Annotated in this window: 34 protein-coding genes, 1 tRNA gene and 1 pseudogene; 12 read left to right on the top strand and 24 right to left on the bottom strand. The window is 53.9% G+C overall.

Annotation, left to right across the window (positions count from 1 at the left end; translation table 11 throughout):
• From GSQ91_RS12755 to GSQ91_RS12730, 6 genes are all read right to left on the bottom strand, one after another.
• Nucleotides 1-387: hypothetical protein (locus GSQ91_RS12755; RefSeq protein ID WP_216845214.1), on the bottom strand; the 387-nt coding region annotated here is incomplete at its 3' end.
• Between the two features lie 175 nt (nt 388-562).
• Nucleotides 563-4,354: a carboxypeptidase-like regulatory domain-containing protein gene (locus GSQ91_RS12750; RefSeq protein WP_158821944.1), complete on the bottom strand. Its 3,792-nt coding sequence runs from the start codon at nt 4,352-4,354 to the stop codon at nt 563-565.
• Nucleotides 4,355-4,560: 206 nt separating this feature from the next.
• Entirely contained in the window at nt 4,561-5,889 is a 1,329-nt protein-coding gene (locus tag GSQ91_RS12745; protein WP_158821942.1) for an MFS transporter, read from the bottom strand.
• A gap of 12 nt (nt 5,890-5,901) precedes the next feature.
• Nucleotides 5,902-6,906, bottom strand: coding sequence for a hypothetical protein (locus GSQ91_RS12740; RefSeq protein ID WP_158821940.1), 1,005 nt, complete (start codon nt 6,904-6,906; stop codon nt 5,902-5,904).
• Between the two features lie 2 nt (nt 6,907-6,908).
• Complete coding sequence (locus GSQ91_RS12735) at nt 6,909-7,925, bottom strand: zinc-binding dehydrogenase (protein ID WP_216845212.1); 1,017 nt, start codon at nt 7,923-7,925, stop codon at nt 6,909-6,911.
• Between the two features lie 301 nt (nt 7,926-8,226).
• Entirely contained in the window at nt 8,227-9,294 is a 1,068-nt protein-coding gene (locus tag GSQ91_RS12730; RefSeq protein ID WP_216845210.1) for an alpha-L-fucosidase, read from the bottom strand.
• A gap of 284 nt (nt 9,295-9,578) precedes the next feature.
• Here GSQ91_RS12730 and GSQ91_RS12725 point away from each other — a divergent pair, with 284 nt between their 5' ends.
• Complete coding sequence (locus tag GSQ91_RS12725; RefSeq protein WP_158821936.1) at nt 9,579-10,715, top strand: hypothetical protein; 1,137 nt, start codon at nt 9,579-9,581, stop codon at nt 10,713-10,715.
• A gap of 183 nt (nt 10,716-10,898) precedes the next feature.
• Here the strand turns inward: GSQ91_RS12725 and GSQ91_RS12720 are convergent, their stop codons facing one another.
• Complete coding sequence (locus tag GSQ91_RS12720) at nt 10,899-11,804, bottom strand: AraC family transcriptional regulator (protein ID WP_158821935.1); 906 nt, start codon at nt 11,802-11,804, stop codon at nt 10,899-10,901.
• A 628-nt stretch (nt 11,805-12,432) separates the two neighbouring features.
• Here GSQ91_RS12720 and GSQ91_RS12715 point away from each other — a divergent pair.
• A complete protein-coding gene (locus GSQ91_RS12715; protein ID WP_158821933.1) occupies nt 12,433-13,515 on the top strand; it encodes a 3-deoxy-7-phosphoheptulonate synthase in 1,083 nt (360 codons plus the stop codon).
• A 150-nt stretch (nt 13,516-13,665) separates the two neighbouring features.
• Here GSQ91_RS12715 and GSQ91_RS12710 read toward each other — a convergent pair whose 3' ends face one another.
• The 3 genes from GSQ91_RS12710 to GSQ91_RS12700 form a co-directional block, all read right to left on the bottom strand.
• Entirely contained in the window at nt 13,666-15,033 is a 1,368-nt protein-coding gene (locus GSQ91_RS12710; RefSeq protein WP_254064537.1) for a DUF3863 domain-containing protein, read from the bottom strand.
• Nucleotides 15,034-15,155: 122 nt separating this feature from the next.
• A complete protein-coding gene (locus GSQ91_RS12705; protein WP_254064535.1) occupies nt 15,156-17,273 on the bottom strand; it encodes a GH92 family glycosyl hydrolase in 2,118 nt (705 codons plus the stop codon).
• 259 nt (nt 17,274-17,532) lie between these two features.
• Complete coding sequence (locus tag GSQ91_RS12700; RefSeq protein ID WP_216845208.1) at nt 17,533-20,745, bottom strand: TonB-dependent receptor; 3,213 nt, start codon at nt 20,743-20,745, stop codon at nt 17,533-17,535.
• 487 nt (nt 20,746-21,232) lie between these two features.
• Between GSQ91_RS12700 and GSQ91_RS12695 the strand changes: the two genes are divergently transcribed.
• Nucleotides 21,233-22,705, top strand: a complete 1,473-nt coding sequence (locus GSQ91_RS12695) for a hypothetical protein (protein WP_158821927.1) — start codon at nt 21,233-21,235, stop codon at nt 22,703-22,705.
• A 539-nt stretch (nt 22,706-23,244) separates the two neighbouring features.
• On the opposite strand, the gene GSQ91_RS12690 is transcribed toward GSQ91_RS12695, so the two are convergent.
• The 4 genes from GSQ91_RS12690 to GSQ91_RS12675 all read right to left on the bottom strand — a co-directional run bounded on the left by GSQ91_RS12690 (nt 23,245) and on the right by GSQ91_RS12675 (nt 26,218).
• Nucleotides 23,245-23,955: a thioredoxin family protein gene (locus tag GSQ91_RS12690; RefSeq protein WP_158821925.1), complete on the bottom strand. Its 711-nt coding sequence runs from the start codon at nt 23,953-23,955 to the stop codon at nt 23,245-23,247.
• Complete coding sequence (locus tag GSQ91_RS12685; protein WP_158822228.1) at nt 23,952-24,257, bottom strand: RNA polymerase sigma factor; 306 nt, start codon at nt 24,255-24,257, stop codon at nt 23,952-23,954. The genes GSQ91_RS12690 and GSQ91_RS12685 overlap by 4 nt, the downstream gene beginning before the upstream one ends.
• A gap of 319 nt (nt 24,258-24,576) precedes the next feature.
• Nucleotides 24,577-24,780, bottom strand: coding sequence for a hypothetical protein (locus tag GSQ91_RS12680; protein ID WP_158821923.1), 204 nt, complete (start codon nt 24,778-24,780; stop codon nt 24,577-24,579).
• A gap of 157 nt (nt 24,781-24,937) precedes the next feature.
• Complete coding sequence (locus GSQ91_RS12675; protein WP_158821921.1) at nt 24,938-26,218, bottom strand: hypothetical protein; 1,281 nt, start codon at nt 26,216-26,218, stop codon at nt 24,938-24,940.
• A 502-nt stretch (nt 26,219-26,720) separates the two neighbouring features.
• Between GSQ91_RS12675 and GSQ91_RS12670 the strand changes: the two genes are divergently transcribed.
• From GSQ91_RS12670 to GSQ91_RS12660, 3 genes are all read left to right on the top strand, one after another.
• A complete protein-coding gene (locus GSQ91_RS12670) occupies nt 26,721-27,839 on the top strand; it encodes a glycoside hydrolase family 18 protein (RefSeq protein WP_158821919.1) in 1,119 nt (372 codons plus the stop codon).
• Nucleotides 27,840-28,074: 235 nt separating this feature from the next.
• Nucleotides 28,075-31,497, top strand: a complete 3,423-nt coding sequence (locus GSQ91_RS12665) for a TonB-dependent receptor (protein ID WP_158821918.1) — start codon at nt 28,075-28,077, stop codon at nt 31,495-31,497.
• A gap of 156 nt (nt 31,498-31,653) precedes the next feature.
• On the top strand, nt 31,654-32,745 hold the full coding sequence (locus GSQ91_RS12660; protein ID WP_158821916.1) for a glycosyl hydrolase family 18 protein: 1,092 nt from the start codon (nt 31,654-31,656) through the stop codon (nt 32,743-32,745).
• A gap of 453 nt (nt 32,746-33,198) precedes the next feature.
• On the opposite strand, the gene GSQ91_RS12655 is transcribed toward GSQ91_RS12660, so the two are convergent.
• The 8 genes from GSQ91_RS12655 to GSQ91_RS12620 form a co-directional block, all read right to left on the bottom strand.
• The gene (locus GSQ91_RS12655) at nt 33,199-35,067 is read right to left on the bottom strand and encodes a M61 family peptidase (protein WP_158821914.1); all 1,869 of its coding nucleotides are present in this window, start codon (nt 35,065-35,067) and stop codon (nt 33,199-33,201) included.
• A 221-nt stretch (nt 35,068-35,288) separates the two neighbouring features.
• Nucleotides 35,289-36,167 carry an AraC family transcriptional regulator gene (locus tag GSQ91_RS12650; RefSeq protein WP_158821912.1) on the bottom strand — a complete coding sequence of 293 codons (879 nt, stop codon included), beginning with the start codon at nt 36,165-36,167 and terminating at the stop codon, nt 35,289-35,291.
• A 269-nt stretch (nt 36,168-36,436) separates the two neighbouring features.
• A complete protein-coding gene (locus GSQ91_RS12645; protein WP_158821910.1) occupies nt 36,437-38,416 on the bottom strand; it encodes an alpha/beta fold hydrolase in 1,980 nt (659 codons plus the stop codon).
• Between the two features lie 153 nt (nt 38,417-38,569).
• Nucleotides 38,570-39,763 carry an ornithine--oxo-acid transaminase gene (rocD, locus tag GSQ91_RS12640; protein ID WP_158821908.1) on the bottom strand — a complete coding sequence of 398 codons (1,194 nt, stop codon included), beginning with the start codon at nt 39,761-39,763 and terminating at the stop codon, nt 38,570-38,572.
• 199 nt (nt 39,764-39,962) lie between these two features.
• The gene (locus tag GSQ91_RS12635; protein ID WP_158821906.1) at nt 39,963-41,558 is read right to left on the bottom strand and encodes an amino acid permease; all 1,596 of its coding nucleotides are present in this window, start codon (nt 41,556-41,558) and stop codon (nt 39,963-39,965) included.
• An 87-nt stretch (nt 41,559-41,645) separates the two neighbouring features.
• Nucleotides 41,646-44,981 carry a TonB-dependent receptor gene (locus GSQ91_RS12630; RefSeq protein WP_158821905.1) on the bottom strand — a complete coding sequence of 1,112 codons (3,336 nt, stop codon included), beginning with the start codon at nt 44,979-44,981 and terminating at the stop codon, nt 41,646-41,648.
• Between the two features lie 557 nt (nt 44,982-45,538).
• Nucleotides 45,539-45,760: a hypothetical protein gene (locus GSQ91_RS12625; RefSeq protein ID WP_158821903.1), complete on the bottom strand. Its 222-nt coding sequence runs from the start codon at nt 45,758-45,760 to the stop codon at nt 45,539-45,541.
• Between the two features lie 1,083 nt (nt 45,761-46,843).
• Nucleotides 46,844-46,936 (bottom strand) — tRNA-Ser (locus GSQ91_RS12620).
• Between the two features lie 237 nt (nt 46,937-47,173).
• Here GSQ91_RS12620 and GSQ91_RS12615 point away from each other — a divergent pair.
• Nucleotides 47,174-48,454: an APC family permease gene (locus GSQ91_RS12615; protein ID WP_158821901.1), complete on the top strand. Its 1,281-nt coding sequence runs from the start codon at nt 47,174-47,176 to the stop codon at nt 48,452-48,454.
• Nucleotides 48,455-48,507: 53 nt separating this feature from the next.
• Here GSQ91_RS12615 and GSQ91_RS12610 read toward each other — a convergent pair whose 3' ends face one another.
• Nucleotides 48,508-49,041 carry an inorganic diphosphatase gene (locus tag GSQ91_RS12610; RefSeq protein ID WP_158821899.1) on the bottom strand — a complete coding sequence of 178 codons (534 nt, stop codon included), beginning with the start codon at nt 49,039-49,041 and terminating at the stop codon, nt 48,508-48,510.
• Between the two features lie 317 nt (nt 49,042-49,358).
• On the opposite strand from GSQ91_RS12610, the gene hemE reads away from it, so the two are divergent.
• From hemE to GSQ91_RS12585, 5 genes are all read left to right on the top strand, one after another.
• Nucleotides 49,359-50,501 carry a uroporphyrinogen decarboxylase gene (gene hemE / locus GSQ91_RS12605; RefSeq protein WP_254064533.1) on the top strand — a complete coding sequence of 381 codons (1,143 nt, stop codon included), beginning with the start codon at nt 49,359-49,361 and terminating at the stop codon, nt 50,499-50,501.
• Nucleotides 50,502-50,883: 382 nt separating this feature from the next.
• Complete coding sequence (locus GSQ91_RS12600; RefSeq protein ID WP_254064531.1) at nt 50,884-51,414, top strand: RNA polymerase sigma factor; 531 nt, start codon at nt 50,884-50,886, stop codon at nt 51,412-51,414.
• Complete coding sequence (locus GSQ91_RS12595) at nt 51,411-52,157, top strand: hypothetical protein (protein WP_158821896.1); 747 nt, start codon at nt 51,411-51,413, stop codon at nt 52,155-52,157. Before GSQ91_RS12600 ends, GSQ91_RS12595 begins: the two co-directional genes overlap by 4 nt.
• A 27-nt stretch (nt 52,158-52,184) precedes the next feature.
• Complete coding sequence (locus GSQ91_RS12590) at nt 52,185-53,006, top strand: secretin N-terminal domain-containing protein (protein ID WP_254064529.1); 822 nt, start codon at nt 52,185-52,187, stop codon at nt 53,004-53,006.
• A gap of 239 nt (nt 53,007-53,245) precedes the next feature.
• Entirely contained in the window at nt 53,246-54,238 is a 993-nt protein-coding gene (locus GSQ91_RS12585; protein WP_158821895.1) for a ferrochelatase, read from the top strand.
• Between the two features lie 246 nt (nt 54,239-54,484).
• On the opposite strand, the pseudogene GSQ91_RS12580 reads toward GSQ91_RS12585, so the two are convergent.
• Nucleotides 54,485-54,957, bottom strand: a pseudogene (locus GSQ91_RS12580) (glycoside hydrolase family 28 protein); the annotation flags it as partial.

The following is a 54,957-nucleotide window of genomic DNA, read 5'->3' as shown; positions in this document are numbered from 1 at the left end:
GGGATCGATGCGGCCAGTCCAGATGACGATCTGACCGGTGGGTGCAGGCGCCAGATCGTCGCGCTCAGAGAGTACGGCATCGCAGAAGCGAATCATCTGATCGAGGATGGCTGTGTTCTGTGTGATCTCGTAGACGAGGCCCATGGCCTTGACCTCTTCGCCCTGTGTGCCCTGCACCCAGTTGTTGCCGATATTGTTGGTGGCTGGGGCCTGCGCCGTGACGTAGGAGAGGAAGGAGTTGACCTCCGTAGAGGTGACCGGACCGGTAAAGCTGCTGACGGTCATGTTGGTTTGTGCTTGTGTAGAAGGCATGAAGGCGAAGCCGGTTAGAAAAACCAAGCTGAAGACGAGGCTTTGGAAGGAACGTTTCGTTGAAGCCCTGCGCATAAGGAATTTCTCCTGGATTAAGTGCGAGCCGAAGCGTATGGATTGGTATAGAAATTGATCCGATCCTTGCAGGAGTGGCAATGCATACCACAAGGGTGCTGGCGGGCGTCAATCGCAGGGCCGAAATCGGAATGCGAAATGACCCCGCCGTGAACACGGAGTTGCATGGCGAGATCTAGAACGTCAGCCGCGCTGAGAACTGCAGTTCGCGTGGCGTGTTGTAGGAGGAAGTCATGTTCTCCGTACCATCCGTTCCATTCGGATTGTTGTACCCCTGAATATTGAAGGCGTTGAAGGCATCCATGTTTACGCGAAGGTTCACCCGCTCGGTGATGGGAAATACCTTGAACAGGGAAAGATCGACGCTATAGTTCATGGGTCCATTGAGAACGGTGTGCGAATAGGGATTGGATCCCGCGGGAGAAGGTGCGTAACTGATGGCAGAGGTCTTCCCGTCGAGGGTAGTGATATTTACCTCGTTGCCCCCGAAATATTTATCCGTGGTTGGGCATGTAGTGTCGATGGGACTCTGGTACGGAGCCCAACCGCCGGGAAGACCGGTTACAACGGCGCTTGACGATCCGGCACACGGATTCCCAGCCACAACTGTGGGTGCGAGGTATCCGTTGAACCATTCAAACTCCTTGTAGCACACGCCGCTGCGGCAATCGGTGATCGGAGCCTTATGCTTATAGACCTTCAGGGGGTTGGTCGGCCCCCAGTTCGTAGAAGTGACGGTAAAGTCCTGCGAGACAATGGTTCCGGCTCCGGCAAGCTCGAAGCCGCCGATCAGTTCATCGACGAGCCGGTTAGAGTGGCCGAAAAACCGCTTTCCGCGTCCAACAGGCAGATCGACAATCCCGTTGAATTGAATGTGCTGCTTCGGGCTGGATGTATCGACCATGTAGTTCTCAAAGCGATTGAGCGCGCGATAGTACGCGTAAGAAGGTGTGTTCGCGGGTGGTGGGGGTGGAAGAGGTGGCGCGTACGCGGCTCCATATGCCGCGGTCATCGTGCCGAGCCCGCTATCGACATAGTCCTGGTAGGGAAGGATATCGTTCTGAGCCGCGCCACTTCCCTGCACTGACATCGACTTGGACCACACATAGGAGATCTGATAGGCGAGGCCATGATGGAAGAGTCTTTGGTAGTTGGCCTGCAAGGCGTTATAGTTCGACCAACCACTTTTTTGAGTCAGGGTATTTCCGCCATAGGTGACCTGGTCGTAAGGACCGGTCGCAGTCGCGGCATACTGATTTGAACCGATCACGCTTCCGCTGGGAGGAACTGTTCCGGTCGCCATCTCCCAGTTGTAGCTTGAGGGTGGGTTGTTATATTCCATGATCTGGTCCAGGTTGGTTCCATGGGTATAGAGGTAACTCAATCGCAACACGGAATTCCCCTTCAGTGGCTGCTCGATGGTGAAGTTCGTCTGAGTTACAAAATTGGGTGGAAAGTCTGGATTATCCGTTTGGACGCTGAGGCCAGGAAGGATCGCGGTAGTTGACGCGCTATTGACCACATTGGAACTGTTCACGCCCATGACAACAGACTGCGGTGAGCGCAAGAGATAGTTTTTCAAACCATCCGGAGATTGGTTGGCGGCCGTATAGTTTTGGCTGTAGCTCAAGGTAAACGGATTCCGCCGGTCAAAGCCCTTAAGATAGTTGCCGACTGGCTCGGGATAGATAAATCGTCCATAGGCTCCGCGTACGACGGTCCCCAACCTGGAAGATGGTGTCCAGGCAATGCCGACGCGGGGGCCGAAGGTGAAGTCGTAGTTTCTAAGCAAGCTGGACGGCATTCCGGCCGCCTGCGGAGTCTCGAACTTCACGCCGTCGTTGATGTCGTTGGTGATCACCGCCTGCGTCGTGTACCCCTTGGCGATCAGTTGGGCCGGAGTGCTGGAGGTCACCATGGCATGGTTCGGAATATCGAAGGCCATCATGATTCCGTCTCCCACTACTGGAGAGGGATGCGCTTCGTAGCGGAGACCAAGGTTAACCGTCAGGTTCTTCGTCATGTGATAGTTGTCCTGGAAGTAGGCGTCATACTCGTTATTGTGGATATGCCCGTAGGGCGGATCGGTGTTCACGCTGTAGTTGTAGGCGGCGCCCAGGAACTCATCCGCGTTCGCATTCCCCGTGTTCGCGATAGCCGAATAATTTTTGCCCGATGTCGGATCTTCAAGGCCGGTCGCCTGGCCATCGAATTGGACCGTATCCTCGATCTCATTGGGTCTCGATCCGAAGCGCTCATGCCGGTAGCGGATGCCAAATAAGAACTGGTGCTGGCCGAATGTCTTAGTAAGGTTCTCGTCGAGACTGCTAATGATCTGAGTTACCCCATACTGGAATTGGGTGCCGTCCAGGGGACTAAAAATCTCACCACTACCGACGATTGGAAACCCGATCTCGCCAAAGTTATTAGGTAGCCCCAATTGCTTCTCAAAATTCGCGAACGGCGTACCTCCGGCGTAGTTCTGCTCTCCAAACCACTGCTGGCTGATGATGGTTTCAGCAAAGAAGGTGGGGGAAAAGATATGGGTAAATCCGATGGCAGGAGCAAACAGCCCGTATTGGTTCAACGAGACGCCGCTGGCATTCGCGGGCAGGCCGTCGGCCGGAAGCGATGCCGGTTCAGCGGGGTCATTGCGCAGAAAATAGTAGTTAGTGTTCGTCTGCGTGTACCGCAAGTAGGCCCGGTTATTTTGATTGAATGTGTGATCCAGGCGGAAGGTAATGTTCGGAGTGACCTGGTACTGGGGAGAAAGAGCGGGGAAGTTGGTCATGACCATTGGGTTGGCGGCGGTGGTAGGCAGCGGCGTAATGTCATTGAAAATTTTGGCGTCGGGAGATTCACGGCTCACCGGAATCTGGTTGTTGACGAATGGCTTGCGCGACCAACTACCCGCCGAACCGCCCGCAGGGTTGTATATTGTCGTGTTTGGATCGTAGAGCTGCTGCAAGATGCCTGAACTGTTAATCAGTCCGCTAAAGTCGCCATTTCTCATGGCCGCAGTCGGCACAGTCATGTTCTGGTAGGTCGAAGCCGCCAGGGAGTAACGCTCATAGGCAAAGAACCAGAAGGACCTATTTTTGCCGTCGTAAAGGTGAGGAATAACAATTGGACCACCGGCGGAAGCACCAAATTCATTGCGCACATAATGGGGCGCGACGAAGTTCGACGGATTCGCCCTCGACCGGGCGATACCCCAGGCATTGTTGCGCGCGGTTTCAAAGAGTGTGCCGTGAAGCTGATTGGTTCCAGACTTGGTCGTGAGGATGCCGATAGCCGGCGTTGCGGACTCTGCGCCAGAGCCGTTGGTCTCCACGCGGACTTCCTGAATCGAATCCGGATCGGGCACCTGCGCTGAGCCGACATGTGTTCCACCGAATTCGCTGTTGAGGAGTGTGACGCCATCCACCATATACTCCATCGCTCCGCCAGCCAGGCCACTGGGGCAGGAGGACGATTCAGTGCAGTTCTCCAGCCCCGGCGTGGTCTCTTGAACCAGAGTGAGGACGTTGCGGCCGTTCATCGGGAGTTGGTTGATCCTGCTGTTTTCAAGTGTCGAGGAGATAACACCGCTGGTGGGAGTGACGAGTTGAACCGCGTCCCCGGTTACGTCGACGGTCTGCGCCGTAGACCCCGCTTTCAAGGATGCGTTCACTACCGCACGCTGGCCCACCAGGAGCTCAATCGTTCTTTGAGAGGCTTCCATCTCCGGCGCGACAATCCTCACGGTATAGGTCCCCGCAAATAGGCCAGGCGACTGGTAAAAGCCAACTTCATTAGCTTTCGTGTCGAACGCGACGCCGGTAGCATCGTTGACGACATGGATCGAAGCACTCGGAATGACAGCTCCGGCCGCATCGGTAACGACGCCCTGAATCGATCCGGCTCCGCTTTGAGCAGATGCACCAGGAGCGCACAGCACTACCACGACTAACAGTGCAACGATCACGAGTTTTGCAGTGCACCACATTGAAGAGACACGCGTTGTACAACTGGCCAGACCTTCCATAATCAATGATTTCTCCTGATAACTTTCGGAGCTGATTATGGTTGGCTGGAGCTACGTCTGTCTTTAGATTGAACTGCTGAACTTTTGTCTAAACTGGAGATGGCGGTCATTTGATTGCTCGGATATGCTCCCCGAGTCTTTGCCAGCTATGGCTGAAGACGGCCAGTAATTGCGAGGGCCCCGGGCTCTGTTTTATTACCGCCTTCGGTATTGCGTGAAAGCATCCAAAGCACCGCGGTGGCGCACGGTATCAGTAAACCGGAAATAACCAATACCAGCGTGTACCCAAAATGATCAACGAGCCATCCTGTCGATAGCATGAAGATCATTGCCCCAAGACCAGCGCCTGTTCCAGCAAGACCCGAGATGGACGCGACCAGATGGTTGGGAAACAGGTCACTCGTAAGTGTCTGCACATTGTTCACCCAAAACTGGAAAGCAAAGAGAACGATGCTAATCAGAATGATCGCCTGGGTCGCGGACCTGGCTCCGCCGACGAGCATACCTGCTAGCGCAAGCACGGTAGCCAACAGAATCGCGAACCTACGAGCCCGCATCGGCTTCCAGCCACGATGAATTAACCATCCGGAGAACCCGCCACCGAGCAAAGCACCGGCGTCTGCAAAGACATACGGTATCCAGGCCGAAAGGCCAATCGCCTTCAGACTGAGACCGCGCGCGGAATAGAGATACAGGGGTAACCAGACCAGATACAACCACCAGACGGGATCGCCGAGAAACCTGGACAGGACGATTCCCTGAACGTGCCTGTTCCGCAGCAAATCGCGCCAGGCTGGCGATACCATTGCAGTCTCAGGCTTCACCACTTCTTTCTGAATAAGATCGAGTTCTGCAGGATACAGCCATGGATGCTGTGTCGGAGGCTGATAACACACCTGCCACAACGCGAGCCAGATAAACCCAAGCAGGCCCGTAGCAATGAACGTCGTCCTCCAGCCAAAACTCAATTGAAGCCAGATGATCAAGGGCGGTGCAAGGGCAGAGCCCAAAGTAGCACCGGTGTTAACGATGCCCATGCCCAAGGCACGTTCTTTGGCGGGGAACCATTCGGAAACACCCTTAATCGCAGCCGGCCAGTGACCACCCTCTCCTAATCCCAGAACAAGCCTGAGACCACTCAGGCCAAATAAACCACGAGCCATCGCCTGAGCTACTTCAGCTACCGACCAGATTGCCATTGCAATTGAGAGGCCGGTCTTCGTACCGATGCGGTCCTGAAGTTTGCCAAATATTGTTTGGCCAATGGAATACGTGAATAAAAACCAGACGCTGATACTGGCATATTGGAAGTTGCTGAGGTGCAGCTCCCTGCAGATGGTTGGGGCAAGGATCGAAAGCGTGAGCCGATCAATATAGCTAATCAGCGTAGCGAGGAAAAGCAAACCCGCGATCCACCATCGCAGCCCCGTTATTTGCAATTCGCATTTATGCGGTTTCGGCTTGAGCACAGTCATATTAGTGCCGGCTCATTCCGTCTTGCCTGCGACGGACCAATGCACCAAGTCCTTTGATCTCGCCAATCCTAGCGAATTCCAGCCGCGTTTTGCGTAAGTCTTTCGTTCTGTGCACCCAGCGTAGATCAGATAGTAATAGCCATCATATTGGCGCCAGTCATAGAGAGCAGAGGCATTAGCAATATTAGCTGTATTGAAGGTCTCCCTCGGAATGTCGAGCGTATAGCCTTGCGTCCACCTGAGCCAGTCCGAGCCTGCGTCAAGCGCATAGAGATAAGGAGCATGCGGAACGTAGTCGGTGGTCAACAGGTACCATTTGCCGTTCGTTTGCATGAACTCATAATTTTCGTGGAAGCGGCCATTATCCTTGCCGTCTGCCATCAAAAGCGACGGAGACCCATCACCAACAAGTGTGAATGGCTGATCGAGTGAAGGAGTGAATGCGATCCGTGCACCGCGCACGTAGTTGGGCTTCCAGATCAGGTAAAAGCCCTTGTCTGTGTGAGCCAAAGCGGCGTCAATCACACTTTCGTCCCCGATTAGATTGGTCGCCAGAGTTTTCCCTTGTGACCAATGGACCAGATCCTTTGAGGTCTTGTAGAACAAGCCGGTCGGCTTGCCTGCCTTGTCTCCCCACGAATTGTAGGTAAGGATGTATTGATTGCCCACTCGTTGAACATCGGGCGAGCACATGCCGATCCACCCATCTTCGTCTCCATCGAAGTTGAATATCGGCTGTGAGTATTGCTTGAAGTCGCGAGTGCTGACCTCAACAACGTGCGACCGTATCAGCCCTCTCTCTGAATAGAAAGCAGAAAAAAAGACGTAAAAAATACCCTTCCGATAAGCCATTGCGGCATCTTTAATCGACCAATCAGGATAGGACAATACAGGATTCTGCAGGTTCTTCCAGTTGATAAATGTCTTGGTCTTTCCGCTCGCGGGAAACACGAAAAGGGTGAAAACGAGGAGTATCCCTACTGAAACCAAACTGGTTGCTCTGCTACTCTTCTGCATCGCTAAGCCTCACAGTCGACCAATACATGGATGGCGCTGTTTCGGGCATTATCGCGGAGTTCAAAGGCCTCGCCAATACGGCTTAAGGGAACATGGTGCGTAACAATTTCAGAGGTGTTGACCAGGCCATCGAGAACGAGTCGGATGCCTTCGTCATAGAAGCGACGCATATCGATGTCGCGCTTCGGCTCTGTCGAATAGATATCGATCCGCTTGCGATGAATCTTCAAAAAGTCGATAGGGCTGTTGGAGACACCGATGCATCCATACATGACTACCTTCCCTGTGAATGCAGTGCAATCGATTGCGTCTACCATGCCATCACCTTCAAGCAGACACGGAACTACTACGTCAAAGCCCTCAGGAAAATCGGCTCTTGCGACCTCCATCGTTGGCGTCTCCGGCGACGGAACTTTGAACGTATGGGTTGCTCCATATTTTTTTGCCAGCGCCAGATTGTCGTCGTTCAAATCCGTCACAACCAGCGCTTTCGGGTTGTGCAGACGGAGAACTTGCGTCAGCACCAGGCCGCTGACACCCTGACCCGTGATCAGAACCGTCGTTCGTTGATCGATCCTGGCAATCTCTGCAGCATGAAGAACTCCAGGAAGAATTTCGATCAGACTTGTGTCAACTAACGGAAACCAAGGCGGCACTACCTTGACATTGAAAGGACGGCACACGATGTACTCGGCAAATGCCCCCCACACATAGCGGCAAGTAACTTGATCTCCAGCGCGCAACCCCTCAACATTTGGTCCGAGCTTATCGACAGTACCTGCTACCTCATGACCCAGCCGGGCTGGAAAGCTCACAAACTCAGGGCTGCGGGTGCCACGGTAGGCCTCGATATCAGAACCACACACACCCACCCATTTGATCTTGATTCGCACTTCCCCATCGCCCGGCTCGGGGATTTGGGCATAGCGAAGAGAAAGGTATCGTGGCTCATCGAGAACTGCAACTCTCTGAGAGTTTGGATGGTCTGAGTCCACCAATTTCAGTGGGGCTTGCGTCATTCGAGTCGTCATCGTGATCAGTATATGGACCGTTGCCAGCGAAGTCTTTGTGGGGAAAGGATCAAGCTTTATCCAGAACGGAAATGTCTGTCATGGCTGTGGAGTACCGGCTCGATTTGTATCAGTGGGCAAGAACGACGCTGGAACGAGGAGGGCAAGGATGCCCCAACGGTGAATATCTGAACTCCGAGATAGGACGCATTACACTAATTCCTCACTCGCGCAAAACGTCGGTCAATCCACCCTATAAATCGTGGACAATGAATTTCTGCCGACGATTCTCATGACTTTCCTTTGCACATCATGCCGCACCGTTGTCATGTCCAATAGCTTTTAGTTGGTCAATGAACGCCTGCGAAATATGTCCATCTGCACTCACCGGTGTATCCCAGGTAAAGACTCCTCCCTGATCTTTGAGCTTGCGACACCATGCCACTACCTGGTCCGTTGAGAACCGTGGCAAGCCCATGCCCCACCTCTCACCCAGATGGCTCAAAATGTGAAGTTGGGCTCCATCAACGATGCCGTCCTCAGCGTGATTGAGCGTAACTTCTGCTGGAAGGTCTATCTCTCCTGCCGTGTAGTCCTCATATGGCGACATGGAAAAAATGCGGCGGAACATTCCAGGATTGAAGGCCACTAGGCTCTCTTGATTGCCGGCTCGCGCCGCAGCAGCAAAGCTGGCAAAGTTTGGAGCTGACATGCGATACATCGCGTTGGGCCAGTAACAGCCATCGAACCACCAACCGGAGACTTTGTTCCCCCAACGCTCCGACCACTCCCGAATCACCTTTTCCCACTTTAGCTGGAACTCATTGTTTCGGTATGCTCCTGCCTGCCACCCGAGTGCTTTCACTGCAGCAGCATCCCCGGCAGGAGCTCCCGAGGGAAGATAGACCATCAACTTAATACCACGCCGACGATGTGCGTCATACAAGTCTGCAACCAGATCTCTCTTTGAACATTTACTTGGCTGAATGCCGACGATGCGATCATACGTAGCGTTGGGCGAGAGATAGTATCCAGAATTTTGGCCAATGCTGATCAGATGGTAGCCTGCGCCCGTGGATTTGATCTGGTCGGCCAATCCTTCCACATCGAAATGAGCCACAAGATCGTTCCATCTCGCGACCGTCATCTCTTCACCAGTGTCTTTGGCAATCCAATCTGCCAGATAATGTGTCATCACTCCCCATCGAGCTTTTCGCATCCAGTCAGCCGTGCCTTTTCCCTGGTGGCTGGAAGACTCTTCCTCCGCTCTACGCGAATGATCTTGCGCGGCGGCGGCAGGACTGAGTTCCAAAGCCACGGCAGCAGGAATGATGGAAGACAGAAACCAACGTCTGGAGTGAGAGTTCAATTCTGACATGTGAGTGATTTTCCTCTTGAGCAACACGAAAGAATCGTAAGCGATCCGTCCATATGCACGAATCATACCGAGCAACGAATCTGCCGCGGCCATGACTTCCGTTATAGATACAACTTTGACCGATTTATCGAAAGACTACATGCGATCTCCGGAATATGCTTTGCGAAGTAACAGCTCGACGGGCTCGACCGTCTTTCACGCCATCACCAAAGCGTCACCCAATCGAACGATTGAAATTGACTCATAATTCCTGTTCTAAAGACGATCGGGCGCATTCAGAATCCATGCGCACTATCAATGACGAGATAAAGACAGCCAACGCTCAATGCAAAGCAGAAATTGTGAAATGGTATAACGCGAGGGGTATCAAAATGAAAGTAAGGCTGATCGCGATCGTTTCTCTCCTCCTCTGGATTCGCCCGGTATGGGGTGCTCCACAACCCTTCATCGACTGGAACAATCTGCACAACCCGGTTCTCTCTTTCCCCGATTGGTCGATCAAGGATTTTGCACTGGCTCCCCGGAACGGCGTATTCTACGTTTTCTTTTCGGCGTTCTACGAGGATCATGGACAGTTGCGCAGCCACGTTGTTGAGGTCACGACCCGCGACTTCAAAACCTACTCACAGCCCATCATGAACTTTGACGGAGAAGATGCTGGCTTTATCGGAATGTGCTCACCGGACGTCCAAAAGCAAGGAAATCTATGGGAACTATCGTTCAACTCCTGGGGCGACGAACAAAATAACTCCTACCACCAGCTTTTCTACATGACTTCGCATGATCTGATCCATTGGTCGCCACGCCAGCCATTTGCCGCGAATCTCACTACAGGTCACGGCGTAGACGACCTTACCGTTACTCGCAATGGAAATAGATATTATGCAATGTGGAAAGAGGCAGTGAATCCACACGGATTACCCCGGCGCGAAGCTGTAGAGAAGAGTCAGACTCCACCTTGGAATTACGGATTACGAGCACAACTAGCTGAAGCGAAAAGTCTAAGCGGCCCATGGCAGTATATCGGCTCTGGTTACCCTACGCTCAACATGGCAGACGGCAAAGAAAACGGATTGATCCACGAGAACTTTGAATTTATCTGGATCGACGGCAAGCTGAATGTGCTTAGCTCCGCTTACCCAAAGGGTCACAATGCATTTCTCTACACGCTCTTAGATCCGAGGCATCCACTTGCATGGGGAAATGGAATGAAATTGGATCTCCCTACCGAAAGCTTTAACCAACTTGTTCCTTACGATGCCGGTGCCATCTACGACTGGCGCAAGCAGGATGGCTATTTTTATCTCGTTTACACCGGTCACAACGAAAACACATCATACGCACACCGGGGATGGAACCGTATGGCGCTCGCCCGGTCGAAAGACTTGGTACATTGGATTCCTGCGGGTTCTGACAAGTAGGCGGCAGCAGCCGAGGAACTTCTATATATAGATAGTTATCGTCAACGCTCTATCCGAGCGTTGCACAAACGAAGACGTTATTCTCGGATACGAACTCTCAAATCAGTCCATTCTACATATGACTAGTCGATGGAGTAATCCACGTTTTACCCAGATATACTTGACTCAAGCACTGATAGCAGCTCAGGCAATTGCACGAAGGCTTCCCAGGCTATCTCTTACAGCGTCTTCCGAAACAGTCCAGATAGTGTTAACGAATTGCGGATCGATATAAACGTCTTTGCAGATGCCGTCCTGATACTTACGTCGCCACGCTCCAGGGGTCTCTCCACAAACCTCGTGAAATGCCCGTGTAAAGTGATGCACCGTCTTAAATCCGACCTTGTCTGCTATTTCCTTGAACGAATAGCTTGAATATTCAATAAGATTTTTGGCTTTCTGGATGCGGTACTGAAGCAGGTAGCGTCGGGGGGAGATACCCAAAACATCCTTGAAATGTTGTCGGACATGTCGGTCAGATTTCCCCACGGCTCGTGAGATCTGCAGGAGGGTACAATCCTGGGCATGATGGTCCCTGATAAAAGTGGTCGCCTGTTGAACAATTCGATTGCCGTATAGGGGATGGTCCACATGGTCATTCGTGCAAAGCTTCTCCTGTGACTGATCATCCCGTAAATAGTGAAGCAAAATTTCACCGAGGAATAAGTTGCATAACTCGCGATGGAGATAACCCTGGTGTTCGCCTTCGTGCCGGATACGCTCAAACTGAGTGGAGATTCCCGGATCATTCTCTTCGTGCAACTCACTTGCACGCATTAATCGGCCTCGCAACCAGCGGTCTTTCACTACAAACTTTAAATCCAGTGTCTTGACCAGTGACGAAGGATTCAGTGAGTGAACCGAATGGGGTTTCACTAATAGGAGAGAGCCTGGTTTGATGAGGTATTCTCGCTGTTTCAGATAGGCGGAGCCAGAGCCCGATACGAAGTAGATCATCTGAAAGTAGGCGTGCTCGTGCTTCGCAAGTTTTGTTTGCGGCTGGTAGTCATACCGTGCGGTCCAAAGAACTTCAGCCGATGATGTAACCATTTTCCAGTCCTCGGTAGCGAACTATACGTCCGCAAATGCCGCTGCAGAAGAGCGGAACACGCTTCACCGGTACTTGCTTTTGAATGCCAGTGGCAGCTGGATTCACCGATGTTTCGTGCCTGTGAGAAGCTAATGTAACGCGTTTATCTTTGAGTTCAGACATACGCCGCTTGGGTATTCCTGCTTTCCTTATTCCGGCGTCGCTCCTACTCACTGCTGTAAATCAAGCCGGGCATTCCGGTGGTGAGGCTGACAAAGGAATCAAACTGCACATGAGGCCCGGGAATGAGCGTTTCGTCGCAGTCCTGAGTTTGGAGAATTTCTCTTGGATGGAATGCGGGCTGCTGTGAGATTTGGAGAAACGAAAAGACCGACTCCGAAACCGGGAGACAATTTCTCATATGCCACATGGCATTGTCAATTTGAATATTGAATTGTATTTTCATAAATAAACTTGTTTATCGAAGGCAGCTGAAGAGGCGAAACCATCTTGGCAGCGTGGTTGAAATCGTGCAGCGCTTTCGTTCTCGTCCGACAGTGAACCTGCCCTCAGACGCAGGTACTGGCGCCTTAGCAAAGATTGAATGTGTGAGAGGACGAGCCATACCTAGTATCCTGATAGACGGCCATGACATATCCCACAAATAACCTCAGGATCAGATCCAGCAGAGTCGTTATTCCTCCCATCTTCCTCGAAGAGGAGATGCCCCTCACGGATAACGCATCCCGCACCGTTTTCGAAGCACGTCGTCATATCGTCGACATCCTCAATAAGGCGGACGATCGCCTGATTGTCGTTGTAGGACCTTGCTCTATCCACGACCCGGCTGCCGCCAAGGAATATGCGGGATTGCTGCAGGACGCCATCGCAGAGCTTTCCAGCGAACTCATGATCGTGATGCGTGTGTACTTCGAGAAGCCGCGTACCACCCTTGGGTGGAAAGGGCTTATCAACGACCCCTACTTCGATGAATCCTTTCGCATCAGTGACGGGCTGCGAATCGCTCGTCGCCTGCTTCTCGATCTGGCGGAGATGGGCGTGCCTGCTGGCACGGAGTACCTCGACATGATCTCGCCCCAATACGTCTCAGATCTCGTAAGCTGGGGCGCCATCGGCGCACGCACAACTGAGAGCCAGGTCCATCGCCAGCTCGCTTCCGGCCTCTCCTGCCCAGTCGGCTTCAAGAACGGCACCTCCGGCAACGTCCAGATCGCGATTGAGGCGATCCTCTCCGCGAACCATCCGCATACCTTCCTGGGAACCACGGAGACCGGACAATCGGCCATTCTTCTGACCTCCGGCAATTCCGATTGCCACGTCATCCTTCGCGGCGGCCGGCAGGTCACCAACTACGACTCCGCTGCCGTCGCTTCGACCGCCGAGCAGATGGAGAAGTCCGGCGTGAAACCGCGGATCATGATCGACTGCAGCCATGCCAACAGCGGCAAGGATCATCGCAAGCAGGGTGCTGTATGCCGCGACGTGGCAGAACAGATCACGAACGGTGATCGTCGGATCATGGGTGTCATGATCGAAAGCAATCTCGTCGCCGGGTCACAGACTCTCGTAAACGGCAAGGCGCCCGTCTATGGACAAAGCATCACCGACGCCTGCATCGACTGGCCCGAGACGCAAGGGCTCCTGCGAAATCTCGCCAGCGCTATTCGCCAGCGGCGAGCCCATCTTGGTGTGGGGCAGGTTCAATCCTGATACGAAAAGCCCACGAATCGCGGGCTTTTTCGTATTGTTTCAGTAGAAAATCGATAAGGATTCTCCTTTTATCGCTTACAGGAAGAACAAGGGAATACGGACGGCTACGATGCCAGAGTACCCAAGCAGTGCAGCACAAAGAAGCCAACCCTAGTATTTCTTCAGGGCTGGCAGGGTGTTAAAGATAAATGCTCGGTCCTCAAGGCTCATTTCGCTCAGCAGGACAGGCGTATCTTGCGGTCGAAGCTGCTTCTGGTTGATACGATTCATCAGATCCCAGGACTTTTCCGGATGCTCCGGGCTGGGATCTGGTGGTTCATGAGCATCGAGATCATAGCGGGTGAAGTCGATAACTTTTCTGGGCGTATTCTCGTGCCAGTCGCGGAGAAAGGCCAGCCGGAAGTGCTTGTTCATAAACCACTCAATCTCGAGGTTATTGTAGGAGTCACCCAGGCCGCTGCCGCGTTCAAGGAAGCTGTAGTTCCAGGTTTCATTCGTTTTATGTTCGGCTCGCCAAATCGAACCGAATTCTCCGAAGCTCACGAAGTGCGTATCAGGCCAGCGCTTTTTGGTATCTGTCACCCAACGCTCCAGCGCCGAACAGACAAGATCTTTCCCGAACTCATGAACCATCTGGGCCTCCCAAATGTTCGTCACCCAGCCCCAGTTGTTACGTGTAAAGCCTTCGTCGAAATGGATCGACTGCGTATGCATTACTTCGCGGTGTCCCAGGTCTATTCCCCATCCCACGTACGTTTCGATGGGCCCAACGCCGCGGCGGCTGTTGTAACCAGTGATCTTGTGATCGAGCGCACCGCTCTTACGGGCACAGATGAAGTCGACGGTCCAACCATCGAGATTGACGCAATCGATGAAGTCGGCGCTGCTCTGCGCGGGCTTACAGAAGTGTTGCGTGGATGGATAGAAGGGATACGAGGGTGATCCGTCAGCGCCTCCGCCATCGATTGCATGTTGCGACCAGATAACGGCGTGCGCTGTATGGATATCTTCCTTCTGCGCGAGATAGGCAAGATTATCGGCGGAGAGAAAGCCGCCCATGATCGCCTGCGGGCGATAGCCATTTCCGACGAAGCTCGTGATAATCTGAATGGCCTCCGACATCTCCCGGTTGACTCGTTCGCGAGGTAGATACATCGCCGGGAAGTACCCAGGAAAATAGGAGACCTCATCTCCGAATCGCTCATGGCACTCGACAGCGTAGTCTCGTATCTGGCGGTAATTTGTCCGCTTGTCCTCCAGCGCGTTCAGCGTAAAACCCCAGGTCATTCTGCCATCGGGATTGGAACGCGAAAACGCTTCACGCATGGCCCGGACACCATCCAGGGTATGCCAGGTCGACTCATCTCGATCCAGCAACTTCACATCGCGCGATACCTCCCACGGAGTGGTTCGGATCATGATGCAGAAGGTCACGAATCGATTGCCGGACAGCCGAGGTTGTGGACGGGACGACTCGAACAACTTACCTACGCCAGCGAAACCTTGCGCCTCTGCCATGAGGGTTGCTCCAGCTACGGCCGAGCCACTGAGAAATTTCCTACGATTGAAAGATGACATATGTTCCTCAACTGCGATGCAGCGTTCAGCGCTTCGTCTGATACAGAGCGAGCATGCTGCTCCTATTGATAATCTGCCGGATTGACATTCAGTGCATCAGGCGGAAAAAGCTTTGGGTTTGAACCGAGCTCCTTATTTGGCGTGTCTCCCATGGTGAGTTCCAGCGTGCCTCCATTGACGATGTCTGTATGGCGGAACCAGATCTTATCGAGCGGTTTTCCATTCAGCACGACCTTTTGCACGTACTTATTTTGACGGGAGGAGTTGCGCGCGACGATCACAAAGCCCTTACCACTGTGAAGATGAATCGTGACCTTTTGGAAGACAGGGCTGGCAATGTCATACACCGGGATGCCAGGGGTGACAGGATAGAAGCCCATCATCGAGAAGACCACAAAGGCGCTCATTCCTCCACCATCTTCGTCTCCGGGAATTCCCTGCAAGGTGTCTGTGAAGAACGTCTCCAGGAGCATCCTGATGCGCTCCTGTGTCTTCCATGGAGCGCCCAGGCGATCATAGATGTAGGGGATGGCAAAGCTTGGTTCGTTGCCCATCGAGAACTGGCCCACCATGGAGGTTGAGTCAGGAAACTTGGCCTGGAACTCGTACCTGGGGCGGCCTAGTGGCTCACGGAAGAGTTGATCGAGGTTGGCCTCTGCCCTCTGCGTGCCTCCCATCATGTCGATAAGGCCTGCGTAGTCGTGAGCGACATCCCAGGTGTAGGTGTATCCGTTGTTTTCGTCATAGTAGTCACGTCCGCCCATGCCTCCATCGAATTTGGGGTCCAATGGCTCAATCCAATTGCCGGCAGCATCCTTCGGCCACATCATGGACTTGTCCGTTCGGAAGAGGTTCTTGTAATTGGTCGCACGTGTCATGAAGAGATGCTCATCTTCGGGCTTGTTCAAAACATGTGCCAGGTGGGCGATGGACCAGTCATCGAAGCTGTTGCCCAGCGTAACGGGCACGGGCTGGCGCTTCTCAAAGGGAGCGACCTGCGGATAGGTTTCCTGCTCGCCCGGGCGCAACGCCGGAAGGTATCCGTGAGTGTTGTAAAAATCGTCAAGTGGAGTCTTAGGGCCAAGTCGCCACGGGAGCAGCGTGCTATCGAGAGAGCGTTTGCGAACGCCTTCATAAGCTGTTCCAAGATCGAAGTTTCTCACACCTTTAAACCATGCATCCGCAAACCAAGGGGCGGAATGATTGCCGTTCATGCAGGCGAGCGGACCGGAGACAACAGCGAATGTAGGCATGATGCCACCCTGCTGATACATGCGCACGTAGGATTGCAGCTTGTCTGCTTCTGCGTCGGGGTTGAGGATCGTCTGCAGCGGCTCAAGCGCTCGAAAGGTATCCCACAGCCAGTTGTCGACATAGAACGGGCGCGTGTCCGTGTGAACGCGATGGTCGAAGCCGCTGTAGTATCTTCCATCTTCCGTGATATTGACCATGCGTTCGGAACTGCGATAGAGCGCGGTATAAAAAACACGGCGCTGCGCCTCGGTTCCACCTTCGACGGTAATGCGGCCGAGGGTATCGTTCCAGCGAGCCTTCGCCGCAGCCTTGACGCGCTCAAAGCCGGGACCTGGAATCTCATGCTGCAGATTGCTCTTTGCCTGTTCTGTGCTGATGAAGGAAATTCCGTAGCGGAACTCGAGGTCGCCACCGTTGGCGGAGACAAGCAGATGCTGCTGAGCGCCATCCTGACTCTTTGTGAAGACGACCCTTTTGCTGAAGACCCCATAGACGTAGGCCTTCATGTCATTAAACTGCTCTTCGCCCTCTACGATATTGCTGTCGTGAAGAGAGAGGTCTCCCGCGACACGATTCGAGAGCACCAGCGATACCTTGCCACTGGGAGAGGTGAAGCGAAAGTAACCACAACGCTCGGTCGCGGTGAACTCAGTCGTAGATTTCGACTCGAGGAATTGCGCAGAGTAAAAATATGGCGTCGCAACCTGCTGGTCATACGCGGCAGCAGTTCCATCGCCAAGCATGATAGTGAATAATTCCTCCCCACGATGAGAGCTGATCGTAAGGGGAAAACCTTCGATGCGGTCGTCGAGCGGATCGGAACGCAGCGGATACATTCTCACCATGCTGTTCGGCAGGTAGACGGCCGGCTGAGTAGGCGCAAGGAGAATCGAGACATTCCCAATAGTTGGATCGACATACTCCACCTGGGCACCAGCACGTGCGGCAAAGATGCCAAGTAATAGGAGCGAACCTTGTATACATTTGCGGAGCAGGACGACCCTCTTTCTCTAAGTAGCGTGGCAAGCCGCCCTGGGCTTTGCTATCAACGCATGATCGGGGTTCTTCAGTGGAATCGGCCCACCGTGACGACACTTCGATTTCAATTCTTATGCAAGCGTGCCCGTTTGCTGTTATTGGATAGCAAACGGACACGCCTCTGCAAGTCGAATGACGATGGGTAAATTAGAACGACAGCTTCAACGCTCCCTGCATCACTCGCGGCGCTACAGCACCGATGGAGGTGATCTGTCCAAAGTTAGGATCAGTTACGGTGTTGTCTGGCTGGCCGAAGTTGGGATGATTGAAGGCGTTGAACATCTCCCAACGGAATTGGACGTTGTACCGATCATTGCTGACCTTGAAATTTTTCATCAAGGCCATGTCCCAGGAGTTCGTCCCAGGAGCCTGCAGGATATTCTTGCCGCTATCGCCGAAGGTTCCAGGATTGTTAGGAGCAAAAGCTGCCGTGTTCATGTATTGCTTGATCCATTGTGACTTCGGACCTTGATGAACTCTGAAGGGCTGTCCAGGCACGATGTCTGCGCGATCAGAGTACTGCAGCGATCCCGAGCTATCTCCACCATTGCCGCCTTCGACCGAGAATGGCAAGCCGGACTGCGCGCTCCAGATGCCGCTTACCTCCCAGGAACCCGCGACGGACTTGACCAGCGTGTTGTGACCGCGGAGGCTCGGAGTGGTGTAGATGAAGTCTGTGACCGAAATCAACGGAATGTTGACCGACGAAATACCGCGGTTCCAACGCTTATCGGCTGGGTCGGAGAACGGATCTCCGAGTCCGCCATGCCAGGCCGTGTTGCCGGAGTCGCTGAGAGAAAGAGTCTTCGACCAGGTAAAGTGCGAATCCACCTTGAGGCCATGGAATACCTGAGTAGTCACGCCCAGCTGCATCGACTGATACGACGTCGTTCCTTCGTCGTTTACCTGATTGATGTACGAGAAATTAGAGTAGGTGGTGCGGTTGCTGGCGTTGGCATAGATGCCGGGGTTCTGATCGACGATCGTTGCCTGATGGTAATTCTGGCTTCCAACATAGGCGAAGTGCAGGGCAACAGCGTTGGTCACCTGTTGCTCGATCGAAGCGTTCCAAGTTTGCGTCACGCCCAGGCGGAAGTTGGGAGAGAAGACTGATCCAATGGCCATCGGCGTGAGGAAGATTGCCTGGTTGGCCGGAACGTTCGGATTCGTGGCGAAGGAAGGAAACGGACTGGTGCCGCCGGTCGGAGCGAAAGAGGCCCATGGATTTTGGAAGCTGATCGGATTGGCCGCCGTCGCCGAGAAGGAATAGAGCGGAGCGATCGGCGCAACACCGATCACGTGATTGTAGAAAGCCCACGACAACGGAGAGACGAAGATGCCGACGCCTCCGCGAATTACGGTGCTCGGTGTCGCCTGATAAGCAGCAGATACGCGGGGCTCGAAGTAGGTGTTGCTGGAGTGACGAAGGGTTGAGTTGAGTCCTTTATCTCCGGGGAAGATAAGTCCTGCCGGAGCGTTCGGGTAACGCACACTTTGCTGTCCGGGGACGAATCCAGCTCCGCCATTGATCGAGGTTGCAGCCCAATCGGGCTCCCAGCGAAGGCCGGCAGTCACCGTCAGCTTCTTACTCGCGTGATATTGATCCTGCAGATAGAGCGCGAACTGGACACCTCGTGTAGGCGAGTTCTGGAACGCACCCTGGGTGAAGCTGCCTACCTGGCCGAGGAGAAAGTCGGCGTTTGCATAGCCTGTGTAGTAACCGTTGAAGCTAATGATCGGCTGAGCCGGATAGTCCGTCTGGTTGTTTTCATACTGGTGTGCGAAGGCGCCACCAAACTGCAGGGTATGTTTTCCAAGTGTCTTAATGGCGTCATCGGAGATCCACCACGTGGTTCTCGCTGTGGCGTTCGGCTGCGCGTTTGGGCCGCTGAAGTTTGCGTCGAGGTTCATGGTGAAGCAGCCCGGAGGATCAGCTACGTTGATGTACTCAGAGAGGCAGAAAGGATTTCCGGCCTTGGTAAAGACCTGGCTGCCATCGCCGACGTTCAGGCTGATCCACGCGGCAGAGACCGTGTTCACCAGGGTCGCTGAAGGCAGCCAGGTGTTGCTGATCTCTTCGTTGTAGAAGCGGCCGCTGTTTGCAACCGCCGTTGCGAGGATGTTTCCGTTCACATTAACCGCTGGATCGTTGAAGTTTGTAATGAAACTGCGGGCGAAGAAACGCATCTTGTCGGACATGATGTAGTCCAGACGCGCCGTGCCTTCGTTCAGAGAGCTATCGACGGTTGGCCCTGAGAAAGTGACCAGGCCCGTTGAGGGATCCTGCCCGAGGGGCAGCGCTTGCTCGGCGATATCAACCGCCGCTTTACTGAAGAGAGCAGGATTAATCTGATTCTTCACTCCGTTCACAGTCGTAAACGGGCCTTTCAAAGTGAAAGGGAGCGCACTGAAGTCGCCATTCAACATAGCGGCTGTAGGCGTATTAGAGGTCTCGGTTGCTGACGCCAGGCTTTTTCTCGTGCCCTGGTAGTTGACGAAGACGAAGAGCTTATCCTTGATGATGGGCGCGCCGATGTAGCCGCCGAACTGGTTCTGCTTCAGACCGTCGACGGCGCCGCTGAACCAGTTTGAGGCATTGAGCGCTCCATTGCGGATGAACTCAAAGACTCCGGCGTGGATGCTGTTCGATCCCGGGTTGGTCTCGATGTTGATGATGGCCGAGGGCGAAAAACCATACTGCACGCTGTAGTTGTTGGTGACCGCACGGAAGGCGTGCGTCGCATCTGGATTTGGAAAGGGAGCCATCAGCAAGTCGTAAAAATCCATGTTCGGCACACCATCCAACAGGGCATAGGTACTTCCCTGCTCTCCACCATTACCCGACCCGCCCACTTCGTTGGGAAAGGCTGCACTGGTAGGGAGAGTTCCGGCGGAGGTGTTCAACACGTTCGTCACACCCGGTGAAAGGAAGATAAGGCTTGCAGGATCGCGCCCGTTCAACGGAAGCTGGGTGATCGAGGCCTGGTCGACGACGTTGCTGATCTCAGCATTGGTGGTGTTGAGGAGAATCTCGCCGGTGTCGACCGTAACACTCTGCGACGCATGACCGACCTGCAGGGTAAAGTTCAGCGTGACTGCCTGGCCCACCGTCAGCGTTGTGAGCTGATTGTAGGTCTCAAAACCACCGCTTACTGCCGTGAAGCGGTAGTGTCCGGGAGGGAGAGGAGCGATGGAGTAAAGTCCCGAGGCCGAAGAGACGGCGGTCTGCTTCAGGGTGGTGTCCGTGTTTTGTGCGGTAACCGTAACGCCGGGCAATAAAGCACCGGAAGGATCGATGATGACCCCAGTCACGCTGGCGCTCGTTCCCTGGGCGAATCCCGGAACTGAAAGAAGACCCAAAAAGGCAGCGGCAAGCAAGAAAAATCGCAGAGACTGACTGAAGACAGCTGGGAACCCCCTCCGTTCTGGAACGAGGGATGGGTGTCGGTGATGCAAAAGGGCGGTACTCATTTGGAGCCTCCAAAGTCGTCTGGCAAATCTTTCGTAAGTAATGCAATACTTGACCTCCAGGCGGCTCGGTGCAAGGTTAGATAATCCCCTAACGTCGCCGCATGTATTTGATAAATAAACACTTACAAGGTAATAAAACAACGAAACGGTAGGTACAGACCGGATAGCGCAACAATTGGGCCAGCTTTTGCCCATATGGGCCGCACTGGGTATCCAGGGTCGACTAGGAGAGCCGACTAAGAAGGAGGCCCAAGGGACTATATCTCCGATCCCGCTTTTGGACCTGCCTTGACATTCATTTCTGTGAGCCTGTCAAATAGGTTGCCGTAGGCGGTTCGTGGTGGGCCCCCTGTCCGGGGATGGATTTTGTTGCGCAATGGAAAAAGTTGAAAGCCTGAGACGAACGCAGATTCGGAATCAACCGAGCCGGGGAGAAGAAGCGTTCTCGAAGATCGTGGAATCGAAAGAGGAGGTTGCTACGCTGCGTGGCCTCCTTAAAGACATCACGGAGGGTCCGGCCTTTAAGGGGAGTCAGCGGAGCGGGCAATTTCTTGAATTTATCGTTGAACAATCTATAGCTGGGAACTTCGATCAGTTGAAGGAACGCCTCATCGGGGTGCAACTCTTCAAACGGGAACCTACCTACGACACCGGTGAAGACGCGATCGTTCGAGTTACCGCCTCGGATGTACGGAAGCGGCTGCTACAGCATTACGGCTGGTTTGGGATCGATTGTGCGTTTCGCATCGACCTTCCATTAGGATCGTACATTCCTCGCGTAAGCCGTCAGAGCACGGCTGCCGATGCATCTGCAACGGTGGAAGAACCACCCCAGAAGCCAGACATTCCACCCGAAAATGTGGTGGTACCGGAACCAAAGAGTCTGCCTCCGGTACCCGGCCTTCTGGCTCTGCTGGCCACCGAGGGAAAGCCTAAGAAGCGGTCGTCCTGGCAAATTTGGCGTTCAGCCGCGATTCTGATCCTGGCAGTTGGCTTCGGGTGGTGGTTGAGATCGCTGAGCAGGCCAGCGCCCTCCTCAGCAGCAGCTCATATCCTTCCGTGGTCGGCGTTGTTTCGTTCCACGGCATCGCCTCATCTGATTACCAGCGATCCCAATATAGATACGGTCCAGGGAATTACCAAAATAGATTTGTCGCTTTCTGATTATGCAAACCATAAGTACCTGCCGAAAGAGAATGCGCTTACGCCTGAACAGATTCGCTTTTGCAAGATGCTTCTGGCAGTAGACAGCTCTGCGGCTACTCCAGATTCGCCCATCACGGCAAAGATCGCTGCGATCGCTCAGACGTTTTCGAAGAAGCTAATGGTTCAAGCTTCGCGGAGCTTCGAGCTTTCTTTTTTGAGCAACAGCGACAACTTCATCTTTTTAGGCAGTCCGAGATCGAATCCGTGGTTTTCACTTTTCGCGGGAGCTCTGGACTTTCAGTTCATTTACGACCCCAAAATGGGATCTGAGTTCATCCGCAACGTCCATCCGCTGCGCGCAGAACAGGCCACCTATGTCCCCAGTGCGAACGGAGGAGGAACCGGCTACTCCTTCGCCATAATCGCCCTCGTTCAAAATCCCGACCAGAACGGGGAGGTGCTCCTGCTTGCAGGAGCGAATGGCGAAGCGACAGCTGCTGCTGGAGATTTTGTAACCGATCTACCCAAAATGTCAGGGGCCTTGTCGAGCTGCGGCATCTCGTCATCAGGCCCTGTCCGGCATTTTGAGATGTTGCTACGAACGGATACTATGGCGGGCGTTCCACGAAGAACCGAAATTATGGCATGCCACGCACTATCAAATCTTCAGCCGACGGCCTCATCGAACGCACCTGGCGTTTAGGCATCGCGAAATTAAGGGTGTGAGAGGTATCGTCAACTTAGTGGATGGCTCGATGCCATTCCGACCCCTTGAAGAGACATCGCCAATGTGGAATCGCGCTGGCCCCTAAAAATGACGTAGTCCCGCAGTACCCAAGGACTGATTCTGCGTCTCGTTCTTTACCGGCAGATTATTTACACCTGCCAGTGCCGCAAAAAAACAACGCTCCAGAACCATTCTCTAGAGGAGGCTAAGCCAGGAACAGGGAATATCAAGGAAATTATAGGGAATACACTAATGTTGTCTATGCGTTCCCCAGCAACGCGGGAGCTGCAACTGTCCCGTTCCCATATAGTGGGATACGAAGACGACGGCTTGCGGTCCTCGGCCTATTCCTAATGTAGAGCTGCCCACTTGGGCGACCTGGCCGTTGGCCTCAATACCGAAATCGTGAGTAGATTGATTCCGGCGCAAAACGTCGCTAGTTGGGCGCCGGATCAACCACAATATTTGTCGGATCGTCTCCTCCGGGGACGAATAGTCTCTGGGCGGCAGCGCGCTTAGCGGGCTTTATTTAGAAAGGCCACAAATTCACTTGCGTTTCGCGTCACGCCGGCCAAGGTATCGATCGTCTCGCCATTGCTTGACAGCAGCACATAGAGTGGCAACGCGACTGTCCCAAAGTGCTTATTTTCGTAATCCTGTTGGTCGGTATACACCTTACCAGCGCCGTCGGTGTACAGACGAACCTTAACGAAGCGATTCATGTTGTCTCTGATTTCAGGCCTGGAAAAGATGTTCGCCTCCATCCAACGGCAGTTTGTACAGGTATATCCGGTGAAGTCGATGAAGATGAGTTTGCCCTGCGCCCTGGCCTCCGTCAATCCCCTGGGGAGGTCATTCAAGATCCACGGTGTCTCGGTAGAAGCAACCGGTGTCGAATTGACTGTCGAGACTTGGAGCGGAGGAAGAAACGCTTCAACTTCGCCGAGACTCTTACCCCCAAGTCCATTCAGCAGCCAAATGGAGCCAGCGAGAAAGATAAGTGAAAATACGACGCCTACACCTGACACGTGCGATTGCTCCCCATCATGGTTCAATCGGAACCAGCCAAGCAAGTAGGCAACAATCACCAACAGACAGCTGGCCCAGATACAGAACACCATCGAGCGAGTGAAGATGTTCCAATGCCAAATCAGATCTGCATTCGAGAGAAACTTCATCGCCGCCGCGATCTCCAGAAAACCCATGACTACCTTGACCGAGTTCATCCAGCCTCCAGCCTTTGGCGCAATACCGCAGCCCTTTGCTGCTGCGTCAGACGACCCAGAGCAGTGTGCATACGGAGCATCTGCTCGTTGCGAATCGCTTGCTCTTCGGGACTGTCGGCAGGAGCCAGAAGCCCTTCGAGAAGATCGCTTCCGTCCGTGCCCGGCTGCTCAAATCGCCGACCTTCGCGATATAGATCCATGGTTAAGTTGTGCGCTACTCGAAACAACCAGGCCTTGGGATTCTCATGCTCACCTTTAGAGTTAGCCTGACCGAGCAGACGAAGAAACGCTTCCTGGATGATGTCCTCGGCCTCCTAAAGCGAAAGTCCGAGACCCCCAGATAGGCCAGAAGCGCCGGACGAAGCTGATCGTAGAGCTGGATCAGCCGGTCCTCTCGAGTCATCTTTGATTTGGCTGAATCTGCGAGCTCCGATTGCATATTCAACACGGTGCTCCCTAATGGAGCGCGAAAGACGCCCACTGCAGAGACACCACGACCTGAGGTAAAAAATCTCATAGAGGATGCGCTGTGATGTCTTGTTAACGGCGGGGTGCGGTATTTTTTACCTACCTGCCCAAGAAAAATTTGCGATCAACTCTTTATATTGTGCTTTCTGCTCCTCAACTCGGGATGCCATGGCCAAATCCAAGACCACCACAAAGCTGTGGCCCGCAGAGCCTGCCTAATGCAAGACCGTTATACGCCCGGTACTCCATCAGGAGCGACCGGGGCAGAGGCCAACCGGCCGAGAGCGCAAACAGGTCGTCGAGGGCCTTCGCGTAGTTGCGGCGGGTGTGGGAAGAGACTACCGAATCGAGCACCATCCGGCGCAGCTCCGCCTAGGCCGGGGTGAGGGTGGGAGCGCTTCCCCGCCCTGCCGCGCCGGTCACAGACGCTGAGATCCTCCGTGTAGCTCGGAGCGTAAATTTGTGCGGCTCTTCGGTCCGGAATTTGCAGATGGATTTGTAGGGTGCGAGACCGCTACCAGAACTCGGAGGCCACGACTTCGGGAGTTTCCGGGGTATCCCCGATTACCTTCAGGTGCAACACCAGTTGCAGATTCTTCTTGGGCCAGTCTTTCGGCGCGTCCCGGAGAGCTGTGCTCAGTAACTCGGGATTCGTCACCAGCTCAGCTGCGTCTTCGGTTCCATATTGCGTCGCCCCGCTGACCAGCACCACCATAGCCCGCGTCTCCGGGACATACACTCGTGAAACAATCGCGTAGTCTTCATCTGTATGCAGGTCTTTAGCCAAGTGGTGCGGATACCACTCGGTCAATCGGCCGCGATCCGTAATCATCCCGCCCTTTTTGTCACTAAAAGAGAAACGAAAGCCCTGGGTGATTGCCGCCCATTGCGTGGCTGAATACCCAATCAATACCAGGGAGTGCCTGCTCAGTTCATGAAAATCAACGTTGTTGCTCTCTTTTGTTTCACTCGAGTGCCCCAGACCTTGCAGCGCAGTCGAAATCAGCTCCGCAGCTCGTACATCGCCCTGTCCAACAAACTGATCTGTCGTCAACACATATTCCGTCGTTGCCTTGCCCTGCTGTGTTGCTGGGGAACCATGGGATACGTAGGCAGGTACGGGGGTCGTCACGAGTAAGACTGGATTTTGATTCTGAAAAACTGGATTCCAGAATTGCGCTAAGGCAGATATCGGCGCTGTACGTCTGAACCAAAGGAACCCGACAAAAACCAGAACAAGCGCTGCCAACAATACTCCGGAACCAATTCGCCACCTGTACTTGAGACCCGGTACAGCTGATTTCACGTTCAATTGGACAGTCGGTGCAACCGGCTCGGTCGCAGCTACAACGGTGGCTACCGATTCTCTACTCTCAGGTTTGTTTATTAAGTTGTCAGGCCGCGTAAACACCGGCACATAGCCACCTCTGGGAAGACTGATCCATACCCCGGACGCCTTTCCCTCATCCGCGTAGTAAAAACCCAGTCTCTTCCGCACTTCGCTAGCCTTAATGCGCACAACCGCATCTTCGGTCGTGTCATACATGGTCGGACGGCCGAATACTGCGACACCAATGGTCCTCTCCTTAAGCTCCTGGTGCTGACCGAGCAGAGTCTGTTCAACCACGAAAGCTAAGAAATCGCCACATCGTTTGCTCATGGCAAAGGCAGAACTTCGAAGCATATCGCGTAAGGCTGACCTGATCTCTTCGACGGGAATCCCGGAGATCCGCACATCCACGTCCGGCGGAGAGGCTTCGCAGTCGCCCAACCCCAGGTTGCTCTCGATGCCCATGATGCGACTATATACCCCGATCTTTTGATCGGAAATTAAGCATACTGCCTCGAATTCCAATAAAACGTTGTTGTGGCTATGGTTAGGTGCCGTTAGGAACCTAGACAAAGATTCGCCCCACGGTTACCTTCGTGTCATTCCATTGAAACAAGCTGTTCCGGCAAGGAAAATCTAATGAAAACCTGACCTTCATTAGCCCACTTCGGCTGAAGTGGGCTACTTCGCTCCCGGCTACCAGCCGGGTTCTGAGTTGCTTAACCACTGCGTGGGTCCGCCTTCAAGACGGAATCCCGATTACAAGTTTCGAGAGAGGGAAAGTATGAAGAACCATATCGCTACGATCGACTTTTGGTCTCGAACGTCTCGGTTTTGCTGTACTGGTTGGAGCGGACAAGCCAGATACTGGTCGGCCATTTTATGCCTGGCAACGAGTGTCGCTCTGCTGGCTCAACGGAGTGATGAGATAAGAGGGCCAAAGGTTGATCATGGAGGCCGGCCCCGGGTGGTCGGGTACTTCCAGCAATCGGGGACCTACAACAACTTCAATGTGAAGAACCTTGTAACGAGTGGCTCAGCAGAGCTGCTCACGCAGGTGAACTATGCGTTTGCAGAGCTGCAAAACAATCAGTGTGTTAGTTCCGACACCTACGCGGACTATCAGCAGGCACTCCCCGCCGACGAAACTGTTGATGGCATTGCGGATTCTACTAAGGCAGGCGCATTTGTGGGAAACTTCCACCAACTGCAAGAGCTCAAAAGAAGATTTCCAGAGCTCAAGATCTCAATCTCTATTGGTGGGGGTAGTGCCAATCCCGCGGACTTTAGTGTCGTCGCCGAGCCAGCGAACAGAAAAGCATTTGTAAAGAGCTGCATTGACATGTTCATCAAGGGCAAGTTCGCACCCGGCATTGAACAGCCGGGAATCTTTGATGGCATCGATATCGACTGGGAGTACCCCGCGTCGGCAGAAGACATGGAAAACCTGACAGGACTGCTGGAGGAGTTTCGCAGCCAGATGGATGAGGTACGGCCGGGGTTGCCGCTGTCGATTGCGTCTTCGGCCGGAAGCTGGGCTTACCAATATATCGATCTCGAAAAAGTGCAGCATTCGCTCACCTTTTTCGACCTGATGACCTACGACTTCGATGGTCCCTGGAACAATACGACGGGGTTGGTTGCGCCGCTATTTCAGGCGGCGGGGGATCCGAGCACGACGAACAATGCCGCATCCGCAGTCTCGGCATATCTGGCTGCCGGTGTGGCTCCGGAAAAGATTGTCTTTGGGGTTCCCTTCTATGGCTATGAATGGACCGCCGTGCCTGATGTCGATCATGGTCTGTTTCAGCCTGGAACACCTGTTGGAGAGGGTTCGGGCTACAGTTCCATTGTTCCCCTCGAAAGCACCTTCGTGCATTACAGGGATCCCGTGACACAGGCCCCCTGGCTCTACGACGGCACGAATTTCTGGACATACGACGATCCGCAGTCGCTGGCCTACAAGATGCTTTATGTACGAAAAGAGAAGCTGGGGGGCGTAATGGCGTGGAGCTTGAGTGGCGACATGCCGAACGGCATTCTGTTGAAGACTGTTGCATTTGGTCTCTCGGAAGATCCCCGATAAATATCGCAACCCCTCACCAGCCCTTCTCTGAATCGTTATAGGGCGTCTGACCAACTCGGACGCCCCGTAACACCACAAGGACTCTAGCTTTTGAGTTTTATTTGTTTAACGCCAGCTTCACTATTTGGAAACCAGTTAAAAAAGCAGATCGTATCACGCGAGTGTAGACCGGATCTAACCGCGGATGCTATCTCTATGCTTCACCCGACGCTGTAAAAATTTGGAGGCCGACTCAATGAAAGTACGCATAGCGCTTTATAGCTGTTTCTTGTTTCTGATGAGCTGCACGATTGCCTTTGGGCAGGACATCAGCGCAAAGATCACCGGCACCGTAACCGATGCTTCAGGCGCCGTCATTCCTGGCGCAGCCGTAACCGCTCGTGAAACCTCTCGAAATACCGTATATACGACGAAGACTAATTCCGTCGGGATCTATTATCTTTCGCCACTGCCCATTGGCAACTACGAGCTAAAAATATCGGCCCCCAATTTCTCCACAGCAGCGCGCCCAATCTTCACGCTAGTCATGAACCAGACGGCACGCGTCGACATCGCGATGACTGTTGGTAGAGCCTCGGAGACTGTCGAAGTCTCCAGTGCGCCACCCTTGCTGCAGACCGACCAGACCTATATGGGTACGGTCCTCGACGCCAGAGCGAACGTCACGCTGCCACTTGCTACCCGCAACTACAACCAACTCACACTGCTCTCACCTGGCGCGGTCAGCACCAATCCGCAATCGTTTACGGGTACGCAGCAGAGCTTCGGATCGGGCCGTCCTTACATTAATGGCAACCGCGAGCAGGTCAACAATTTCATCCTCGATGGCGGCGACAACAACCAGATAGACAATAACGAAGTAGCGTTCTCCCCTAGTGTCGATGCGATCCAGGAGTTCAATCTTATTTCGCAGAATGCGCCCGCATCCTACGGTAATTTTTTAGGTGGCATCATTAGCGTCACTCTAAAATCAGGGACGAACCAGTTTCACGGAGACGCCTTCGAGTTCATTCGTAACGACGCCCTTAATGCAAATAGATGGCAAAATGGGCTAACCAAAGGGCAACCCTACGTCCCGGGGCAGAACAACCCTGATGGAACAGGTCTCAAGCCAGTTCTACGCTGGAATGAGTTTGGCGCAACGCTGGGCGGGCCAATCATCAAGAACAAACTCTTCTTCTTCGTAGATTATCAAGGATCACGCTTCGACCAGCCGGCAACTGCAGGTCAATATACGGTCTTTACGGCTGCAGAGCGTCAAGGCAATTTCGCGAGCATTTGTACCGCTGGTTTCAATAACCAGGGGACATGCACCGATCCTACGCAGCAACTGTATAACCCGTTCTCGGCCTCAACGCCGGGAGGCCGTCAGCCTTTCCTTAACAACCAAATCAATGTTCCATTCAGTTCTGCGGCAACGAAGATACTGAATTCCTCCTTATACCCAGAACCGATCAACGACCTGGACGCTGCCAACCAAATTAACCTGACTCACTCTTACACAAATAGTGACCAGGGCGACATCAAGATCGATTGGGTTGCGAGTGAAAAAGACCATGTCTACGGGCGCTATTCGCAGCAGCATATTACCAATCCCGGCACCAACAGCCAACTGCTCACCGGAAACTCCGACGATGAATACCCGCTCCACAACGGTGTCCTGGACTACACGCACACCTTCAACACATCCTTACAGAACTCTGCGCGCATCGCGGCTAGCTATTTCCCTGCAACACAGGGCTACACCAACCCGACCGGGCAGAATCTTCCTTCGCTGTTTGGTATAGCCGGAGCCGCGCCGAACCAGACTTTCTTGCCTTTGATGACCTTCTCCGGGGCAAGCTACGGTCCACAGTTTGGAAGTGATGACCTTGTCTCGCAGTTCCACGATACTGTCATACAAGCCGAAGATACAGTGACACTGATTCGTGGAAAGCATACGTTCAATGCCGGATTCGAGTTCTTCAACTACCGCACGAATATACTGTATGTAGGCAACTCTGGACTCGCCGGCATATTCAACTACGACGGATCTTTTACGGGGAACCCATCGGTCGCAGCCGCTGGATGGGCTGAGGCCGATTTTCTGCTGGGCCTTCCGGATAATGTCGGCCTGGGCTCCGGGGACGGGCATAGCTTGCGCAATACCCTGTATGCCGCATTTCTCCAGGACGATTGGCATGCCCTTCCCAACCTCACGCTGAACCTGGGCCTTCGTTATGAGGTTGTAACACCCCGAGCGGATGCTCATGATCAAGCGGTAAACTACGGTCTTTTCACAGGAGACGTAGAGGTTGCAGGAACGGACGGCAACTCCAAAGCTCTCTATAACCAATACAACGGTCCCACGAACTTCCAGCCACGAGTAGGGTTTGCCTGGCAACCTAAAGCGGATAAAGCGATGGTTGTTCGCGGTGCTTATGGAATATCGAACTTCACCGAGAGTACTGGTACGGGCAATCTACTCTTTCAGAACCCACCCTTCACGATTCCCGTAAGCGTCTCCTATGCTGGAGGAACTCAGGCGCTTCCAACCACCACCCTGGATCAAGGCTTTTCGAGTTTCCCCACTTCGGGGTGCACCATTACTAGTGCCATCGAGCTATCGCCCCTTTGCTTTTCGGGGACAAGCATCCACGCGTTCGATCCCAACAACGTGCGTCCTGCGGTCTCGCAGCAATACAATCTCACCGTTCAACGCCAGTTCGGAAACTCCTCGACCTTTCAAATAAGCTATGTCGGACAAAAGACGGACCACCTGATGACAATCGCTCTTATCAGTCAGAAGGTGCTGGGTGCGAATGGGACCGTAGAGCCCAGTCCCTATCTCAATCCAACGCTCCAAGCGGAAATCGGTGAAGCTCGTCTGACCGCTTCGACTGGGTTTTCCAACTACAACGCGCTCCAGGCCAGTTTTCAGGAGCGTCTCAACCATGGTCTCGAATTCCAGGCCAACTATACCTGGTCGAAATGCATGGGTAATTCATCTGGCTTCTTCTACGAATATGGCGATACCAATGCCGATTTGACGCAGGCAGGCAACAACCATGCGTTCTTCCAGAATACTTACGATCCAGCAGCTGACTATGGCCGCTGCGATCAAAATGTCGGAAACTCCCTCAACGGCTTCGTAACCTACGACCTTCCCTTTGGCCGTGGCCGCATGTTCGCGTCGAACATCAATCGCGCAGCCGACCTTCTTGTTGGCGGCTGGCAAGCGAATTCGATCCTACAGTTCCACACGGGTTTCCCTGTCACGGCCGAGGCCAACGACAACTCGGGAACAACCTCAGGATTCCCACGGGCAGACTGCAACGGCCAGCCAATCGAAACTCCGAAAAGACCTTCGACGCTTTCGGGTCAACCCGGCTATCAGTGGTTCGACTCAAGCTCCGTCTCACAACCAGCTCTCAATACTTTCGGCAACTGCCAGGTTGGTAGTTTTACAGGTCCCGGACTGCAGGCAATCGATTTCAGCGTCTCGAAGAGCTTTCACATTATCGAAGGCCAGAGCCTGCAATTCCGGGCTGAAGCCATCAATGCTCTGAATCACCCGATTCTCGTCGCTCCAGACTCCAGCATCGGCACTGACTTTGGCCTGGTCAATAATGCCCAGGGAGAGCGTCAGCTTCAGTTTGCTTTGAAGTACATGTTTTGAGGATTTACTTGCAGCCTGAACTCTCAACGAAAAGGAGAACCTTTAGGTGAACTAGCTCTCTAGATATCTTGCAGCTATAAAGCATGGGGAATAAGTAACTGGAATTGACGGGTTCCTGTTTTAAAAAGCGCTATTCAGCATCGGAAAGGAAACCACATGAAAATGGACAGCTGCTTCAAGACCAAAGGGATGTTCGTTGAAATAGTCACAATTACAGTGCTTTTCTTTACTCTCTTCTTGCCGGGTGCAACAAGTGGAGCTCAGGGTTCCCCATGCATCCCAATCACATGGTCTACTGGCGTAGATTATCCTCTAGGAACAATCGTAGAATACCCTTCTAATGGCAACTGCTATAAGGAATATGAGACCGGCACGGACGGCAGCGATGCCACAGATCCAACGATAAGTACCTGGTATTGGTCTCCTACCATCTGCAACGCCACTCCCAACGTTGTTGGTGCTTACTGGCCTAACTGGGTATCATCGCCTATTCGCATTATCAATGTGCCCCCTCAATACAATCTGATTTACCTGTTCTCTGCACAACCGGTTGGTGGATCACCGGGCACTGGCTCGGTATTTTTTACCCCCCCAGCTGACGGCCGCGGTGCTGCAACGAATTTCAATGCCGACATTCAATATGCTCGTACCGTTCAAGGACGGAAGGTCATTTTGTCGATTGGCGGCGCAGGTAACGAGATGAGTTTTCCTGATCGCACGACATCGCAGACCTTTGTCAATAGCATCGTTGCTCTTTATAACCAATTCGGCGGTTTCGACGGCATCGACTGGGACACTTATGAGGGCAGCGATAATCCCGACACGAGCGAAATGATATGGATCAGCCTTCAGTTGAAACAACTCTACCCTGGCTTCCTCATTACATCTCCTCCTGCGCCATGGAGTTCCACGGACGTAACATTCTGTACAGCGATGGTGCAAGCCGGCGCTCTGGATTATTGCGCTCCGCAGTATTACGATGGCCCGGATCTTGCCGATCCCTCCTACGTTGCTTCTAATGCCCCTCAGTGGGTTTCAGCTCTTGGGCCAACCCATGTGGTGATCGGCTTTGGTGTGGATAACGCGACCAACTACATGACTCCAGCCCAGGCGGCGGATACCTGGAATCAGCTTGCAATCACCTACCCCACGTTAGGCGGAGCTTTCGATTGGAATGCCTCAACCGATGAAACTCAAGGCTGGCCTTTCGCTGATACCGTCGCCCCACTCGCTGCATGCAGCAACTAAATAATATAAGGAATATCTTCTCGACTGCGTCGCGTCTATATCCTGAATATCGTTACAGATTCGTTCCGCTCATCCCTGCTCCGACCGCTTTGATTAATTCGTAACTTACTATTGTTTCTCTTTTTCAAGCAGCCCACTGACTATTCCGCAATAAAGAAGGTACCGAGTTCAAGTTTGGTTTACACCGTTTGTGCTTCACAATCTTTCTGTTCTACACTCTGCTGCTTTCAGCAAGTAAACAGTGTAGGCACAGTAATCGGCGCTATGTTCTGGGCCATCTGCGCAGACCGTCAACTCAGAGTCGTCAACTGGGTGTGTAACCAGCTAATAGATACCGGAAGCATTCGCCTACGTGGACTAGACCGCACCCCGAGAAATGGCATGAGCTATCATGCCTTGCGCCTTATACTTGGGGTTACTGAACCAAACGTCAAATATCGTACGCTAACGTGGTCATTGTCGGCGCGGCCTCACGATTGCCGGAAGGAGATCGGCCTTGCTGGCAATGCGCTCGAGATGTGGGTAGCGCAGGCCGTCGTGGTAATCCACTTGAAAATCCGCGTAGTAGTTATCTTGTAGCACCATCACCACAATTGGCTGATGGTCAGTTTTAGCAGCGGTAATCGCGTCGAGCAACAACTGAGGGGAATAAACCCGATGATTCACAGCTGCGACCTTCCATTCTGGCGCAAGACCTGCGTGACCTGCTGCTGAGTCGGGAAGAACATCGACGATCTCGCTCTTGTCATCGATAACCAGGCCAATCGAGTATCGAAGGTCAGTGAGGCCTGTCGCGGTCTCGGCATCCAGGCTGGCATCATTTGGCACGTCCGTATATACGACATGCCAACCTGCTGCCTCCAAGCCTCGTGCTGGAGGCTCAGGGCGCAAGGCTTCAAGACGATGTCTAAAGAAAGAATCCCAGTCATAGGGCACGATCGAGTTCAGCGATGTCACGACATCATCAAACGTATAGGGCAAGACTTTTAGGTCTCCGCTCTTCGGATCGTAATTGGGTAGCCCGTAGAATGCTCGGGTAAAATCGTCGATGCTTTTGTTGCCGCGACTCTGAGTCCGCATGATGCTATCTACTTCAAGCCATAGGAGCGGACCTTCGGTATAGTAATCGTTGCTTCGACGCAATGCCTCCCAGTGGGGAGAAGCAAGATAAAGAAGCTGCGCGGCAGTCGCCGTATCCTGCAAAGACCGCCAATCGCGGCCAGTACGATAGTCAAGCACGGCCTCGTCATTTGCCATGCGGTCACGGAAGCTTTCGGGTGTATCGAGATTGCTACGTGCAGCGAGCACCTCACCCAGATAGCTGGTGAGTCCTTCATAAACCCAGAGCAGGTTACCGATCATAGGATCCTGGTAGTTTGCCGTCGCCAGGCCAACTGGTCGGCGGTATTTCCCGTTCCAGGAGTGGACCATTTCATGTGCCAGCAGATAACCAGATTCCGCTAAGAAAGCGGACGATACCATACCGAGTTCCGGCACCTGGTTGTCACTCGACTGGTGATGTTCAAGGCCGTCATTCGCGTCTGCATGCTCTTCCACGAGGAAACGATAGCTGCCATAGTGCCTTGATCCAAAGAGCGCACCGGTCTCTGCTACCAGGTTTCGGTAGGCTTCTACGCGCTCCGGCTTAATGTCGAGACCCTCGGGTGTTTCGGCGAAGACATCAAGAAAGTGCGGGCGAGGCTCGCCTTGTGGCGCGATGTCGAACTCCTTCATAAGCGATCCCATCATCATCGGCGAATCTACGAGTGTCGTCAGCGATACGTCACTGAAGCGGATAGTGTCACCGTTTCGATGCGCGCCCGGCAGCGCTGTTGCATACTGCCACTTCGTTGGGATCGTTACTGAAAGTCGTACCCTCACTTCATCAGATTTTGCTCCATCAGGGTAAAGCACAATTTGATTGAATATCAGGTCGCCTTGTACGGGAGTCGAGGTATAGCCGAGATTGACGGAAGAAAATTCGGCCTCCACCTCGACTGCATCTGCGGGAACGGATACATGAAAGGCGTACATGTCAACCGGGTCGCGGGTCCACGGAATTGCTTTGCCATTCGCGGAGAAGTGCAGATCGACTAGATCCGTGATCGGGCCTGTAGGGCCGTGATCGCCAGGAATCCATTTAGGAAAGACATAGATAAGTTCATGAGAGCTAGTTATGGGCAGCACTTCATGCGCTGAGATCGTCTTTCGTGAGATGGATGAAGCATCAATTTCCAAATTGATCGGTATCTGGGCCTGTAACCGTGGAACGAGCAGGGCAGCTACGGTGAGCACGAGAGTTGACAATTTGTGTTCGGTCAAAGGGATCGTCTCCTAAACGAGATACAGGAAGTTTGGGGAGAAAGTAACGGCACCACCACTCACAGAAAGCATTTCAGAAAGACAAATTACCCTAAGAGCAGTTTGTGGCAGAGACCTCTCCGCAACGGCAAGTTTCGGGGTGAGACGGAGTTGTCACGATATCCATCAACACGAGTGGTATCGGCTGCGGGACGGCTAAAAACTGAGTTGTAGAGTGTTGATTAAACATCGTGATCCGCAGACCAACGATTCCTGATATGGCTAACATCGGAAAGAGACATTTTTGAGGGCTGACGAGCTAACCGAAACTGTATAGGCGTCATTCCAGTCATCCGTTTAAACGTTCTCGTGAAGTGGCTTTGATCGGAAAAGCCAGCTATCAAAGCAATTTCACCGAGAGTTTTCTTTGATTCCAAGATCTCACGGCAGGCACACTCAATACGAAGCTGACGCAATTCCTGACCAACGGTGCGACAAAAAAATCTATGAAACTCCCGTGCCAGATGAACAGGATGCACTCCCACACTCTGAGCCAAGTCAGTCAAGGTCATGCTCTGCGCGAACTGCGCACGAAGAATTTCTCTTGCCTGACGAAGCCAAATAGGAGGGGCTGAGTGGCGACTAGCCTGACGGCGTGATGCTTCTACCAAGAGCTCGATCAGCAACCCCTCAATGGCCAATGGCGATAACTCATCAAATTCGCGAAACTCTCGGTAAAGTTTGGCGGCAATTTGACGCGGTTCCCAGCCCATTGACGTGAAGGGACGATCAAATGCGCTCGAGTAATCGCGGAAAGTTGACAATTTGTCGGGTGCAATTTCGATGTTGAGATCTCTGACTCCCGGGGCGTAAAAATGGTCCCAGTGAACCTCCTCTGGGGGATGAAATGAGACCGACCACGGCTTACAGACAGTTGGCTTATTGCCGTAGAGCTGCGTCGAGAGGCCCTCTAGGCTGACCACTACCATAGCCTGTTTATGGCAATGCTTTGGAGTGCTCAGGCCGGAACGATAGGTGACTTCCGACAACGTCATCGCCGAGGTCTCTGTTGCCTTTACAACCTTTCCGTAATACTCACCTGGATCCAAGATCAAGTTCATCACCTCGATTCGATCTTCGCATTTCGTGGTTGATTGCATAGTTTGAAGGCGGAAACCGGCTACACTTTGCGCGGTTAATCGCGATCAGGGATTGATCTAGGGTTCCGGGTCGCTCACTGGGACCACAGGTAATGCGACGCAACCTCTCCTCTCATTCGATTGTGGGTGCTACACCGCATCTGCCAGATAATAGCGTATAGTTGCTGGTTTTAGACGAATTGTATCTTAATCAGACCCACAACCCGCTGTGGTGCAAGGACCCTCAGTCTCTAAGGTGCGATTCGAGTTGCCGCAAGTGTATCTCCATCTATCACCCCGGTTAGCGTCGCAATCGCTTCTGTCTGCTGGTCGTTCCAGGCGATCGATACATTGCCAGTATGCCCTGATGCAACGAAAGTCACCTCTCCGCTAATGGCGCCGGTCAGCTGGTTCCAACCGAGATTGCCACTGACAGCCAAATCGTTTGCCCATTTCAAGTTGTCCAGGACAAAGGTGTATCCAGTGGAGGAAGAGGAAAGCGTGAATGTGCCGCCCCGAAGCCCAGAGTCAATGCCACTGGTAGTGATGTAGTAGCGCGCAATAACATCGCCCACCGTTTCGGTAACAGCCGAGGCAATGACAAGTCCGTTCGTGCTTGTCATATTGCCTGGAGAGGCGATCGCGGGAACCGTCGTTGTATAGCTGACTGCGAATGCTGGTACGGTTCGAATCGGGCGGATCTCTTTAACGCAACTTGTATCACCCGTATTTCCGCCGGATTGGATAAAGTTACGAACGATTGGCCCGATACACTGTGACAAATCCTGGCCATTCGGAGAAACAAAGACACCCCCATCGGATATGGCCGACTCGTGCACCATGTTTTTCGTACGGATGTATGTGGAGTTTGGAAAAAGGGCTGCTGTCGCTTTGCCCTCGCTTGGAGAGGTGATCGTATCAAGTTGACCCGAGAGCACCAGCACTGGAGTCTGAGGAAACAAACTCCCTTGCGGGATGGGCTGTCCAGCAACGACACTGGACGGAGGTGCTGGCCACGTGAGACAGGTGTCGTATCCTTCTACATCCATCTGGCTATTAATGGCGTCGTCTATCTCGAATGGTGGGAAGGAATCAGGATGATTGGTGCGTAGGCGATTCAGGAAAGCCTCGTATTGGCTTTGGCGTTCGTTCAACCCTTTATTGAGATTAAAGTTCGTTCCATACTCAGCACACTGCACAGCATCAGCCAGTCCAACGCTAAACCCCTTGTATGATCCGCCACCTGAATATGAATCGCGAGCTTCCGCAACTAACCGCAAAAGTGGCAAGCTATCTTGCTGATCCATCCATGCCCTACCAGCTGCGTCCAGATCACGCCAGGTAGTCGGTGTATTGCCGGCGTTTCCAATGATCAAGAACAGGCCCGCAGGATCAGCGGTAACATTCAGCGACTCACCATTTGCCCCAGGGGCCGTTCCGCTAACTGGTTGCGCACGCAAAGCGGAGAGCAGTGCTGCAAAACGTGCTGTCGCACTAGACTCGAGAGCTTTGCAGGGTGCAGATCGCTCACAGACAAGATTCATCGCCTCTTGCCCATGATTCACCTCAGAGTTCGAATGGTCGTTTACAACCGGGTAGGCACTATCTAGCACAATAGTTCTCAGCAACTCGGGGTGCAGTACGGCGAGCACTTGACCAAACCATGTGCCATAACTATCGCCGTAATAATCAGCTTGGGCGAATTGTAGCGCCGCCATGACCGCGGCCACATCGTCGGCCGCATCTGCCGACCGATAAAACCAGGCACTTTCGCCGAGTTGGTTCGCGCAAGCCGCGATATCAGATTGGCTAGGGGAATAGGCTTTCTGGAGCTTCCGGCAATCAATGGCCGAGGAGCGTCCTGTGCCACGCTTGTCGATCAACAAGATGTCCCGATGGTCGCGCAAGGGTGTAAACAGTCGAACATAGCCATCGCGCGAACCAGTAGTGGAGTATCCCGGACCACCCTCTTGCGCCATAATCACTCCCGCGGATGGTTGCGTATTGTCGGTGTGTGGATAGAACTCAAAGCCGACGGTAAGGTCACCTGGAAGATTGCCCTGTCTATCAAGTGGAACAGTTATGGTGCCGCAGTAACCGTCGTATTCATCGTTGCAATGCGTTAGGGTAAGCGACCCCACCGTGATAGTAGCCACAGCATGGGCGGAAGAGACCAGAAAGGCCGAGCTTAGAAGAAATGAGATAAGAGCCAGTAGACGATTCGTCGTCATTTATACCTCCAGATTCAGTTCATTTAGTTAGCTGCAAGATGTAGTAAATACCCGTTCTCTATCGGCTAATCTTGTATGTATAGCCACTGACCTTTGATGTGCGTGATCTTTTTCAGAACAATGACGAAAGTGAGAGGTCGGTCCGCGCTTCGATCAGCTTTCACCGACTACAGACTCTATCTGCTCAAGTCCCCACTCAAGATCCGACCTCTCAATCACCAGTGGCGGTGCCAACCGAATCACAGTGCTATGAGTCTCTTTACAGAGCACCCCTCGCTCCTGCAATGCCTGGCAGTAACCTCGTGCCGGAGAACTAAGCTCAATCCCGATCCATAATCCCCGGCCTCGCACCTCTACTAAGTTCGGCCCCTTCATCTTCTGCAGTCGATGCAGAGCATATGCGCCTAGTTTCGCCGAGCGCTCCGCGAGTTTCTCCTCGACAAGCACTCGTAGAGCCGCCCTGGCCACAGCGCACGCCAACGGATTTCCCCCGAACGTGCTGCCGTGATCGCCTGGGGTGAAGACTCCCAACACTTCCCTTGAAGACAACACCGCTGAGACGGGGTAGTATCCACCCGACAACGCTTTGCCCACGATCACCACATCGGGCGCGATGTTTTCATGCATATAGGCAAACAACTTACCTGTCCTCCCGAGTCCCGATTGAATTTCGTCGACGATTAACAAAACATCTCGCTGCTTGCAGATTGTGGCTACCTCGTGCAAGTAGCCCTTTGGTGGAATGATGATTCCAGCCTCACCCTGAATTGGCTCAACAAGGAATGCACATGTATTTGGAGAAATGGCCGCGCGTAGCGCCTCAGCGTCTCCGAATGGAATCTGTTTGAAACCCGCAGAAAATGGCCCGAATCCACGACGGTACTGTGCATCGGAAGAGAAACCAATCACCGAAAGCGTTCGCCCGTGAAAGTTGTTCCCACACACGATAATCTCTGCATGATTGGGAGGAATTTTCTTCACACAGTGTCCCCACTTACGTGCGGCCTTCAAAGCCGTCTCTACTGCTTCAGTCCCGGAATTCATGGGTAGTACCATCTCGAAACCCGTGAGATCATGAAGCTCTTTGTAGAGCAATGGCAGCTGATCGTTGCGAAATGCGCGGGAGGTCAACGTTACCTTCTGCGCCTGCTCCCACAGTGCCTGGAAGATCACGGGATGACAATGCCCCTGGTTTAGCGCGGAGTAAGCCGACAGAAAGTCCAGATATTTTCTACCCTCAATGTCATACATCCAGGCACCAGATGCTCGTTCGATAACTACATCGAGCGGGTGATAGATATCTGCTCCATAGCGTTTCTCAAGTTCGATTAGTTCAGAGGTGTTCACTAATTTCTCCGGCGTTAGGTATGGCCACTTATCTTTGAAGCTCCCGATCGAGCAATAGGAAACCCGCTTCGAACTCTAATGACAAACTCACACTGCTGCGACGTCTTATTCTTGTAATAGCCACGACCATATCTCTCATTGCCCTACACTCGACAATCCCCCCTGCCAATTGATCGGCACCAGGAGTCCAACAATCCTGCTAGTAGTTCCGTTTCTCCGTCCCTAATGGCTCCAAGGCACCAGAAATGTAAAATTCGCTTCTTTTGCGGCTGTAGAACACATAGACCACCAGTCCAACCACAAGCCACGCTATAAACCGCAACCAGGTCTTTGCAGGCAGTCCAGCCATCAGCAATACACAGAACAGCACGCTTAGTATCGGTATGAGCGGACCGAACGGCACTCGGAATCCACGATGACGCTCTGGCTCCTTGTAGCGCAGTACCACCACACCGATCGATACGAGTACAAATGCAAATAACGTCCCGATGTTTGACATCTCGGCGAACGTCCCCACATCGAAGAGCCCCGCTGGAACAGCGACCAGCACTCCTGCTACCCAGGTTGCAAATGCAGGCGTCCGAAACCTTGGATGCACCCTGCTGAAGACGTCCGGCAAGAGGCGATCGCGCGACATTGCGAACCACACGCGTGCCTGGCCGAGCTGAAACACCAGGATTGACGACACCATACCAACCAGCGCACCAATCAACACAGCTAGTTGCACCCAATACAGCCTATGTCCACCCGGCGTCAGAGCCACCCGCTTCAACGCATTTACAACTGGGGCACCATCTCCTGCCACCGAATGCCACGGAACCAGCCCCGTGAGCACTACCGCCACGCCGACATAGAGGATTGTGCAGACGATCAGAGTGGCCAAGATTCCTATCGGGACGTCCCGTCGTGGATGCCTACACTCCTCGCTGGCTGTTGAGATTGAATCGAAACCGATATAGGTAAAGAAAATAATTGACCCGCCGGCCAACACACCCGACCAGCCGTTCGGAGAAAAGGGCTTATAGTTCGCTGGATGAATAAAGCTCAAACCAAAGAAGATAAACAATAGAATCGCTGCAATCTTCACCAACACCATGACGTTATTCGTTCGAGCAGATTCTCGTATGCCCCGCACCAATACCACTGTTAGCAGCATTACAACCAAAAACGCAGGAATATTGAACCCTATATGCCATCCAGTTCCATAGATGACTCCACCCTGAAGGTCTTGCAACCCCTGTGGCAAGTAGGCGGGCGACAGCCATTTCGGCGATATGGTCAATCCCATCCAATCCAGTAACGCCACTATATGTGCCGCAAACCCAACGCTTACGCTCATATCGCTGAACGCATATTCCAGGATTAGATCCCAACCGATAATCCATGCCACCAACTCCCCGAGAGTTGCATAGGTATATGTGTAGGCCGATCCCGCAATCGGAATCATGCTTGCCAATTCCGCATAACAGAGCCCCGTCAACGCACACACGATTGCAACCAACACCAGGGAAAGGGCCAAGGCTGGTCCGGCTCCGGGACGCCCAGCAATCGTCCCCCCTGTGTGATGGAGAAAACCCAGCAGCAAACTTATGATTGGAGAATCACCCCACGAACCTAATGATTCAGGATTACCGCCGATCGCCACTCCAATCACAGTAAAAATTCCTGAACCAATGACTGCCCCAATTCCCAATGCAGTTAAAGAAAGTGGCCCCAGCGTTTTCTTTAATGAATGTTCCGGTCGCTCCGAATCGGAGATAAGCTTGTCGATCGACTTAGTTGCAAAAATCTGCATAGCCAGGGTGTTCGCTCCTGCTTATCGAAAACTTCTGTGGAAGTGGAGATAACTGAATCAACATTGTCGACCGTTCTTTACAAGTATTTAGAAGATTAATTTGAGCGCAAACTGTACATTGAACGGCTCGCCCGGACCGATGCCTGGCGCGCCTTCGTAAGTACCAATAGTTGAGCCAATTGTGCCACTTGCACTAATCTGTGGTGCGCCAACAGGGGCGAGGTTCGTGTGATTGAGCACATTGAACATTTCAACGCGGAACTGTGAACTTAAGCGATCTGTGATCTTTGTGTTCTTGAACACGGAGAGATCTATATCCTCGAAGCCGGGATTGTAAAACATGTTTCGGCGTGTGGTGCTGTAGGTTCCCGGAGCTGCATCGGCAAACGCGGATGCATTGAACCACGTGACAGAGCCGTCGACGATCTTATGCGATACCCCAGCGAAGGGATTGATACCCGGAACTAGCTGGGCACGGTCCGCGTATTCTCCGTTGCCGCTGGGGCTGGTGTTAGAGATTACCGAAAACGGCTGGCCACCGTGCAGGGCTACAGTGCTATTGAGTTCCCAGCCATTTGTCAGGAGTTTGGGGCCAACATGACTACTCGGAACGATGTAATTGGCAAACGCAGAGAAGGTGTTGCGAGTATCGAAGTCACTATTGCTGTATTCGGCGGCAACATCGAAGCTGTTTTGTGGAAGGTAGGGTACGAGGCCCGTCTCATAGTCGAGCGCATGCGACCAGGTATAGGTGACTTGCGTAGTGAGCCCATGCCAGGCAGAGGTACGGAGGATGGTCTGAAGTGAGTTGTAATTCGAGTTCAGATCACTCTCGAGTTGGTTAACAGTGCCAATGTTCGGATATTGTGAGAAGAAGGGACGGCTACATTGCTGGTAGGTGTAGAGAGCCAAGTTGCAAGCAGGCAAGTTCGCCGGGTATGGAACGCCTGCATTGCCGAAGTTGGCGCTATTCAGAGCAGCTTGGTTAGTATCCTGAATTTCGGTGAGACGTCGCGAAAGGGTACCAACATATCCGATTTGGGCAATAACCCCACTGCCCAAACTCTGCTGAAGATTGACATTGTAACTATATGTGTACGACTGTCGATAATTGGGATTGACGGAATAAACATTGGTGACCCCCTCACCGGCCAGAGCATCTGTCAAGGAGGGAAATATCGGCTGATTAGCGGCGATCACATAGTTGTTCACGGAGGCTGTAGCAACAGGAGCTGCACCTGCAGGATTGTTGCCAACACCTAACGCACCATTGTTTGTGGTGCCACTCAAGGCAAGGAGTGGCAGCAGGTAAGGAGTGTCGAAATATATGCCGAAGCCTGCACGTAGAACAAGATTATTATGAACAGCATACGCTGCTCCGATACGCGGACTGAACGCGCCTTTATAGGGGGTATAGAGATTGTTGACATTGTTGCCCTGGATGGCAAAGCCGCCGGAAATTGTAGGATCGAAACTGCTCAAATCTTTAGAGGAATCATGTATCGCATCGGCAAAGTCATAGCGAATTCCATAGTTCAGATTGAGTTTCGAAGTGATTTGCCATGCGTCCTGGCCGAACAGATCAAAGGTATTTTCGAAGACCTGTCTCTTTTGATCTCCTTCAACAATCGATGAGGTGGAAACGCAGCCTGCAAGGAAGTCCGCAAGCAGATAGACATTGGGATCCGAGACTGGGTCGGATGTACCGACGTTTTGGGTAGCGAGATTGTTGCAAGCGGCTGAACCTGCACCTAGGTTCCAGGGGCCTTGCGAACCGTCGAAGGTAAAGTTACCCCGAGCACCGGTCTGGTAGAAGTCGTCAACCTGAGCCTGACGATATTCTCCGCCGAAGCGGAACTGGTGTTTGCCCACGCTATATGAGAGCGCGTCGTCCAGATGACCGGTTATGTCATTGCGGCCAGCTGGCGAGGTGGGACCGATTTCGTCAAACCCGCTCGTACTGGCACCGCCTGTGTTATCACTAGGTGGCGCAATGCTGATCAGAGGAGCTCCGGAAAGGTCCGCAGCCGTAACGCCGGTATTTAAGCCGAGCGCGACCGGGTTATAGCTGTGGTTCGCATCCGAGAAAGCTTGGTTGAAATAACTGACACCAATAAAGACCTGGTTGACAATCGCTGGCGAGAACACGTGGTTATAGGTGATGGAGTAATTCTGGACGTGAACCGGAGCGACTTCATAATACGGAGAAAGGTAAGAGGAGAGTGGCGCAGTCTGGCTGCCTTGGCCGGCATACCACTTGACCGAGAGCTGATTGTTGGTGTCGAAGCTATGATCCAGTTTGATCAGGCCGTTGAAACTGTGGCCATTCTCGGTGCCAGGGTTCAAGTAATTGTCAGGTGTAGCTGGACCAGTAAGCGCCGCAGCCGGCCAGAGATTAGTGAGAAGAGCCTGAGAGACGGGATTCACAGGAACGCCGTAGAAGTTGAGAACGCTAGTTGCCTCGGCTTGATACGCGCCTGATGGTTCTGTCGAATTTTGTTGGTTGCCAATAAGGAAATTCTGGTGCTCGTAGCTGAGGAAGAAGAACGTTTTGCCTCTCCAGATCGGGCCGCCCAGAGAAAAACCATAGTCGATGTCGCGGGTCTTATTCTTTGGCGTGCCATTGGCAAAAGGGCTTGAAGCCGCAAAGAACTCATTGCGATTGAAGTAATAGATACTGCCATGTACCTGATTTGTGCCGGATTTTATGGAGAGATTGACAGTGCCGCCAGCATTACGTCCGCTCTCGGGGGAGCCGTTGCTAACAAACGAGAACTGGTCAATTGCATCAAGTGGCAGCACGATACCGGGAATGCCGGAGACCCCGCCTTGGTTGACTGCCGGGATGTTGTACCAGAGGTCGTTGTTGTCGGTACCTTCAATCTGCCAGTTGATCTGGTTAGAACGCGTACCGTTGACAGAGGAAACGCCAACCCCGCCGTCAATAGAGTATCCAGCGAACCCGGGAGTAAACTGGATCAGTTGCGTGAAGTCGCGGCCATTATTGGGCGCATTATTGACGACCTGTGTCGGAATATCGGTGGTCTGCGTGGTAGACGTGGTGTCAAGCGCAATGCTGGCCGCATTTACGTTCACCTCCTGAACCGAACCAGAAACGCTCAGCTTGACAGGCAGGGTGTAGATGCTGCCTGCAGATACCGCGATTTTTCCGATCCGTTCCGTGGTGAAACCTGTGCCAGTCACGGTCACGGTGTAGCTGCCAACTGGCAGATCCTGGAAAGAGAACTCACCGGCGGAAGAGCTGACTGTATTACGAGCAACCGCAGTCCCGTCGTTGGTTGCGGTAACAGTTGTGCCCTGTATAGCGGCACCACTGGAGTCGACAACGGTCCCATTAATTCCGCCACGGAAGGACTGTGCATTTACAAAGATGCAGCCTGAGAATAGCAATACAAAAAACACGAGGAAATGAGTTTTCCAAGACTTACTACACAGTAAATGCACGTGCGCCTCCAGGAATATGCAGGATGTGTTCTAGAAAATGTTTCTTTTCGTTCAAACTCGCAGAGCCTAGAGGGTTCGATGACACATGAAATCGATGGGTCAAAATCATGTTGCCAAGGCGTAGCATCTGACAGACATTTCGTTCCTACAGATACTTGAGGCCGGAATTGAAGAACCGATTCCCTCTCGATCTACATAAATAAAGTCTGGACTGACTGCAGTCTACAAATACCGCAAGACGTTTTCTAGAATAGGATTAGCGTTTTGTGCATGGATTAGCATCGACCTATTTCACCGTTCCAATGCTTGTTTTGAGCATCGTGGTTTTATGCCAAAAAGAAGAAAGCTGAACAGTGAAGACGATCCGTTAGGAACGTAGCAGGCCGAATTGGTCTGCCGAGGGCGTCGGTGCTAGAACTTAACCCATGACACCCGACCAGCACATATACAAATATTGGGAAGCTTGGACAATCAACGAGAACGGAACCTACCATCGTTATATGGGTCTGGAAGTTCTACCGGAGGGGAACTTCTGCATCCTTGAGCGTCAACTGCATGGCGGCTTCGGGGTCGGCAACGATGGTGATTTCATCGTCCTTGCCGTTCGCACCGGACTGGATGACATTCGAAGAGGTAATAGCCGCAGCTTTCCGACTATCGCAGAAGCGATAACGCAGTGGGACATCTGGTACCCCAAAGACTGACCGTAGGCTAGCGATATCGGGCGCGAAGTTCATCCCGCTTTGCGTTGCAGTCGCCGCAGGGTGCGTCGCGCTTCATGTAGGCGTTACCTCACCCCGGAACCGCCGCAACCCGTGCAGGAGGCTTTGCCTTGAACGTGCGGCATGAGATCACAGCGAAGGCCCAATTTATTGCCAAGGGTTTTGGCAAATCGAAGCGTAGCGGGACCAAAAAAGAGGGCTTCTCGTCCGACTGATATCGGAGCGAAAGGAGCATTAACGTGATTGAACGAGACAGTCGGATTCGCTGTCACTGCCTCGATCCAAGCTTCTCCGACTCGCCGATTCTCGATTCGGAAGTCCGGCGACTCATATGGCTGCGTCACCAGCAATCCCTGTTCTCGGAAGCACGCAAGAAGATGGGCTTCCCAAAGCCTCGTGTGAAAGCCTTTGGTCTGAGAATCGCTGACCCAATTTCGGTCCGGCCTCGGCAAGGCTAGATAGAGTTGGTTGAGTGCCCAGGCGGCGAGATGATGAGTCCTCCGAGCCAGCATCATGAAGACATCACTTGGGGTCCTGTCCTCGAGGTCAGCAAGTACCGGACGTATTGATGTTCCAGGAGGAAATCACTACGCTATCTGAGACAAAGAGCAGTTGTTCGTAGTTGAGTACCTTCCGGGTCCAGGCAATCGCAATCGTCATACGGGAAAAGGTAATCTGCAAGCCGAGATTCCGTAGAATCTTAAATAAGTCCAGACAAGGCTGATTCAAAAGCCGGACTTGTTCATATACAGCGAATCGCTTACTACGCGCTTAAGTCAGTCTTGGATATTTGGTCGTGTGAGATTCATCGGTTGACTTCTTTCGAGAGAGCATACTTCCCTCAGAATCAGCGATTTAGACAGGCCCGCAGAACTGGCGTCGTGTGCTAACATCGCTCAATTTTTCTTAAATGATTCAGAAAACGCTGCACAAAAGCAATGCTTCTCCCATAGCTTCTCACCGAACCGACCCTCCCCTCGAAACGCTCTGAACAGAGGATTCTCGAGTCCGCTTTTGCTCGTGCCAAGACGCACAAAAGCCCGCGATTGCGGGCTTTTTCGTATCGTTCCCGTAAAGAATCAACACGGCGAAACAAACTGGCGGAGAGTGGGGGATTCGAACCCCCGATAGAACTTTTGATCCTATAACGGTTTAGCAAACCGCCGCCTTCAGCCACTCGGCCAACTCTCCTGCGGGAAACACTTGTTCATTATAGCCTGAGCCCCTGCGTCCCGTTCAAGACTTCGGCGGATGCCAGCCGAGCCGCTTCCGCGTGAGGCTCTGGTACACCGTCACCACAAAACTTCACTCCCTACAAGATCGGTCGCGTAGATTCCGGTTCCTGGCTCCGGCTTCTTGGCGATACAGTGAGAGCACATCCTTTCTCAGGAGACCACCGCCATCGCCAACATCGCGCGCAAGAACAAGATGCGCCTGCTGCCGCTTATCGGCGCGACCTACTTCATGGTCGCAGGTGGACCCTATGGGCTCGAAGACATCATCGGCAAAGCCGGCTATGGCCGTGCACTACTGCTGCTCGCCGTTATTCCCTTTCTGTGGAGTCTGCCTACCTCATTGATGGTCGGAGAACTCGCCAGCGCGATTCCCGCAGAAGGTGGCTACTATGTATGGGTGCGGCGGGCTTTAGGTCGATTCTGGGGCTTTCAGGAGGCCTGGCTATCGCTGGCCGCGAGCGTCTTTGACATGGCCCTCTATCCCGTGACGTTCGTGCTGTATCTCAGCCGAGTCGCCCCAAGCTGGACTGAGGGTTATCGCGGAACGTTGTGGGCATTGGCCGTCGTTGTCGGCTGTGTACTGTGGAATCTCAAGGGCGCGAAGGCCGTCGGAGAGGGCTCGGTCGCGATGTTCTGTATCCTGCTCTCGCCCTTCGTCGTGCTGATCGTCGTTGCTCTCTGGCGATGGCACGGGCATGGGACCGGGGCTATGCTACATCCGGTCACCAACGCCGATATGACTGGTGCGATCTCGGTTACGCTCTGGAACTACATGGGTTGGGACAATGCCAGCACCGTCGCGCAGGAAGTCGACAACCCACAGCGCAACTATCCTCTCGCGATGCTCGGCTCGGTCACGCTGGTCGCCATCACCTACATCCTGCCGCTGGCGGCGGTAGGGCTTGTGGGAATCGCCGCCGATCAGTTCTCTACTGGAGCGTGGACGGATGCGGCTCGCACTATCGTCGGCCCAGCACTCGGCCTCGCTGTAGTTCTTGGAGGCATGATCAACGGTGCCGGTATGTTCAATCCGCTGGTGATGAGTTATACCCGCGTTCCCTATGCAATGGCCGAAGATGGCCTGATGCCTCGTGTGTTCCTGCGCGAGAACCGGCGCGGTGTGCCGTGGGTGAGCATCCTGTTCTGCGCGGCAATCTGGGCACTCGCGCTTCGCTTCAGCTTCGAACGCCTTATCTCGATCGACCTGGTTCTCTATGGAGGGGCACTGCTGCTGGAGTTCGTTGCGCTCGCCGTGCTGCGCCACCGTGAGCCAAAGCTTGCACGGCCGTTCCGGGTTCCCGGCGGCATGGGAGGCGCGATTGCCGTCGGTGTCTGCCCCGCGCTGCTGATTGCGTTTGCTCTATGGGCCGCGCGCGGTGAACATGTGCTCGGTCTGCCCGCACTGCTCTTTGCGGCTCTGGTCGGAGCCACTGGAGTTGCTGTCTATGCTGTGGCGGAGTTTCTTCGGCGGTAAGGTTCTCGGCGTCATCCCCTCAGGATGACACCGAGAAACAAACGACAGAATCATTACTTCTTAGCGTTATTAGCGATGTAGTTCTGTTGTGCTTTTACCACTACCGACCGTGCGTACTCTGCATCGCGCCAGCCGCGCACTTCCACGCGCTTGCCCTCGAGATCCTTGTAGATCGAGAAGAAGTGCGTGATCTCTTTCAGGATGTGCGGATAGATGTCGGAGTATTCGTTCACGTCGTTATAGCGGGGATTGCCTTCACCCACAGCGAGAATCTTTTCGTCGCCCTGGCCCTGATCGACCATATCCAGCACGCCGATAGGCCGCACTTCCTGTACGCAACCAGGGAAGCTCGGCGTATCTACCAGCACCAGCACATCGAGCGGATCGCCATCGTCGCCCAGTGTGCTGGGAATGAAGCCATAGTCGCCTGGATAGTGCACCGGCGAAAAGAGATTACGGTCGAGCCGGAAGACATGCAGCTCTTTGTCGTATTCGTACTTGCTGATGCCCTCAAGGGGAATCTCGATAACGGCGTTCACCAGCTCAGGCGATTTAGAGCCTATAGGCAGGGTCAGGTAATTCGTCATAGCGTGTGGCTTCTCTTTTCAGTGCAAAAGTTTGAAATCGCAGCCACTCAGTGCGCAGTATTTTGAGTTCATGCGCAGAAATGGCTCACTATAAGTCTATATTCCCTCTCTGTGAAGACCACATGTACGGATACCTGCCCGATGGGGTGCAAAAGACATAAAACCGCATAATGATTGCCTGGGAGAGCACTATTCTAGACATCTCGCTTGCGCGAATATCGGTCATCCTGTCATTTATTTGAGCTTTTCATACTTAGAGGAGGTTTATGGGGTGGGGACGCCCAATGCTAGGCTGAAGAGCGGGAGCCTTTACGACCTTGTCCGAAAATGAACCGTTGCACTCGACCTTGAACGAAACGAATGAAGCCGGTGGCAGCCGTTTTGTCCGCGCCTGCCTGCGCCTGCCTGTCGACCGTACCCCTGTGTGGTTCCTGCGCCAAGCCGGCCGCTATATGCCGGAGTATATGGCTGTGCGTAAGCACCATTCGCTGCTGGACATCTGCCGTACCCCCGAGATTGCCTCAGAGGTCACCATCACCGCGGCCGAACGCCTCGGAGTCGATGCGGCCATCATCTTTGCCGATCTGCTGCTGCCCTTCACGCCCATGGGACTCGACTTCGAGTTCGTGAACGGCGAAGGCCCGGTTGTGCATACGCCGATTCGTTCCCTCGAACACGTGCAGGCGCTGCGTACCGACCGCACGGACGATCTACGTTACGTAGCCAGCGCTATTGAAAAGGTCGCGAAACACTTTGCCGCGCCCCGCGCCGACGGCGACACCCTGGGCATCATCGGCTTCTGCGGCGCTCCGTTTACGCTGGCCAGCTACATGATCGAGGGCAGCAGCTCGCGCAACTACGTTGAGACCAAGAAGATCATGTACTCGCACGATGCGACATGGTCGCTGTTGATGGAGAAGCTCGTCACCGTGCTGGTCGCCTATGCCGAGCAGCAGGTGGAAGCCGGCGCCGACGTGATCCAGATCTTCGACTCGTGGGCCGGCGCGCTCTCGGTCAGCGACTATCGCCAGTACTGCCTAGCACCGACCACGGAACTTGTACGCCGGGTGAAGGCGCTGGGTGTGCCGGTCATCTACTTCGGCGTCGACACCGCGTCGCTGCTGCCCACCATGCGCGAGATGACCGCAGATGTCCTCGGTCTCGACTGGCGCATCCCGCTCGACGAGGGCTGGCGTGCGGTTGGCGCGGGCTGTGCGGTACAGGGCAATCTCGACCCCATCACGCTCTTCGCGCCGGAAGATGTTCTCCAGGGTCGCGTCAACGAGATTCTGAAACTCGCGAACGGACGTCCCGGGCATATCTTCAACCTCGGCCACGGTATCGTGCCGGGCACGCCTGTCGATAATGTCATCCGCGTCGTCGAATGGGTCAAGCAATACGGCGTTGGGAAGCCCGTAGCGCGCAATGAGGCTGCCAGCGAGTGGGCTGTGCGCGCCTGATCCCCTGCAACTCAGGGTGGATTTATCGATATGGATATAGCGCTTTTCGATCATCCCCGCACTTTGTCATCTCGACCGAAGGCGGCGTTCTTTGCCGCCGTAGCGGAGAGACCTGCAGGTGACCCGAGCAGGCTATAGTGTCTGCTCTACAACCTGCAGGTCTTGACGCAAAGCGCGCCACAAACATTTGCATCACGCTCTGCAACCTGCAGGTCTCTCCACTGCGCATGACGATAAAACCATCATGCTACGGTCGAGATGACAGATTTGGTGTGATTCAGCCATACATCACACCCTTTGTGCCTCCTAAAAATATTTTCGAGCGATCTCTGAAGTCACCCGTCTGTCCCAATAGAAGGACAATGTGATCGAGGGATACAGCTTGGCTTTGTCGGCAACGCAGACTGCAGGATCGGAGATCGATCTTGCGGCCCTCGTGGAGACATATTCCGCGCTGCTCTTTCGTGTCTCGCATTCCGTCCTGCGGAATAAAGCGGAGGCGGAAGATGTCGTGCAGGATGCCTTCGTCCGCGTCATCGAACATCGTCTTTCGCTGCCTGCGGTGCGCGATATGCGGGTGTGGCTCGTCCGCATCGCGTGGAACCTCGCACTGGACCGCCGCAGGCGCATACGGCCTGAGCAGATGGACGATCTCTTCGCGGAGAGCTTGGTCGGCAATCACCTTCCCGCCGACGTCGTCCTGAACGAAGCGCAGAGGATGAAGGCGGTCTTTCGTGAGATAGAGAGATTACCTAAGGCAGAGCGTCAGGTTTTATTGCTCTCCGCACTGGAAGAGTTGGAGACGGTGGAGATGGCACAGATCATGGGGAAAAGCGAGTCGGGAGTTCGGGCGCTGTTGTTCCGGGCACGCACGCGACTCCGCACCCGGCTCGACAAAGGAGGCAGCGCGTGAAAAAGACTTCAGATGAACTTATCCACCAAGCCCTCACCGGCCTCCGCGGAGCCAAACCGCGCGACGGGATGGACCAACGCCTCCTTGGCGCCCTGGAGAAACACGCCGCCGCTCCCACTCCTTTCTGGAGCCGCGCCATCAGACTGCCATGGCGCTGGCAGTTCGCCGCTGCTATCCCAGTCGCTGCGGCACTCGTTGTGACCATCGCCCACCTGACTCTCGGTAACAACGTCACAACGACTGCCACGCTGCAACAACCATCAGCGCATACCGTTATTGCGACCAACACCTCGCCCAAATCCATTTGCCCCAGCAACGAATCCGAGTGCCCAAAGCCCCCTGTACTCGAGACCCCGAGACTCCAAAGAGTCACTAAAACCACCAGTACACCCGACGCCTCGCAACCCAATCCCCTCATCGCAAACGACCAACAAGCCCTGGACGACACCAACGCTCCCAGCCATCCAGCGCCACCCATGCCTCTTACTCAACAGGAACGCCTCCTGCTCCGCGCCACTCGGAGAGGCGAACCTACCGAGGTTGCCGAGCTGGAACCCCTGCGTGAACCGGCCCGGCGTGCCACCGCGAAAGCCCGCGAAGAGGCTGGCCTCCAGCAATACGCCAAGCTTCTCCTCGCCCCGCTCGTGCTCTCGGAGTCCCTCAACCCTGCAAACTCCTCTCAGCCGCACGACAACCCCCAACCCTCTCCCGCACCCGAAGATTCCACACCACCTAACAACTAACGCTTCCTGAACGGAGTTCCCTCTCGAATGACCGCCACACACATCCACCGCATCGGCGTCCACGCCATCATGGCATTTGCTCTCAGCCTTTTTCCGCTGGGAATCACCGCGAGCGCGCAGGATCAGGCGCCGGCGCAAGACAAACCAGCCACCGAAGCCAATAAGCAAGCAGCCCAAGAAGCTTACTGGGCCCCCTACCGCATTCCTTCTATCGAGCACACCCGCACCTTTTACTTAAGCAACACATTCCAGCAGAACGATGCCAACGAGATCCTCGTCGCCATCCGAAACATGGTTGCGCCAGGTATGAAGATCTACCTGGTCGCTTCGCAAAACGCCATCGTCATCAGCGGGCCTCCTGACCAGATTGCCCTCGCCGAAAAAATCATCAAAGACATCGACCGCCCCAAGAAGTCTTATCGCCTGACCTACACCATTACTGAATCAGACTCCGGCAAGCGTATCGGCATACAGCACTTCTCGCTCATCGTCGTGGACGGACAAAGAACGAGCGCGAAACAAGGCAGCAAGGTACCTATCGCTACCGGATCTCTGAATTCTGGCGCAACCGGATCGCAAGAGCAGTTCACCTACCTCGACGTGGGCATGAACTTTGACGCCTCCGTCGACCCACTTGCCAACGGTGTGAAGTTGAAGACCAAGGTTGAGCAATCCAGTATCGCGGAAGAGAAGTCCGGTGTGGGCGAGAAAGACCCCATCGTGCGCCAGACCGTCCTCGAAGGAACCTACATTCTCACGGAGGGCAAACCTTTAGTGCTTGGCTCGATCGACCTTCCTGGCAGCACGCGCCATCAAGATGTTGAGGTGGTCGAAGAATTGCTGAAGTAAACGCTACGGCGATAATGGGCTCCATGATTTTTCGTGAGGGAAATCTCGTTAAGAGCCGCTGAGATCATGACGTAGAGCGCGTGACAAACATTCGTGGCGCGCTCTACGTCAAAAGATCCCTGCATTTGTATCGCGCTCTGCATCTGGGGGTCCTTCAGCTACGCTTCAGGATGACGGCGAAAAACAGGCAACGACAAAAACCATGCCATGCGGGGCCTGGTTATACCATTGAAGGAGCAATGAGTGACGCCACAACAGCTATCCTTCTCCTCGCCCACGGCACACCTGACAAGCTCGACGAGATGGCGGCCTATCTCGACAAAGTGACCGGCGGACGCCCCATGCCGCAGCATGTCATCGAAGAACTGCAGCACCGCTATGCCGAGATCGGTCTGCGCGATGAACCATTGCCGGAAGGCCCTCCGCTTACGCACTGGACGCTGCGGCAGGCGGAGAGGCTGCAAGACGAGATCGGCATCAGGGTCTATGTCGGCATGCGCAACTGGCATCCCTATATCGCCGACACTGTCGCGCAGATGAAGGCCGATGGCGTTACCCATGCGCGTGTCCTATGCCTTGCGCCGCAGAACTCGCGCACCAGCACCGGGCTCTATCGCAAAGCTTTAGAGTCCGCGCTGAATGGCGCGTTTTCGTACGACTTCATCGCGGGCTGGGCGGATGAACCGTTGCTCGCAGAGGCCTTCGCGGAGAGGCTGCAGCCGGTATGGGCGGAGGCCGGAGCCGCACTCGGCACACGAGTCCCTGTGGTCTTCACGGCCCACTCCGTTCCCTGCCGAACGATTCTCTCCAGCTCTGGCGAGAGCGCGCGGCCCGGTGCTCCCGTACCTGCCGATGGCATTCAGAACTACGGTGCGGCCTCCGCGCCTGATCCTTATCCCGTGGAAGCCAAGCAGACCGCTGCGCGGGTCGCCTCGCTGCTCGAACTCACAGATGCGGACTGGTACTTTGCGTTTCAGAGCCAGGGCGTTGCGGGTGCTCCGTGGATCGGGCCGACGGTTGAAGATACGCTGAAGGCTCTCGCAGCGGAGGGCCATAAGGGCGTCATCGTTCAGCCTATCGGCTTCCTCTGCGATCACGTTGAGATTCTCTATGACATCGACATCAACTTCCGTGAGGTTGCGCGAGGGTTGGAGATGCAGCTTTGGCGGCCGGAGAGTCTCAATGATTCGGCGACGCTGGTTCGGGCGTTGGAGCATGTGCTGGGACAGTGAAGTAGCCCACCCATACGGTGTCATCTCGACCGGAGGCGGCGCTTTTGCCGCCGTAGCGGAGAGACCTGCAGGTTGTTTGTACCGGCACTATAGCCTGCGCGGACAAGCTGCAGGTCTCTCCACTCCGCATGACGATAAAACCATCATGCTCCGGTCGAGATGACAGTTCTGAGGTGGTTCATTCCTACAGCACACTATTTGTGAAAAATGCTTTATCCCTCTGCTACTTCGAAAAGCAATTTCTCTCTACAGCGATTGATTGTCGGCGGTCGCCAGCGTTGTATCCTTCGCGGCGCGACTCCAGAGGATGCGCAGGTCGGTGACGTTGCGGAGGGCAAAGTTGGGTGTGCCTGGCGCGGTGATGGCGAAGAAGTCTGCGCGGTGCACGTCTTCGAGCCAGAAGGCTGGGCGTGGGTCGGCGTTCTGCGGAGCGACTTCCACGTGCGACATCTCCAGGTTCTTCAGATGGCGGATGAAGAAGCCGTTCGAAGGCGTTGGCCCGAAGCGCAGCAACTCCGGGTATTCTTCTTCGATCTCGGGCACGTTGATCGTGTGCCAGTCCGGCATGGGTTTCGAGGTGTCACCCCAACCAGTGAGCGCGTCGATGGGCAGCCCCTTGTGGCCGAAGTAGCAGTTGGAGAGTTTTACGTCTTCGATGAGGTTCTCCGGGATGCCCGAGATGAGCGACGATGTGGACGCGAAGGAGTTGTGCGAGACGA

Source organism: Granulicella sp. S156 (assembly GCF_009766105.1).
Taxonomy (GTDB): domain Bacteria; phylum Acidobacteriota; class Terriglobia; order Terriglobales; family Acidobacteriaceae; genus Granulicella.
This window is presented reverse-complemented; position numbering and strand designations above follow the sequence as displayed.

Excerpts from the sequence above, each read along its gene's own strand:
- GSQ91_RS12610 (WP_158821899.1), bottom strand. The coding sequence starts at position 49,041 with ATGACGAATTACCTGACCCTGCCTATAGGCTCTAAATCGCCTGAGCTG.
- GSQ91_RS12585 (WP_158821895.1), top strand. The coding sequence starts at position 53,246 with ATGAGTGACGCCACAACAGCTATCCTTCTCCTCGCCCACGGCACACCT.
- GSQ91_RS12720 (WP_158821935.1), bottom strand. The coding sequence starts at position 11,804 with ATGGTTACATCATCGGCTGAAGTTCTTTGGACCGCACGGTATGACTAC.
- GSQ91_RS12625 (WP_158821903.1), bottom strand. The coding sequence starts at position 45,760 with ATGAACTTCGCGCCCGATATCGCTAGCCTACGGTCAGTCTTTGGGGTA.
- GSQ91_RS12590 (WP_254064529.1), top strand. The coding sequence starts at position 52,185 with ATGACCGCCACACACATCCACCGCATCGGCGTCCACGCCATCATGGCA.
- GSQ91_RS12745 (WP_158821942.1), bottom strand. The coding sequence starts at position 5,889 with ATGACTGTGCTCAAGCCGAAACCGCATAAATGCGAATTGCAAATAACG.
- GSQ91_RS12660 (WP_158821916.1), top strand. The coding sequence starts at position 31,654 with ATGAAAATGGACAGCTGCTTCAAGACCAAAGGGATGTTCGTTGAAATA.
- GSQ91_RS12650 (WP_158821912.1), bottom strand. The coding sequence starts at position 36,167 with ATGAACTTGATCTTGGATCCAGGTGAGTATTACGGAAAGGTTGTAAAG.
- GSQ91_RS12715 (WP_158821933.1), top strand. The coding sequence starts at position 12,433 with ATGACATATCCCACAAATAACCTCAGGATCAGATCCAGCAGAGTCGTT.
- GSQ91_RS12615 (WP_158821901.1), top strand. The coding sequence starts at position 47,174 with ATGCGCCTGCTGCCGCTTATCGGCGCGACCTACTTCATGGTCGCAGGT.
- GSQ91_RS12740 (WP_158821940.1), bottom strand. The coding sequence starts at position 6,906 with ATGCAGAAGAGTAGCAGAGCAACCAGTTTGGTTTCAGTAGGGATACTC.
- GSQ91_RS12725 (WP_158821936.1), top strand. The coding sequence starts at position 9,579 with ATGCGCACTATCAATGACGAGATAAAGACAGCCAACGCTCAATGCAAA.
- GSQ91_RS12665 (WP_158821918.1), top strand. The coding sequence starts at position 28,075 with ATGAAAGTACGCATAGCGCTTTATAGCTGTTTCTTGTTTCTGATGAGC.
- GSQ91_RS12635 (WP_158821906.1), bottom strand. The coding sequence starts at position 41,558 with ATGCAGATTTTTGCAACTAAGTCGATCGACAAGCTTATCTCCGATTCG.
- GSQ91_RS12695 (WP_158821927.1), top strand. The coding sequence starts at position 21,233 with ATGGAAAAAGTTGAAAGCCTGAGACGAACGCAGATTCGGAATCAACCG.
- GSQ91_RS12645 (WP_158821910.1), bottom strand. The coding sequence starts at position 38,416 with ATGACGACGAATCGTCTACTGGCTCTTATCTCATTTCTTCTAAGCTCG.
- GSQ91_RS12675 (WP_158821921.1), bottom strand. The coding sequence starts at position 26,218 with ATGGGCATCGAGAGCAACCTGGGGTTGGGCGACTGCGAAGCCTCTCCG.
- GSQ91_RS12735 (WP_216845212.1), bottom strand. The coding sequence starts at position 7,925 with ATGACGCAAGCCCCACTGAAATTGGTGGACTCAGACCATCCAAACTCT.
- GSQ91_RS12710 (WP_254064537.1), bottom strand. The coding sequence starts at position 15,033 with ATGGCAGAGGCGCAAGGTTTCGCTGGCGTAGGTAAGTTGTTCGAGTCG.
- GSQ91_RS12690 (WP_158821925.1), bottom strand. The coding sequence starts at position 23,955 with ATGAACTCGGTCAAGGTAGTCATGGGTTTTCTGGAGATCGCGGCGGCG.
- GSQ91_RS12730 (WP_216845210.1), bottom strand. The coding sequence starts at position 9,294 with ATGTCAGAATTGAACTCTCACTCCAGACGTTGGTTTCTGTCTTCCATC.
- GSQ91_RS12680 (WP_158821923.1), bottom strand. The coding sequence starts at position 24,780 with ATGGTGCTCGATTCGGTAGTCTCTTCCCACACCCGCCGCAACTACGCG.